The sequence below is a fragment of the Marinobacter sp. genome (assembly GCF_040904845.1).
GTDB lineage: Bacteria > Pseudomonadota > Gammaproteobacteria > Pseudomonadales > Oleiphilaceae > Marinobacter.
The window spans coordinates 1-57,671 of sequence record NZ_JBBDSR010000097.1 but is presented as its reverse complement, the minus strand read 5'-3'; the positions used below and the strand labels follow the sequence as shown (position 1 = coordinate 57,671).

Annotated in this window: 41 protein-coding genes (1 of these 41 running past the window's edge); 19 read left to right on the top strand and 22 right to left on the bottom strand. The window is 55.1% G+C overall.

The annotated features are described in order from the left end of the window. Window positions 1-544 carry the 5' portion of a 2OG-Fe(II) oxygenase gene (locus tag WD429_RS12160; RefSeq protein WP_368422443.1) on the bottom strand. It extends 158 nt beyond the left edge of the window, so only the first 544 of its 702 coding nucleotides appear in the window; the start codon lies at window positions 542-544; the stop codon falls past the left edge of the window. 146 nt (window positions 545-690) lie between these two features. Here WD429_RS12160 and WD429_RS12155 point away from each other — a divergent pair, with 146 nt between their 5' ends. The 7 genes from WD429_RS12155 to xrtA all read left to right on the top strand — a co-directional run bounded on the left by WD429_RS12155 (window position 691) and on the right by xrtA (window position 10,954). Further along, window positions 691-1,584 (top strand): D-hexose-6-phosphate mutarotase, encoded by an 894-nt coding sequence (locus WD429_RS12155; protein ID WP_368422442.1) that lies wholly within the window; start codon window positions 691-693, stop codon window positions 1,582-1,584. A gap of 17 nt (window positions 1,585-1,601) precedes the next feature. After that, a complete protein-coding gene (locus tag WD429_RS12150) occupies window positions 1,602-2,417 on the top strand; it encodes a lysophospholipid acyltransferase family protein (RefSeq protein WP_368422441.1) in 816 nt (271 codons plus the stop codon). Then, the gene (locus WD429_RS12145) at window positions 2,417-3,364 is read left to right on the top strand and encodes an SDR family oxidoreductase (protein WP_368422440.1); all 948 of its coding nucleotides are present in this window, start codon (window positions 2,417-2,419) and stop codon (window positions 3,362-3,364) included. The genes WD429_RS12150 and WD429_RS12145 overlap by 1 nt, the downstream gene beginning before the upstream one ends. Before the next feature lie 64 nt (window positions 3,365-3,428). Then, window positions 3,429-5,561, top strand: a complete 2,133-nt coding sequence (gene prsK, locus WD429_RS12140) for an XrtA/PEP-CTERM system histidine kinase PrsK (protein ID WP_368422439.1) — start codon at window positions 3,429-3,431, stop codon at window positions 5,559-5,561. Between the two features lie 128 nt (window positions 5,562-5,689). Further along, a complete protein-coding gene (gene prsR / locus WD429_RS12135; RefSeq protein WP_368422438.1) occupies window positions 5,690-7,063 on the top strand; it encodes a PEP-CTERM-box response regulator transcription factor in 1,374 nt (457 codons plus the stop codon). A 68-nt stretch (window positions 7,064-7,131) separates the two neighbouring features. Continuing rightward, window positions 7,132-9,441 carry a tetratricopeptide repeat protein gene (locus WD429_RS12130; RefSeq protein ID WP_368422437.1) on the top strand — a complete coding sequence of 770 codons (2,310 nt, stop codon included), beginning with the start codon at window positions 7,132-7,134 and terminating at the stop codon, window positions 9,439-9,441. Window positions 9,442-9,451: 10 nt separating this feature from the next. After that, the gene (gene xrtA, locus WD429_RS12125; protein ID WP_368422436.1) at window positions 9,452-10,954 is read left to right on the top strand and encodes an exosortase A; all 1,503 of its coding nucleotides are present in this window, start codon (window positions 9,452-9,454) and stop codon (window positions 10,952-10,954) included. A gap of 8 nt (window positions 10,955-10,962) precedes the next feature. Here xrtA and WD429_RS12120 read toward each other — a convergent pair whose 3' ends face one another. The 4 genes from WD429_RS12120 to WD429_RS12105 all read right to left on the bottom strand — a co-directional run bounded on the left by WD429_RS12120 (window position 10,963) and on the right by WD429_RS12105 (window position 14,681). After that, entirely contained in the window at window positions 10,963-11,874 is a 912-nt protein-coding gene (locus tag WD429_RS12120; RefSeq protein WP_368422466.1) for a formyl transferase, read from the bottom strand. Between the two features lie 42 nt (window positions 11,875-11,916). Next, window positions 11,917-13,032 carry a GNAT family N-acetyltransferase gene (locus tag WD429_RS12115; RefSeq protein WP_368422435.1) on the bottom strand — a complete coding sequence of 372 codons (1,116 nt, stop codon included), beginning with the start codon at window positions 13,030-13,032 and terminating at the stop codon, window positions 11,917-11,919. Between the two features lie 83 nt (window positions 13,033-13,115). Next, window positions 13,116-13,970: a cupin-like domain-containing protein gene (locus WD429_RS12110; protein WP_368422434.1), complete on the bottom strand. Its 855-nt coding sequence runs from the start codon at window positions 13,968-13,970 to the stop codon at window positions 13,116-13,118. Window positions 13,971-14,060: 90 nt separating this feature from the next. Continuing rightward, window positions 14,061-14,681, bottom strand: coding sequence for a GNAT family N-acetyltransferase (locus tag WD429_RS12105; RefSeq protein ID WP_368422433.1), 621 nt, complete (start codon window positions 14,679-14,681; stop codon window positions 14,061-14,063). Between the two features lie 126 nt (window positions 14,682-14,807). Between WD429_RS12105 and WD429_RS12100 the strand changes: the two genes are divergently transcribed. The 6 genes from WD429_RS12100 to WD429_RS12075 all read left to right on the top strand — a co-directional run bounded on the left by WD429_RS12100 (window position 14,808) and on the right by WD429_RS12075 (window position 32,276). Further along, window positions 14,808-21,320 carry an amino acid adenylation domain-containing protein gene (locus WD429_RS12100; protein WP_368422432.1) on the top strand — a complete coding sequence of 2,171 codons (6,513 nt, stop codon included), beginning with the start codon at window positions 14,808-14,810 and terminating at the stop codon, window positions 21,318-21,320. Window positions 21,321-21,326: 6 nt separating this feature from the next. After that, window positions 21,327-27,752 carry an amino acid adenylation domain-containing protein gene (locus WD429_RS12095; RefSeq protein WP_368422431.1) on the top strand — a complete coding sequence of 2,142 codons (6,426 nt, stop codon included), beginning with the start codon at window positions 21,327-21,329 and terminating at the stop codon, window positions 27,750-27,752. 18 nt (window positions 27,753-27,770) lie between these two features. Then, on the top strand, window positions 27,771-28,544 hold the full coding sequence (locus WD429_RS12090; protein WP_368422430.1) for an alpha/beta fold hydrolase: 774 nt from the start codon (window positions 27,771-27,773) through the stop codon (window positions 28,542-28,544). Between the two features lie 27 nt (window positions 28,545-28,571). After that, window positions 28,572-29,423, top strand: coding sequence for an alpha/beta hydrolase (locus WD429_RS12085; RefSeq protein ID WP_368422429.1), 852 nt, complete (start codon window positions 28,572-28,574; stop codon window positions 29,421-29,423). Continuing rightward, entirely contained in the window at window positions 29,420-30,574 is a 1,155-nt protein-coding gene (locus WD429_RS12080) for an acyltransferase family protein (RefSeq protein WP_368422428.1), read from the top strand. The genes WD429_RS12085 and WD429_RS12080 overlap by 4 nt, the downstream gene beginning before the upstream one ends. Before the next feature lie 226 nt (window positions 30,575-30,800). Continuing rightward, complete coding sequence (locus WD429_RS12075) at window positions 30,801-32,276, top strand: hypothetical protein (protein ID WP_368422427.1); 1,476 nt, start codon at window positions 30,801-30,803, stop codon at window positions 32,274-32,276. On the opposite strand, the gene WD429_RS12070 is transcribed toward WD429_RS12075, so the two are convergent. The 3 genes from WD429_RS12070 to WD429_RS12060 all read right to left on the bottom strand — a co-directional run bounded on the left by WD429_RS12070 (window position 32,273) and on the right by WD429_RS12060 (window position 35,397). Beyond that, window positions 32,273-32,971, bottom strand: coding sequence for a PEP-CTERM sorting domain-containing protein (locus tag WD429_RS12070; RefSeq protein WP_368422426.1), 699 nt, complete (start codon window positions 32,969-32,971; stop codon window positions 32,273-32,275). The genes WD429_RS12075 and WD429_RS12070 overlap by 4 nt on opposite strands. A gap of 115 nt (window positions 32,972-33,086) precedes the next feature. Beyond that, window positions 33,087-34,241: a DegT/DnrJ/EryC1/StrS family aminotransferase gene (locus WD429_RS12065; RefSeq protein ID WP_368422425.1), complete on the bottom strand. Its 1,155-nt coding sequence runs from the start codon at window positions 34,239-34,241 to the stop codon at window positions 33,087-33,089. Window positions 34,242-34,263: 22 nt separating this feature from the next. Beyond that, window positions 34,264-35,397: a glycosyltransferase gene (locus WD429_RS12060; RefSeq protein ID WP_368422424.1), complete on the bottom strand. Its 1,134-nt coding sequence runs from the start codon at window positions 35,395-35,397 to the stop codon at window positions 34,264-34,266. Between the two features lie 122 nt (window positions 35,398-35,519). Here WD429_RS12060 and WD429_RS12055 point away from each other — a divergent pair, with 122 nt between their 5' ends. Beyond that, complete coding sequence (locus WD429_RS12055) at window positions 35,520-36,551, top strand: polysaccharide deacetylase family protein (protein WP_368422423.1); 1,032 nt, start codon at window positions 35,520-35,522, stop codon at window positions 36,549-36,551. Then, the gene (locus tag WD429_RS12050; protein WP_368422422.1) at window positions 36,548-37,663 is read left to right on the top strand and encodes a glycosyltransferase; all 1,116 of its coding nucleotides are present in this window, start codon (window positions 36,548-36,550) and stop codon (window positions 37,661-37,663) included. Before WD429_RS12055 ends, WD429_RS12050 begins: the two co-directional genes overlap by 4 nt. On the opposite strand, the gene WD429_RS12045 is transcribed toward WD429_RS12050, so the two are convergent. The 5 genes from WD429_RS12045 to WD429_RS12025 are packed head-to-tail and all read right to left on the bottom strand — an operon-like array spanning window position 37,645 to window position 43,275. After that, a complete protein-coding gene (locus WD429_RS12045; protein ID WP_368422421.1) occupies window positions 37,645-38,700 on the bottom strand; it encodes a hypothetical protein in 1,056 nt (351 codons plus the stop codon). The two genes, WD429_RS12050 and WD429_RS12045, sit on opposite strands and share 19 nt — an antisense overlap. Window positions 38,701-38,727: 27 nt before the next feature. Then, window positions 38,728-39,453: a sulfotransferase family 2 domain-containing protein gene (locus WD429_RS12040; RefSeq protein WP_368422420.1), complete on the bottom strand. Its 726-nt coding sequence runs from the start codon at window positions 39,451-39,453 to the stop codon at window positions 38,728-38,730. Between the two features lie 21 nt (window positions 39,454-39,474). Continuing rightward, window positions 39,475-41,277: an ABC transporter ATP-binding protein gene (locus tag WD429_RS12035; protein WP_368422419.1), complete on the bottom strand. Its 1,803-nt coding sequence runs from the start codon at window positions 41,275-41,277 to the stop codon at window positions 39,475-39,477. Window positions 41,278-41,315: 38 nt separating this feature from the next. Continuing rightward, a complete protein-coding gene (locus tag WD429_RS12030) occupies window positions 41,316-42,116 on the bottom strand; it encodes a polysaccharide pyruvyl transferase family protein (protein ID WP_368422418.1) in 801 nt (266 codons plus the stop codon). After that, complete coding sequence (locus WD429_RS12025; RefSeq protein WP_368422417.1) at window positions 42,109-43,275, bottom strand: glycosyltransferase family 4 protein; 1,167 nt, start codon at window positions 43,273-43,275, stop codon at window positions 42,109-42,111. The genes WD429_RS12030 and WD429_RS12025 overlap by 8 nt, the downstream gene beginning before the upstream one ends. Before the next feature lie 143 nt (window positions 43,276-43,418). Here WD429_RS12025 and WD429_RS12020 point away from each other — a divergent pair, with 143 nt between their 5' ends. Next, the gene (locus tag WD429_RS12020) at window positions 43,419-44,579 is read left to right on the top strand and encodes a glycosyltransferase family 4 protein (RefSeq protein ID WP_368422416.1); all 1,161 of its coding nucleotides are present in this window, start codon (window positions 43,419-43,421) and stop codon (window positions 44,577-44,579) included. On the opposite strand, the gene WD429_RS12015 is transcribed toward WD429_RS12020, so the two are convergent. Continuing rightward, on the bottom strand, window positions 44,551-45,396 hold the full coding sequence (locus tag WD429_RS12015; RefSeq protein ID WP_368422415.1) for a sulfotransferase: 846 nt from the start codon (window positions 45,394-45,396) through the stop codon (window positions 44,551-44,553). The two genes, WD429_RS12020 and WD429_RS12015, sit on opposite strands and share 29 nt — an antisense overlap. Window positions 45,397-45,860: 464 nt before the next feature. On the opposite strand from WD429_RS12015, the gene WD429_RS12010 reads away from it, so the two are divergent. Continuing rightward, complete coding sequence (locus tag WD429_RS12010; RefSeq protein ID WP_368422414.1) at window positions 45,861-46,772, top strand: hypothetical protein; 912 nt, start codon at window positions 45,861-45,863, stop codon at window positions 46,770-46,772. 314 nt (window positions 46,773-47,086) lie between these two features. Here WD429_RS12010 and WD429_RS12005 read toward each other — a convergent pair whose 3' ends face one another. Genes WD429_RS12005 through WD429_RS11990 form a run of 4 tightly spaced genes read right to left on the bottom strand, consistent with a single transcriptional unit; the run spans window position 47,087 to window position 51,432 of the window. Continuing rightward, window positions 47,087-48,373: a phenylacetate--CoA ligase family protein gene (locus tag WD429_RS12005; RefSeq protein ID WP_368422413.1), complete on the bottom strand. Its 1,287-nt coding sequence runs from the start codon at window positions 48,371-48,373 to the stop codon at window positions 47,087-47,089. Continuing rightward, window positions 48,373-49,635 (bottom strand): glycosyltransferase family 4 protein, encoded by a 1,263-nt coding sequence (locus WD429_RS12000; RefSeq protein WP_368422412.1) that lies wholly within the window; start codon window positions 49,633-49,635, stop codon window positions 48,373-48,375. The genes WD429_RS12005 and WD429_RS12000 overlap by 1 nt, the downstream gene beginning before the upstream one ends. After that, window positions 49,632-50,888 (bottom strand): O-antigen ligase family protein, encoded by a 1,257-nt coding sequence (locus WD429_RS11995; RefSeq protein ID WP_368422411.1) that lies wholly within the window; start codon window positions 50,886-50,888, stop codon window positions 49,632-49,634. Before WD429_RS11995 ends, WD429_RS12000 begins: the two co-directional genes overlap by 4 nt. 16 nt (window positions 50,889-50,904) lie before the next feature. Beyond that, window positions 50,905-51,432 (bottom strand): low molecular weight phosphatase family protein, encoded by a 528-nt coding sequence (locus WD429_RS11990; protein WP_368422465.1) that lies wholly within the window; start codon window positions 51,430-51,432, stop codon window positions 50,905-50,907. A 160-nt stretch (window positions 51,433-51,592) separates the two neighbouring features. Here WD429_RS11990 and WD429_RS11985 point away from each other — a divergent pair, with 160 nt between their 5' ends. Further along, on the top strand, window positions 51,593-52,768 hold the full coding sequence (locus tag WD429_RS11985; RefSeq protein ID WP_368422410.1) for an ATP-grasp domain-containing protein: 1,176 nt from the start codon (window positions 51,593-51,595) through the stop codon (window positions 52,766-52,768). 7 nt (window positions 52,769-52,775) lie between these two features. Then, a complete protein-coding gene (locus tag WD429_RS11980) occupies window positions 52,776-53,945 on the top strand; it encodes a hypothetical protein (protein WP_368422409.1) in 1,170 nt (389 codons plus the stop codon). On the opposite strand, the gene WD429_RS11975 is transcribed toward WD429_RS11980, so the two are convergent. The 4 genes from WD429_RS11975 to WD429_RS11960 all read right to left on the bottom strand — a co-directional run. Further along, on the bottom strand, window positions 53,906-54,946 hold the full coding sequence (locus tag WD429_RS11975; protein WP_368422408.1) for a polysaccharide deacetylase family protein: 1,041 nt from the start codon (window positions 54,944-54,946) through the stop codon (window positions 53,906-53,908). The two genes, WD429_RS11980 and WD429_RS11975, sit on opposite strands and share 40 nt — an antisense overlap. A gap of 27 nt (window positions 54,947-54,973) precedes the next feature. Continuing rightward, window positions 54,974-56,107, bottom strand: coding sequence for a glycosyltransferase family 4 protein (locus WD429_RS11970; protein WP_368422407.1), 1,134 nt, complete (start codon window positions 56,105-56,107; stop codon window positions 54,974-54,976). A gap of 7 nt (window positions 56,108-56,114) precedes the next feature. Beyond that, window positions 56,115-57,092 carry a GNAT family N-acetyltransferase gene (locus WD429_RS11965; RefSeq protein WP_368422406.1) on the bottom strand — a complete coding sequence of 326 codons (978 nt, stop codon included), beginning with the start codon at window positions 57,090-57,092 and terminating at the stop codon, window positions 56,115-56,117. Then, the coding region (locus WD429_RS11960; protein WP_368422405.1) for a GNAT family N-acetyltransferase at window positions 57,092-57,671 on the bottom strand (580 nt) is incomplete at its 5' end. The genes WD429_RS11960 and WD429_RS11965, both read right to left, overlap by 1 nt.

Here is a 57,671-nt window from a genome sequence, read left to right as displayed (position 1 = left end):
AGATCTCAAGGTCATTTTCACGATTGAAAATTTGCAGCGCACCACCGTCCGCTGCCTGCCAGTCCTCGTTCAGATAAAGCACCAGGCTAACCACCCGGGAGGCACGGCCGGCGAAGCTGTCCAGATGCCGGCGATAAAAGTCACCGGGCTGATAGGTAGCGTAGTGGGCCTCGAAGCGCTTCAACCCCAGGAAGAGCCGGCGGTTGAGCCCCGCTCGCACCCCATCAAAGAAATCAAACAGCGCATTCTGGGGCACCGTGACCCCTTGCAGCCAGGCTATTTTGTCCCGCCTTATGGAGCGGTCCCGTGTGTGGTCAGCACCACGACCAACTCCCGCAGCCTTCATTCCCGCCGTCAGGTCCAGGATCTGGATTTCGTCCCTCAGTGACTGCAATAGCTGGTCACCCATGTGATCACCCACATCAACACTGACCCAGCCATAATCGGTCAGCCCGACTGCAACAGCATCAAGCCAATCACCGAGCACGCCGGCGGGCTCAGGTGGTACCGATGAGCAAATCGGCACGGCAACGTTGTGTTCCATGGGGTGACCTCTGTGTCCGGGGCGGTATTTTAAGCCGGAATCTCGCGGCAACGTCAGTTTTAATTTACTCTGTTGATACGCAAATACACATAACGCCCGGCACAGGGCCGGCAAACCGACATCTTTATGCAGTCAAGAGGCATCTAGTGACAACAAGACCCGGGCACTGGTCGTTTACCCGCTGGAAAACCGTGGGGGAACTCGAAGCCCTTGAAGTGCACCATCCGCTGTTTCGCTCGCGATTGTTCCTCCAGGGTGCCCATCTCGCCCAGTTTGCCACCCACGACGAGCCCGAATGGCTCTGGCTCAGCGAGACCGCCCGATTTGAAACCGGCCGCGCTATCCGTGGCGGTATCCCGTTGTGCTGGCCCTGGTTTGGCGTGCCTTCCAGGAACCCGCCGGAAGTACGCAAGCGCATTCGTTCCAAGGACTCCCACGGGTTTGCCCGCACCGCACTCTGGAAGCTAGAAGATGTCCGGGAATCGGCCCACGACGTTGAAATTTTTCTATCACTGGCTGCCAATAACGATTTCATGGACGCCTGGGACGGACACGCGCTGTTGCTTGCAACATTCAATTTTTCGGTGAGTGGCTGCCAGATTGCGCTGACAACCACCAACCTTGGCACCACGCCTTTGGCGTACACACAGGCCTTGCACACCTATCTTCCCACGCCGGATATTGATCGCACACGCATTCAGGGCCTGGAAGGTAGCGATTACATCGACACGCTTCAGGATTGGAGCTATCACCAACAGAAAGGGGACCTTGTCTTCGACGGTGAAACCGACAGAATCTACGAATCCGGATCATCGCTAGTGGTGGCCACTCCCAGGTGCCGTCGGACACTCAATGCCATTGGCAGCGACTCCACGGTGGTCTGGAACCCCGGCCCCGCCAAAGCACGGACGCTGTCAGACTTCCCAGATACTGACTGGAAATCCATGCTGTGTGTCGAAACCGCCAATGCACTCAGCGATTACAGGGTGTTGAATGAGGGGCAAAGCCACACCCTTGGCGTGTTGATCGGGCGAACTTAAATCATCAGGGAGAAGCCATGAGCCTGGCATCCATACTGAAATCGAAACTGGTACCTGCGGAACTGAGTGAACAGATCGATCGTATCCGCAAACCCATCGGGAGCCTGGGTTACGATCCCTGGGGCTACAACAGCGAAGCCATAAAGTACGGGTTTTCGTTCACCCGCCAACTCTATGAAAAATATTTCCGTGTGGAGTCGGACGGCGTCGAGAACGTGCCCGCCGAGGGCCCGGTTCTGATCATTGCCAACCACAGCGGCCAGTTACCGATCGACGGCCTGTTGATTGGTTATGCGCTGGCGGCGCGGAAGGTCAACCCGCGAATGCCACGGGCAATGATCGAGCGTTTTCTCCCCACCGTGCCTTACCTTGGCAACCTGCTGAATGAGGTGGGCGCAGTGCTTGGCGACCCAACCAATTGCGCAAAAATGCTCGCCAACGAAGAAGCGATCATCGTCTTCCCCGAAGGCGTTCGAGGGTCGGGGAAGCTCTACCGGGATCGATACCAGCTCAAACGATTTGGTAACGGCTTCATGCATCTGGCGATGAAATACAAAGCCACCATTGTGCCGGTAGGCGTGGTGGGGTGTGAGGAAACCATACCGGCAATCGCCAACATCAAACCGCTGGCAAAAGCCCTCGGCATCCCCTATGCACCCGTCGCCCTCCCAGTGGTTCTGCCAGCCAAAGTGCACCTCAATTTCGGGCCGCCGATGTTCTTCGACGACCTCGAAATTCCGGAGGAACAGGTCACGGCGCGGGTAGAACAGGTTAAAGGCGAAATCAGCAAGCTGATTGACAAAGGTCTCAGTGAAAGGAAAAGGCTGTTCTGATGAGCGAGCAACACAGACCACGAATACTGATAACCGGTGTGGCCGGAGCCCTGGCGCAACAGGTCGTCGACCGCTTGCGTGATCACTGCGACCTGGTGGCCGTGGATTTCCGCGAACAGGTCTATCTGGGCGACGACATTCCCAGCTACTGCATTGATTTCAATAAACGGGTTTTCGAGGATCTTTTTCGTCGCTACCGTTTCGACGGCGTGATCCATCTGGGGCGCATTATGTCCAGTCAACTGACCCGGATGCGGCGCTACAACGCGAACGTGCTCGGCACCCAGAAATTGCTGGATCTCAGTCATAAATACGGCATTCGGCGTGTGGTGGTGCTCTCTACCTTTCACGTATACGGTGCCATTGCCTACAACCCGGCGCTGATTGATGAAGAGGCACCGCTGAAAGGCGTGGGCCTGAGCGCCGACCTGGTGGACTCCGTGGAACTGGAGAACCTGGCGAACATTTATCTGTGGCGCTATCCTGATCTGAACATCACCATTTTGCGGCCCTGCAATATAGTCGGGCCCGGCGTCCGGAACTCCATCGGCACGCTGCTGGCAAGTCAACGCGCACCGGTTCTGGCCGGGTTTTCGCCGATGATGCAATTCATCCACATCGACGATATGGCCGATGCCATCGTACTGGCCTACAAAAAAATCCAACGGGGCGTATTCAATGTCGCGCCGGAAGACTGGGTGGCCTACCAGCATGCTCTGAAACTTTGCGGCTGCCAGCGGCTACCGATTCCCTCCGTGCCGCCAATGTTGCCGAAGTTGATACTGCGGACACTGAAACTGAGAAGTTTTCCGTCGTATCTACTGCACTTTTTCAAGTATCCTGTCGTGATCGACGGCAGAGCCTTTTCCAGGGAATTCGGGTTCACCCCCCAACGCCCGCTTAAGGAAATTTTCCGTTTCTATCGGGAGAACAAACACCCCGTGTGACGCCCCAGCCTGCCCATGGCAGAGGAAGTCAGGGAGCGGATGACAAAAACGCAGGACGCGCGGCATGTTGAATGATTTCAGCTTTATCAGCCACTCCGCAGCAGCTTTGTCCTTTGGGCTGCTCGCTATACTGGTCGCCTCCCGCTATCTGCGGCGGGATGCTGACCGGGTACTTCTGCTGACCAGCCTTGTGTCGGTGTTGTGGGCAGGTGCCCTGGCCGCTCAGAGCCTTTGGGGGCAGCCCTCTTTTTTCGTTCGTTACCTGCTTGAACTGCTCCGGGATGCGGCCTGGATAGCACTGCTATTCGCCCTGCTCAGGGATTTTTTCCAATCCACGGCGATTGTCGGCCGGTTGCGGCGGATACTGGGCGTTGCCACCGTTACCCTGCTGGTATCCCTGCTCGCATTCGGCGTACTTGAGTACGCATTCGATCTCGATCTCCTCAACGGCAAAACCAAGGTAGTCGGGCAGATCGCCCTGTCCCTGATGGGGCTATCCATGGTGGAGCAGATCTGGCGTAACTCCCAGTCTTTTGGTCGTTCCAGTATCAAATACACCTGCATCGGCATCGCCGCGATGTTCGTGTTTGATTTCTTCATGTATGCCGATGCCCTGCTCTTTGGCCAGGTATCCGAGGCGCTCTGGAACGCTCGCGGGCTGGTCAACGCCGCGCTGGTGCCTCTGTTTGCCATTAATACCATCAACACCCTCAAACAGCCTGTGGATTTCCAGCTTTCCCGCTCCGCGGTGCTCCATGCCGGCACCCTTATGTTTGCCGGCAGCTACCTCATGATTCTTGCGGTGGGCGGCTACTATGTCCGGGCTCTTGGCGGTGCCTGGGGCGAAGCGTTACAGGTGCTTTTCCTTACCGTCGCGCTCACCTTTCTGGTAACTCTGCTTACCTCCGGGCGTGTACGAGCGCGATTGATGGTATTCATCAGCCAGAATTTCTTTGATTACAAGTACGACTATCGCGAAGAATGGTTGAAAATGACCCGCGAGCTGGCGAACTTTGTCGATGCACCGCCCCTACCAGAACGCGTCATCCGAATTCTGTCGGGGCTGGTGGAAAGCAACGCGGGCGCTTTGTGGATTCGTGACGAACAAGGTGCTTACGTTCTAAAAACCGCCATTAATCTGCGGCCACCCCGCTTCACCACGATTGATGGCGATTGCGAGCTGTGTCGCTTTTTACAAAATCAGGAGTGGATCATTGACCTCCACGAATACCGGGCCGATCCAGTGCGATACAATCTGCTGGAAATGCCCGATTCCATCACTCGGGTTTCCGGTGGCTGGCTCGTTATCCCGCTCTACCTGGGCAACGATCTTTACGGCGTCGCGCTGATTGGCAACCCCTATGCCCCGGTCGTACTCAACTGGGAAAACTTTGACCTGATCAAAGTGGTCGCCCGGCAGACCTGCAACCTGCTGGCGCAGGCCGACGCGCAAAGCCGACTGTCGCGCGCCATGCAGTTTGAAGCCGTGAGCAAGGCATCCGCCTTTCTGGTTCACGACCTGAAAACGCTGATTGCACAGTTGTCCCTGCTGGTCACCAACGCCCCCCGCCATCGCAACAACCCGGCGTTCATCGACGACATGATTCATACCACCGACCACGCTGTTCGTAAAATGTCGAATCTGGTCGACCACATACGCAAGCCAAAAAACGACACTGATTCGGCCACAATTCTGGACCTAAGGGACATTGTTGCTGAGCTGGCAGAGCACTATAGTCGCCGCTACCCCGCACCCCACTTTATACCGGCACCCTCCCCGGCGTTTGTTGAAGCCGACCCGGACCAGTTGCGCAGCATACTCGGAAACCTCATCCAGAACGCTCAGGACGCCACCCCACCTGATGGAGAAATCACCCTGACCCTGAAAAACGCGAGAGACAATGTTGTGCTCTTTATTCAGGACACAGGCACCGGAATGGCCGAAGCGTTTATAAACACTCAGCTCTTTAAACCCTTTGAGAGTACCAAGGGCCTGACCGGCATGGGTATCGGTGCTTATCAGGCCAGGGAGTACGTTCGCAAAGTGGGAGGCAATATCGATGTCACCAGTGAGCCTGGTGTGGGCTCCTGTTTCTCCGTCCGGTTCCCACTGGCAAGAACCAACGAAGAACTGGAAGAGACAGAACAGAAAGATCCAACTATCCTTATTACGGAACCCGACCCAAGCGCCAAATAATCGTCATTCTGTAAAGTTAAGACACACAAACATTGAAAAATGTCAATATTAAGTTAAAAATCAGTAAAGGAGTGCCTCGGGGTGAATGAACTGAGGCAGACATGGACATAAAGGGATTTAACGCCGTGGTGAGTAGACGACTGTTAATCGTAGAGGACGACCCCGGCCTGCAAAGCCAGATGCGCTGGTGTTTCAGTGACAACTTTGAAGTCACCGTTGCGGCTGACCGCGAATCCGCGCTTGCGGCGCTCAGGCGCATGGAACCGGATGTCATGACTCTCGATCTCGGCCTTCCACCTGATGCGGGCGGGGCTTCGGAAGGGTATCGCCTGCTTGAGGAAGTGCTGCGGCTGTCACCGCAGACCAAGGTTATCGTCGTTACCGGCCGCGAAGACAAGGAAAACGCCGTTAAAGCAATCGGCATGGGTGCCTGCGATTTCTACCAGAAGCCCCTCGATGCCAACATCCTCACCTTTGTTGTACACCGCGCTTTCCGGCTGGCCGAGCTGGAACTGGAAAATCTTGAGCTGTCCCGCCACCACAACGGCACCAACATCAAAGGTATCGTGGCCTCCAGCCCCCAGATGCTGGCCATCTGCCGCACGTTGGAAAAGGTCGCACCGACCGACGTAACAACGTTGATCACCGGTGAGACGGGTACCGGCAAGGAATTGCTGGCCAGGGCACTGCATGACCTCAGCCACCGCGGCGCCAAGCCCTTTGCCGCCATCAATTGCGCTGCCATCCCGGAGAATTTACTGGAAAGCGAATTATTCGGTTTTGAAAAAGGCTCTTTCACGGGCGCAACCCAAAGCAAGAAAGGCAAAATCGAACACGCCAACGGCGGCACACTGTTCCTGGATGAGATTGGTGACATGCCCATGGCACTTCAAGCCAAGTTACTGAGATTTCTGCAGGAACGAATGGTAGACCGGGTCGGGTCCGTCAACCCCATTCCAGTTGATGTCCGGGTTGTCTGCGCTACGCACCGCAATGTCAGCGAACTGATTGAGCGAAGCGATTTCCGTGAGGACCTGTACTACCGGATCAGCGAAATTACGCTGGATGTCCCGCCACTACGGGAGCGTGACGGCGATGCGTTGGTCATCGCGCAGTCACTGCTGAAATCACTCGGTAAACAGATGGAGCGCTCCCACCTCAGCTTTTCCGAAGATGCCATCACCGCCATCAATCACTATGCCTGGCCCGGTAACGTCCGGGAGATGATCAACAAGGTGAAACGGGCCACCATTATGGCGGAGGGCAAACGCGTCACCGCAGTCGACCTGGAACTGAGTCAGGACGACAGCCCTTACGACAGCCAGCTCAACCTGCGACAGGTCAGAGAGGCGGCCGAACGGAAAGCCATTAACCAGGCCCTGCAAAGCTGCAATTTCAATATGGCGCAGGCATCACGGTTGCTCGGAGTAACCCGCCCCACCCTGTACAACCTGACTGATAAGTACCGGATCGAAACCTCGCATGCGGCAGCCGATGCCTGACGTAGTGCAGGTACCCGTAACAGGGATCGCAGCCAATAAATAAGAGAACAAGGAATAGGTAACGGGCTATGAAACCAGTCTCTGCAATTCACGCCACCTTGCTCTGTGTGGCTATCAGTCTGGCTGTTGTCGGATGTGGTAATGACGATAACGACATGAGCCAGCGGGATATTCAGTACCTGAGCCACCTCGATCAGTCGCGCTTTCTTCAGCGCCAAGGGGAACTCAAAGCCAGCACACTGGAAGCCCGCAACGCCATTGAGTTACAGCCCAACACCCCGGCCCCCTATTTCGTCATTATCAACAACCTTCTGAAGGCCGGCGATGCCATAAATGCGCTGCGTCAGTTGGGCTGGCTGATGGAGTCCATACCCGAAGACACCCTGGACGTCGAAGACCAGAACCGGGCAAATCTGATCCGTGCGGAGGCCAGGCTTTTGCGCGGCCATACATCAAAGGCGCTGGATGCCCTGGCTAACATCGCCTCCGAGGACGACACGACTCAGATCGAAAAAAGCCTGCTTCAGGGTAGGATACTGCTGACCGCAAACCAGGTGGCGGATGCAAAAGAACGGTATAGCGAAGCCCGTGCGCTCGACCCGGAATCCGCGTTGCCATTGGTCGGCCTGTCACGGGTGGCGATCGCGAACGGCGAAGAAGAGCGGGCCCGGGAGCTGATTGCCGAGGCGGAACAGATCGACCCCGAAAACCCGGAGCTCTGGTTGTGGAAAGCACAGATGGCTCACAACAACGAGAACTGGCCCACGGCTGAGGAAGCTTACGTGCGGGCACTTGAGGACATTGGCCAATACGACATCATGACCTTCCGGAAGTACGAAACCATCTCCGCACTGATTCGTGTGCTCAGGGCGCAGGGAAAATCAGCGGAAGCGTTTGTTTACGAAGAAATTCTGGCCAAATCCGGCCCTGGCACCATCAAAAGCAACATAACAGCGGCCCGCGAGGCTTATGAGGCTGGCGATCTCACAGCCGCGGCCCGCCACCTGGAAGAGGTGCTCACCCAGGTTCCCGGCCATGAACAAAGCTCACTGATGCTTGGCATGATTCGCTTTCGCCAGGGCCGGACTGAAGAAGCCGAAACGCTCCTCAGGCCGATTGCGGAGTTGGGGGATTCCGACCCTGAAACCCTGGCCCTCGTCGGCATCGCCTCCCTCAACGCCGGAGACCTCGAAACCGGGGAGCCGCTCATCGAAAAGGCCCTGTCCCTGGCACCCGATAATCACGAACTCCGGTTAAGATACGCCGGCTACCTGGTAAAAAGTGGGCAATACGAAAAGGCCATAACCCAAGCCGATAAGGTTCCAGACGATTCCAATCTGAACGAACAGGCACGCGCCATGGCGCTGATTGCCCGGGGTAACCTTGCTGCAAGATCCGATCAGCCAGATAAGGCCCGCACCCAGTTCCGGCAAGCGGTGGAGCTGGCACCGGATAACCGACAGGCCCTGCAAGCCCTGAGCGAATTATCAAAGCCCGAGGTTATGCGCAATGACATGCGTGAAATTCTCGAAAAGCAGCCCGAAGCGACCGGCCCCAAACTGGTCCTGCTGGAATCGGCGTTGCTTGAAGACCACAGAAAAAGCGCGGAGGAGTTAACCGCAGCATTACTCGAGCGTACCGATGAGCACACGCCGGCACCTGCCGAGCCCTTGGTCGCTGCGCTGTATACTACCGTCGTTGCCCGCCTGCGCCAAACAGGAGAACCGGAAAGGGCGGCCATCGTATTGGAGCGAGCAAGGGTGCTCTTTCCCGACTCGGCAGCGCCCTACATCGTGGAAGCACGCTATTTTGAGCAGCAGGGTAAATACAAACAGGCCGCGGAGCTGTATCAGCTTGCCTATGAAAAAGAGCCCGGGGCCGAGATAGCCAATGGTTATGCCAGAAGCCTGCGACGCTCCGGCCGCGAGGACGACGCCCTGACGTTTCTTGAATCCGTCATCGAACGCTTCCCGGCTGACCCGCAATTGCGCCTCGGCACGGCCTTATTGCAGCAGTCTCTCGGTAAAAAGGAGGATGCAATCTCCAACTACGAGACACTCCTGGCCTCCCGTCCGGACAATACCGTCGCCCTCAATAATCTCGCCTGGCTCTATCACGAAACCGGCGATGACCGTGCCATGTCACTGGCCCGGAGAGCGTACGAGCTCAGCCCGCAAAGCGCGGCCGTGGCAGATACCTATGGTTGGATCATGCTCAAGGCCGGCAATCATCAGGACAGCGTTGCTATCCTTGAAAAAGCGCATGAACTTCAGCCGGATTCAGAGGAAATCGCGCAGCATCTTGCGGAAGCTTACCGCACCATTGGCAAACGTTCGGAGGCGCAACAACTTCTGGGCAAATTCGGCAGCCAGGGTTAACTGAAACGCTATGAACGCGGCTTCCCGGCTCACTTTTCAGCACGCCTGGCTACTCGCTATCCCCCTGTTCGCCTTTGCGTTATGGGGCGAATGGCGGGATTTTTTCCGGTTATGGTACGACTCAATTGTCTACAACCATGGCTATCTGGTTCTTGCGGGCATTGTCTTTTTACTCTTCATCCGTCGAGATGCCCTCGCCTCTTTAACCGTTAACCGCTCGATACTGGCACTGGTGTTGCTAGCAGGTGCCAGCGGGGTGCTGCTGTTTGCTCAGGCGGCTGACGTGCAGTTCGTTCGGCTGACGCTCGTTCCGGTGGTCATTCTGCTCTGGGGGTGGTCTATCTGGGGGCGGGAATTCCTGAAAGCCGCCGGTGGCCCTATCCTGCTGCTGCTGTTTGCTGTTCCCTTCTGGGACGATTTTTCACCGGTGTTACAGCACATTACAGTGTTCTTTAATGACATATTTCTAGCACTGGCCGATATCGAAGCCGTCATTAATGAGTTCTACATTGAGCTGGAAGTGGGCACGTTTCTCGTCGAAAACGGCTGTAGCGGTGTCCGTTATCTGATGGTCGCGCTTTTTCTGGCGTGCTTCTATGGCCAGCTCTACTATCGCTCAGCCCCCCGAACGGCACTGCTGGTTGTGATTGCCGGGCTACTCTCCATGCTCGCCAACTGGATAAGAGTGTTCGGAATCATTGCTGCCGGCCACTACAGCAATATGGAATCGTCGCTGATCGAGGACCATGAGCTGTTCGGCTGGGTCATTTTTCTCGTCGTCACTCTGGTGCCTCTGTTTTTTATCGCCGACAGGCTCGATCCTCGCCGTTCAAATGACCCCGGCGCTGACACACCCCATTCAACCGCTCCCACGCCAACCTGCACAGCCGTTGTTTGGCCCGTTATTGCATCGTTTCTGGTGGCGTGGCCCTCGGTGATCCCGCTGGCGGTAGAGGCCCGAACCGAACGAATCGCCGAATCCTGGAGACCGGCCCTTCCGGAAGGCAATGGCGACTGGCGAGGCCCACTGCGGCACGCCAATATCTGGCAACCGGACTACCAGAACCCGGACATTGATCTCAGTGGCGTTTATGTGTCCGATGACCTGCAACAGGTCCAGCTGCAGATCACCGGCTACCGACGGCAAACCCAGCACAAAGAGCTGATCGTCTACGGCAACGAATTATTCGATGCCAGTGAATGGCAGCTTGTTTCCTCAAAAAAACAGACCATGACGAAGCCATCACCGGTCAGCCCCGAACGAGTCAACGAAACCATCATCCATCACCGGGCGAAAGACAGAACCATCATCCTGTGGTCATGGTTTGACGTTGGCGACCTGCTGACGGATTCGACCATCGAGGCAAAAGTGGCGGGCGCGCTGAAAAAGATCAGCGGCGACAGTCGGGGCGCTTTGTGGGCACTGGCAAGTTACTGTAGCGAGAACGGCCCACCGGACTGCCAGCAGCAACGAGCGGCGTTCGCACGCTTTCTGGAAGGGGCCGAAAGGTAAGCGCGCGCTCAGCGTTTGCTGATCTCGGGCTTCGCAAGCGCAAAGTCGTTGATCAACTCCGTGATAACCCGTGCATCCCGTTCAACTTTATGGCTCAGGTAGTCAGGGATGACCCCCTTGCGAACCTGTTGCCAGGTACGTCGCTTGGCGCGAACATCGAACATGTGATTCAGATACAACGGCCCTTTCCTTGACAGCCTGACTGATCGGCAGCAACCGTGTTCGATGTCGATGATGGCCTGTGTCATCATTTCCACACCCAAACGGACCACTTTCGCGTAGAGGCTGTTGGGGTGATCATCGCCCTGAATGACCGGCCGGCCCTGGTAGATCACGTCACCATCATCCACCCCAGAAGCGACAAAATGCACGGTGGCACCGACGCACTCCGGCTCAGCGTTATGAATCGCCCAGTCGGTGGTAAACAGACCCCGATAGAACTGCGATAAGCCGCCATGAAGGTTGAGCACACCATGGCGTGGAACTGACAGTAGATCGGCCTTGAGAATCGACGCACCGCACACGGCAATCACATCGGGCTGCAGGTTGCAGATCCATTCCCGGTTTTCCGGGCTGTTGATGTCATTGACGCCACGGGTGTGCCATACCGGGACGCGCTCACCCCGGCTTTCCACATCCTCTTTACCGATAGCCTGTGCCCGACCTTCCTCGCCAAAATCCAGTGCGTTTTCAGGGCGGTTGTACAGTTGCTTCGGCTCATTGAACCGACGATCCAGCACCTCTGCGCATTTTTTGGCAAAAGTGGCGGGTCGCGACGCGTACTTGAGGGATTTTCGCAATAGTGACGACGAATCCCGCTCTGGCAGCTGGTTTTCCACCACCACACCGACCACGTTGATGACCTTTGCCAGGCGGTTGGCAAAAAACAGGTCCGATTTGTCCTGGCTGACAATGACCACGGTTCTCAAAGCTTTGCTCTCCCTGTCATGCACGATCCGATATCAGTGGGGCTGTTTACGCGGCTGTTTGCCGATGAGCCGTTTTACAACCGGGATCACCCGGTACTCAAGCCAATAAAGACACTTCAGCCTTGTGCAGCTTCCAAAAATCTCGACATTGCAGAACTCCCGGTAGTCCGATGTCCAGTTGCTCAGGTACCAGTAGTCGTCCGCACAGGTGTAGTACTGGCGCGCACCCCGGTTATCGAACAGAAACTTTAACGCGGTGTATTCCAGTACCGAGCCCGGTGAGTAGGATTTGAACGCCGCGTTAAAGTCCGCTCGAATGGGGTAGACGATTTCGTCATGTGCAAGATGAAGCTCATACGCCACCGGCACTCCGGACTGGCGCATGATCCAGGCCGTCAGTTGTCCGGAGGCACCAAACTCCGAGATAAGGTTCAGCAAAAATCGCCGGCTTCGGTGGTTGGATTTCAGGTCATTACCGATAGCGGATTTCCAGCTCTTGGAAGATATGTCGATCAATTCATCGACGAGGCTCTGCTGCGCCGTTGAAACAGTCTCCAGAGCGATGTCGAAGCCTTCAGCGGCATGGTATCGGTTGAGTTTATGATTGAGGCTCTTCTTGAGTTTTCTCGGCCTGCCACGGTAGAACGTCTCCCAGTCCCCCTCAATATTGATAACAGGGGTCACCAGGCTGGGCTTTTCGCCCACACTCTCATGGCCGATGCCGGACTGATCAAGAAGGAACGCTTTCAGGCTGCTACGCCGGGGAATTTTGAAGAACAGCCCGATTTCATTCGGATCGACTTTGGTGAGCCGTTCCAGAGCTTCCCGAGTCTGAGCAGGGTCCAGATCCGGGTCGACCACGACGGACGAATAAGGGCTGTGTCCGTTAGCCGCGAGGTGCAGCAATGTCACCGGCATGCCCCGGTAGCGCTCCCGGCTCTTCAGCAAAGGCGCAAGGCCAACAAGATGACCCTGGCTGTATAAGCACCGAAACTCCATCTGGGCGTTGCCCGCAAACGCGCCCAGCCACGATTGCAGCCAGGCACAGGACAACGGTAGTGGCACTGGGTCGAGCTTATTGAGTAGACCATCCCATTGAGGCTGTATTTCACCGAACCCATCCTGGTTCCGAATTACTCGAAGTTCCACAATAAACGGCTTTCCCTGAGGTGTTTGTACACTGTGCCCTATTGCCTCGCCGTCATCGGCTTATTCCCTGAAGGACGTTAATACTACGCCGCGGACAACTTGTGTTTCACTTTACGCAGCTGGTCCAACACGTCAATTGCCCGGCGCTTGATCCAGAAATTCAACAATGGTTGCTGCATCCAGTCCGACAGGCGGTTCTGGAGCCAGAAATAGTTAACGGATACGTTTCGTCCTTCAGCCTCGATAAAATGCCAGGTGCCTGCCGGGATAAACAGAGCTTGCCCTTCCTCGAGCCACCCAGTGACGCCTTTCGCGTGTTTCAGTTTGGGATACAGGGAGAAGTCCGGGTTCTGACAATCCACCCGGCTATCGACTACCCGGTTTTCCAGAAGTGCCCTGAGGCTGAACGGGCTGTAGGGATACATGCTCCCACTTTGCTCGGGAGAGAACAGAATGAAGCGTTTTCGCCCTTCAAGCATCATCAACAGACTGTGGGTTTCGTCGTAATGCAACAGCGATGTGTTCTGGCCGGGGCCGATATAGAGATTGGAAACCCGAAATCCGGATTCCGGAACAAATCCGGGCAGGCTCACTGAAAGGTCGCCGGGAAGATCTTCCGACACACCCCGGCCTTTGAGCGGTTCGAGCGCGTAACCGTTATGCGTGGTTTCCATCACCTCGTCGAAGTCCGGCATCGGTATGCGCTCAAACCCGAGGTAGTGGTATATCCCATCCGCCGATTTGCGCTGGATACGGATCGACTTCAGCGACTGTCGGAAATAGTCATAGTTCCAGCCCCGGGTAAACGGCAACGCCTCACTGACGCCACTCAGAAGAACCGGCTTGCGATGCCGAATATACGAAGCCAGGCCGTCTTTCTCAGTGGGAAACGGAATGGTGTCAATGGTGTCCTGGCCGGAGAGATCAAATAAGCTCATCGTGAATTCCCTTTTCTACGATTAAATGGCCAATTTACGTTAACAATATGTCAGGACTGAACAGGCTGCAAGCGGGCCGTTCCGGGTTTTTTATACGGCATCAAAACGGTCAAACTCAGCCTGTGCTGCAGATACCTTTCCGCCCTTGAACGCCACACTGAGAAGTCCCCGGCCCGCCACCCTGGCACTGATATAAGTGAACGCCGGCAGGAACCCGGCGCTCGCCAGAGCCCGCCGGGATGGCTTGTTGCCAGTGTCCACCGCGACAAGCGCGAGAGTTGAAGTTGAGTAAACCTCACCAACGAGCCCAAGAAGCAAGGTGCGAAAATACCCGTTACCACGACACGCCGGGGCGGTTGCGCAGTCCCAGATATAAAAAGCGCCGGCCGGGACGACGAGCCGCAGCTCATGCAAGACACCCACATGCGCCCCGGCTTCCGCCACCCAGCCATAACACACCGGCTGGCCGTCCACGACCAGCTCATAAAGTACGTTGCCCTTACGGCAGCGACGGGAGAATTCGGGCTCCGAGCAGTGCAGATCGTCACGGTAATCGACGGCTCTGCGTAGCGCCTGCGGCATTTCAGTGTCACTAATCAAGGCCCCAGGCGCTCTCGGAACCGGCATACACAACATGATGCCCGCTTTGATTTCAAGCAGAGACAACAGCCGTCGCTTGATTCCACCCAACCACTGCCGCAGAGTTTTCAAGGTTTTCCTGTCTCCGGAGACTGTTAAAAAGGTCCACAAAACGTCCTAGCACATCGGTACCCCCTATGCTAATTTACATAATGTAACATCGACGGTGTATGATTCTCTATCAAGGAAGGCAAAGAGATGAATGCAAGCAAGTCTTCCCCGGCAGCCCCCGGTTTTCTCGACCAATTCCAGCATTCAGCGTACTCTTTTTCAGATGAGGTCGCGCTCTGCACAGCGGGCGGGCATTCGCTGACCTATCAGCAACTTGATCAAAACGCGCTCACGCTTCAGTCATACCTCGCCGACTTCGAGTTTGAACCGGGCACGCCGATAGCGATCCACACCCATGACCGGGCCCTGGCCATTACCGCCATGATTGCCATTCTGCGTCATGGGTGTCCGTATCTGCCGCTAGATCCGCTCTACCCGCAGGATCGTCTTGACTACATGGTGAGCCATGCGGGTGCGTCTCTGACCATCACCGACAACGACGACTTCCGATCTCCGATTGGTCAACATCTTGATCTGCGGGAGATTGCCTTTGGCGAGGCACCCGTGCCACCGCCGGTCAGCTGCACGCCAACAACGGACAGCAACGCCTACGTTATCTATACCTCGGGCTCCACCGGCAAGCCCAAGGGCGTGCTGATGAATCACGGCACTCTGGATAACCTGATCCATTGGCAAAACCGGCGCTACAGCGACGACACCCGGTACCGCACACTGCAGTTTTCCGCGTTGAGTTTTGACGTCTCGTTTCAGGAAATCTTTTCCACACTGACCCAGGGCGGCACGCTGTTCCTGGTTGATACCGAGACAAAGCAGGACTTCCACCGGTTACTGGATTTTATTGACGAACACCGCATTGAACGCCTGTTTCTGCCGTACATTGCCCTGCTGCAACTGGTGATGTGGGCCAACCGGCTGTCACGCTATCCGGCCTCACTGAAAGAAGTCATCACCGCGGGCGAGCAGCTGGTCATCAGCAAGGAATTACGAGCTGCCTTCAACGCGTTGGAGGATGTATCGCTGTGCAATCAATACGGTCCCTGCGAAACCCATGTCGTCAGTGAACACCGGCTGCACTGGCCAGCAGACAACTGGCCGGCACTCCCCCCGATTGGCAAGGCTATCGATAACGCGAAGCTGCTGATTCTGGACGACAACCTGTGCCCGGTCAGTACCGGCGAAGTCGGCGAACTTTACATCGCGGGGCCGGTTCTGGCCCACGGTTATATCAACAGCCCGGAGCAGACCCAGCAGCGCTTCGTGACCTTGTCCGATGGCCCGGAGCAACCCCCCACCCGCGCCTATCGCACCGGTGACCTGGTCAGCCAGGACAACATGGGTGAACTCCTCTACCACGGGCGCATCGACAGCCAGGTCAAGATCAACGGTTACCGGGTGGAATTGAGCGAGGTCGAAGCACGGCTACTGGATACGGGCCTGGTCGAAGAGGCCGCTGTCGCGGTGCGCGACGTCAATGGCCAGAAAAAGCTGGTGGCGTTCCTCACCGGCGAGCCCGGCCCGGCCAACTCCGATGCGGCCCTCCGACAGGCACTCGGTAAAGCCGTGCCTTCGTATATGGTGCCCAGCCAATACCACCGGCTTGCAGCGCTCCTGAAGACGCCTTCCGGCAAGATCGATCGCAAATCGATGGTGGAAGCGCTCGAAAACGCCGCCACCATTGCGCCAAAGCCGCAGAATCACAGTGACTCGGTGCTGGCGATTATCCAGGCTGAGATGGCTAACCCGGACCTGACCACGGACGACAACCTGCAGGACCAGGGCATGGACTCGCTGACAGCCAATCGCATTGCTGCGTCCCTGCATGAAAAGCTGGCAGTGAGCGTTCCCGTCTACTCACTTTTTCAGTACCGGACATTGGGCCAGTTTCTTGATTACGCAGTCTCCCGCCACGCCGTGCGCCTGCCGAAGCTACAACCACAACCTGGCACTTCGGGTAATGCGCGTTCCAGAGAGGTCGCCATCATTGGCATGGCGGTCCGAGTGCCAGGCGCGAGCTCATTAGAGACGTTCTGGGCCAACCTGGTAGACGGCCGGGAAAGCATCACCTTCTTTTCCCGGCATGACGGTGAAAACGAAGACGGCATCGTTAACGCCCGCGGCGTTCTCGACGACCCCCTGGGCTTTGATGATCGCTTCTTTGGCATCAGCCCTATCGAAGCCGAATTCATTGACCCTCAACAGCGCCTGTTGCTCGAGCTTGCCTGGCACGCCCTGGAAAACGCCGGCTACGACCCCGAACAGTTTGCCGGGAAAATCGGCGCTTATTGTGGCGTCGGCAACAACAGCTATTACCTGAACAATGTGTTGAAGAACGAGGAAAAGCTTGAGGACTACGGCCCCCTGCAAGCCATGGTCGCTAACGAAAAAGACTATGCCGCAACCCGGCTGGCCCACAAGCTTAACCTGGTAGGCCCGGCGCTGAGCATTCACACCGCCTGCTCCACCTCGCTGGTGGCGGTGGCCGAGGCGGTTGAAGCCATTCGCCAGGGCCGATGCGATATCGCCATTGCCGGCGGGGCATCGGTAACCTTCCCTCAACAGCAACCCCATACCCATCAGGAAGGCAGCATCTACACCCGCGATGGCCACACCCGGCCATTCGACAAGAACAGCTCCGGCACGGTCTTCAGCGATGGCGGTGGGCTGATCGTGCTCAAGCGCCTCGACGAGGCCCAAAGGGACCAGGATCATATTTACGCCTGCATCAGCGGGGTTGCCGTCAACAACGACGGTGCCGAGAAAGGCAGCTTCTCGGCACCGAGCGTTCAGGGTCAGAAATCGGTCATTGTCGGTGCCATGAAGGATGCCCGGGTCGATGTCAGTGATATTGGTTATGTGGAGGCACACGGTACCGCCACCCCAATTGGCGACCCGATTGAAGTATCAGCGCTGAACGCGGCCTTCTCCGAGCACACCGCCAGCAAGCAGTTTTGCCGGCTTGGCTCGGTTAAAAGCAACTTTGGTCACCTCACGGCCGGGGCGGGCGTCATTGGGCTTGTTAAATGCGCGCTGGCGATCGAACGGGGCAAGGTGCCGCAATCCATCAATTTTGAGGCGGCCAACCCGGAACTGGACCTGTCCAATACGCCGTTTGTCATTGCCGAGTCCACCAGTGACTGGGCCGTTCCGATAACCCGGCGCATCGCCGGTGTCAGTTCCTTCGGCATCGGCGGCACCAATGCGCACGCCATTCTTCGAGGCGTAGAACCCATTGAGCGCCCCCAACAAAACACCACGCCGGCCTGGGTGCCGCTGTGCTTCAGCGCGCAATCCGGCAACGCCCTTTCCGGTGTTCTCGCAGCGTTCCAGCCACTGCTGCAAGAAACAGGAAGCGAAGCCGCACGGCCGGACCTGGCCACAGCACTGATTCGCAACCGCCGCGCCTTCCGCCACCGCATCGCGCTGCCACAAACCCTTGCGATGGACGATCTGAACGATGCAATCGAAGAGGCCCAGGATGGGGAAACGTGCCTGAAAACACCGGCGGTGGTGTTGGCATTTCCCGGCCAGGGTAGCCAGGTGGCCGGCATGGGGCGTTCCCTGTACCGGGAGGTTCCGGCGTTCCAGCAGGCAATGGACGCCTGCGCCGCCATCTTGCAGGATGCTCATGGGGTGGATATCAAAGCATTGATGTTTGAATCCGGTGATCCTCTTAAAGACACCAGCAAAACCCAGATCAGCCTGTTCTGTATTGGCTACTCATTGGCAGCCGCGCTTATGGACCTTGGTATCCGGCCGCGTGCCGCCATCGGCCACAGCATTGGTGAGCTGGCCGCCGCTACCCTTGCCGGGGTGTTCGATCTGCCAACGGCGCTGCGCGTGGTGATCACCCGGGGCCGGGTAATGCAGGCACAACCCTCCGGTGCCATGCTGGCCGTACGTGCCAGCCGCGAGCAAATCGCACCGTTACTGACGGAAGGCGTCGTCATCGCCGCTGAAAATACCGGCGAGTCCTGCACGCTGTCCGGTCAACAGGATGCCCTTTCATCGTTTACCTCGGTGCTGGAACAGAATCAGCTCCCGTTCCGCGAGCTCAATACTTCCCACGCCTTCCATTCGCCAGCAATGGATGCGGCGTGCACGGCGTTCTCCGAAGCACTTGTTGATATCACCCTGCATACGCCAAACCTGCCGTTCATCTCCTGCGTAAGCGGTGACTGGATTACCGACGAGCAAGCGACCGACATCCAGTACTGGGCAAGTCAGATCCGGCAACCCGTGCAATTCCGCGCCGGCGCAGCAACGTTGGGCACCCTGAATAACCTACTGATGATTGAATGCGGCCCCCAGGGCACCGTTTGCGGCATGGTGATGCAGACGCTGGCGGAAAAGTCAGACCTCTCACTGATCCCCCTGTTGGCGGACGCTGGACAAGCCGACGCGGAAATTGCCTCCTTCAGCCGCGGCCTCGGCCAGACCTGGTGCGCCGGGCAGGCGATAAACTGGCCAACAGGGGCACCCAACCCGGCGCTGAACGCCCGGTTGCCGGGCTACCCGTTTCAGCACAGAACCCATGTTATCGAACCGGTGGTCAGCACCATTCCGGGGCCACAGCTTTCTCAAGACCAACACACGAATTTGGCAGGGCCCGCCATGAAAGACGCTATTACGGAACAATTGCGCAAACTGTTTTCTGATATCTCCGGTATTGATCTGAGCGAAGCCGACGGCAACGCGACCTTTTTCGAACTGGGGCTGGATTCGTTACTGCTCACCCAGTCAACGCTGAAGCTCAAGAAAAAGTTCAAGGTCAACATCAGCTTCCGTCAGTTGCTCAACGATTGTGGCAACCTCAACAAGCTGACGGACTATCTGATTGCTGAGGGCGTTGTGGTAGAAGGTGCTGAAGGCGCGCCACCGCACACCGCCATGGCCGCCGCTTTCCCGCAGGGCGTCGCCTCAAGCGCTCAACCAACCGGTGACATTCAGGCCTTGTTGCAACAGCAGATGCAACTGATGCAGGGTCAGTTGGCTCTGCTGTCATCCTTGAGCGGCCAGGGAAACGAGCCAACTCAGCCCAACGCCGGAGGCCCTGCCAGCACAACGACCAGCGCGGCCCCCATCGGACACTCAAAGGGGCTTCTCAAGCCCTTCGGGGCTGGCACGCGGATCAATGTCAAACGCAGCAACGAACTGTCTCCCACCCAGCAGAGCAGCTTCCGGGCACTGTGCGAGCGCTACAACAGCCGGTTTGCCAAATCGAAACAGTTTGCCCAAAACAACCGCAAACGGTTGGCGGACCCGAGGGTGGTCTCCGGGTTTCGCAATGTCATCAAGGAGGTGGTTTACCCCATTGTGGTTGAGCGCTCCGAAGGGGCCTACCTATGGGACTCGGATGGCGGAAAGCTGATCGATGTGACTTGCGGGTTTGGCAGTAATTTCTTCGGCAACTCGGCTCCGTTCATTAAAAACGCCATCGCCCAGCAGCTGGACACCGGCTACGAGATTGGCCCGCAGCATCCGCTGGCGGCCGAGGCGTCTCGCCTGTTCTGCAAGGTTACCGGCAATGAACGCGTCGCGTTCTGCAATACCGGCTCAGAGGCCGTGCTCGGGGCCATGCGCCTGGCACGGACGGTAACGGCCAAAGAGAAAGTGGTCATTTTCGAGAACGACTACCACGGTATTCATGACGACGTCATCATCACCCGTGGTGCAAACGGGTTCGCGGTCCCGGCGGCAGCCGGTATCCCGGAATCCGCTGCGGCCAACATGATCGTGCTGGATTATGGCAGCGACGCCTCCCTGGATTACATCCGGGAACACGCCGATGAAATCGCCGCCGTTCTGGTAGAGCCCGTACAAAGCCGCAATCCCGACCTGCAGCCCAAAGCCTTCCTGGAGAAAGCCCGTGATCTGTGCACCACCCAGCAGATCGCGCTTATCTTTGACGAGGTCATTACCGGCTTCCGCATTCATCCACGAGGCGCGCAGGGTTACTACGGCATTGATGCCGACCTCTGCACCTACGGCAAAATATTTGGCGGTGGCTTACCGGTGGGTGCGATTTCCGGCAAAGCCCGCTTTATGGATGCCCTCGATGGCGGGTACTGGCAGTTTGGTGACGACTCGTCCCCGGAAGTGGGGGTGACCTACTTCGCCGGTACGTTTGTGCGCCATCCGCTGGCGTTGGCCGCCACCGTGGCCGTTCTCACCCGCCTGGACGCGGAGCCCAACCTGCAGAGTGATCTCAACCACCGCGCCGACGAGATGATCAGCGAGATCAACCACTACGCCAAAATGGTGGGTGCACCTCTGAAAATCGAGCATTGCGGTTCCATGTGCAAGGTCAAGATCCCGCAGGACATCGCCTTTGAAGAGCTGATCTACATTCTGCTGCGCGAGAAAGGCATCCACATCTGGGACGCGCGCCCGATGTTCATTACCACCGCTCACAGCGATGAAGACCTGAGCGCCATCACCAGCGCTTTCAAGGAAGCCATGGACGAAATGATCGCCATGGAGTTCTTCCCCGTTACCAGCGCGCCCACAGACACGGGCACCGGAGCCGGCCAGAAGCCGCCCGTTGAAGGGGCCCGGCTTGGCCGCGACGAATCCGGCAAGGCCGCCTGGTACATCCCGTCAAAAATCCATAAAAACCAGTTTGAGAAATGGGCAGGTTAATCGCTTATGAATACAGCAGTACTGACACACGTTAACCGCCACGATCCTTTCAGATTCGGCGAACTGGAAGGCACCATCGAAAGCACCGAAGCGCAGCGGGAAGTCTGGCTGGCGGCCCAGTTTGGCGATGACGCCAGCGCTGCGTTTAATGAATCGGTCTTTCTTCACCTGGTCGGCAGCGTTAACCAGCGCGCCTTAGTGGCCGCTCTGGAAGCCCTGTGGCAACGGCACGAAGCGGTGCGGAGCTGTTTCAGTGACGACGGCGAAACCCTTGTGGTCTACAAAGACCGCCCCGCCCCGGTCCATACTCATGACTTCCTCACCCTGTCACCGACCGACAGGAGCCGGCAACTGTCGGCCCTGGCGCGCGATGCCGTGGTGGAGCCGTTCGACCTGTTCGATGGCCCGCTTGCCCGGTTCGACGTCATCCGGTTTGACGAAACAGACACCCGCGTGCTGCTGACGCTTCACCACTCCATCTGTGACGGTTGGTCTCTGTACATCCTGGCCAGCGAACTGGGCAGCCTCTACGAGCGAGAATGCGCTCCGGCACAACCCGCGTTGCTGGAGGCTCCGTCCAGGTTCGGCGACTACGCACAATGGGAGCGAGGCGAGGAAACACGGGCTCTGCGCGAGCAAAGCATCGCCTACTGGACCCGCCGTTTTGCTGGCGGCATTCCCACTCTCGATCTGCCCTACGATCGGCCAAGGGGGCTGTCCCGCAGCTTCGCAGCCTTTCGCCTCGACAAACCCATGCCCTGGGATCTGCTCAAAGAACTTAAAGGGCTGGCCGCCAAAAACAACAGCACCATAACCACCACTCTGCTGGCGGCCTTTGCGGCGTATCTCAACCGCATCTCGGGCAGTGAAGAGATCGTTTTGGGGATTCCCTTTGCCGGGCAGATGGCCAGCGGGGAACACAGCCTTGTGGGGCATTGCGTCAACATCATTCCGCTTTACCTGACCGTGTCCCCGGACGATTCATTCCGCACGCTGCTCGCACGAGCCCAGCAGGCCATGCTCGACGCGTTCGAGCATCAGTACCTCACTTATGGCACATTGCTCCAGACCCTGGGCGTCGCCAGAGATCCGTCCAAACCGCCTCTGGTCTCGGTGCTGTTCAACGTGGATCAGGCCAACGAATCGGACTTCCGGTTTGCCGGGCTGGACACCCACTTCGAGTCCAACCCACGGGCGTTCGAAAACTTTGACCTGAACCTGAACATCACCTTGTCCGACCACTCAGCAGTAATGGAGTGCACCCATAATCTCCAGCTCTGGAACACCGACACCATGGACCGTCGCATGGACGAGCTGTTACTGCTGATGCGCGGAGCCCTCGAAAAACCCGACACGAACCTCTGGCAGCTCGAACTGTTGCGCCAATCAGACCGGGACTTTTACCACCAGGAATGGGCCGCAGCCAGGTGCGACTACGACCTGGCCAACCACAGCCTCCACGGCCTGATTGAAGCGGCCACCGATCGTTTTCCAGACCGCACCGCGCTGATTTACGAAACCGGGGAAATGTCCTTCCGCGAGCTTGATGAACGCGCGAACCAATTGGCTCACTGGTTAATGGATCGAGGCGTAGGCCCCGGAACCATTGTGCCAATCCTGATGGATCGCTCGCCGGCCATGCTCATTGCCATCAACGGCATTCTCAAGTCCGGCGGTGCCTACCTGCCATTGGACCCGGAGCATCCGCAGGACCGACTCGCCTTTATTGTCGACGAGGTGCAGTCCGGCTTCGTTCTTACCATGGCGTCACTGTCGCACCGCACACCGGACGGTACCGAGGCCATCGTCATCGACGACGGCGGTCTCGATCTGAGCCAGATGAGCATTGCCCGCCCCCGGTTGCCCTGTACCCCGGATCAGCTGGCCTACGTGATCTACACCTCAGGTTCCACGGGCAAACCGAAAGGCGTGATGCTGGAGCACCAGTCTATCTGCAACCATATGCTATGGATGCAGGACACCTTCCGCCTGGAACCGTCTGACGCGGTGATGCTCAAAACGCCCTACACCTTTGACGTGTCACTCTGTGAACTGTTCCTGCCGCTAATGACCGGCACACCGTTGGTCATCGCAAATCCCGGCGGCCACAAGGACCCGGAATACCTCGTTGAACTGATCAACCAGCATGGCATTACCCACATCCATTTTGTGCCGTCACTGGCCTACCTGTTTCTGGATGTCTGCGATCAGGCCCGCTGCCCCAGCCTGCGCCGTTTTCTGCTGACCGGTGAAGCCGTCAGCACGGAGCTGGAAACCCGCTTCGGGGAGTGTTTCCCCGCTGCCGAATGCTGGAACCTTTACGGCCCCACCGAAGCTGCCGTGCACGTCAGTAGCTGGCTGTGCGGGCAGGAGTCTTCTGACTTTACGGTATCCATTGGCAAGGCGCTGCCGAACACCCGGCTGTATGTGGTCGATAGCCACACCAATCTGCTGGGTCAAGGGCTGGTCGGCGAACTCTTGATTGGCGGGGTGCAGGTGGCTCGCGGTTATATCAACCGACCGGAACTCACGGCGGAGAAATTTATTGACGACCCATTTTCGGACGAACCGTTCAAAGCCTATCGCACGGGCGATCTGGTCAAAATGCAGCCAGATGGCGCGCTGGAATACATCGGTCGCAACGATTTTCAGGTAAAACTCCGGGGGTTGCGGATTGAGCTCGGGGAAATTGAATCGGTCATCCTTCGCTTTCCAGGCGTCACACAGTGCGCGGTACTGGCGCGGGAAGACCGAAAAAATGACCAACGCCTGGTCGCTTACATCGTGGCCAAACCGCAGCTGACAACCTGGTTGTCAGAGCTGAAGGCACACATCGCTGAAACCTTGCCCGATTACATGCTGCCCCAGCACTTTATTCAGCTGCCCGCCCTGCCCCTGACCTCCAGTGGCAAAGTGGATCGTAAATCGCTGCCACCGCCCGACACAGCCATCGCGGACGAGTCAGACTACGTGGCACCGGCATCCCGTCTGGAAACCGAACTCTGCGAGCTGTGGTCTCGTGTGCTGGGTGCGTCGTTGGTCAGTGTGACCGCCAATTTCTTTGACCTCGGCGGTCACTCGCTGCTGGGTACCCAGATGCTGGCACAGATCAAAAGTCGGTACGGTGTCAGTCTGGGGCTTGGCAAATTGTTCGAGGCACCCACCGTTCGTTCGCTCACAAAGCGAGTCGATCAGGCAAAACAAACCGGGGAACGCCCGGCCCGTATTCAGCCCGCGCCCGAGCACCAGGCCGTCTACGCCACGCCGCAGCAACAGGTGTGGTACCTGTATGAGAAAATTGTTCCGGAGGCGTTCGCGTTCAACCTTCCCGCCATCTTCCGGTTCCGCGGGGATCTGGATGTCCGCTCGCTGGAGCACGCGCTCGACACCGTTCTCCAACGCCATGACATTCTGCGGGCCAATTTCCTGAACCAGGACGGCCAGGTGCAGATCGTCACGAATAACGAGCGCAGCATTTCGCTCCCGCCCCAAACCCTGGCGGACTACGGCGTTTCATCGGTCGAATCGCTGGAAGACGTGCTCGAGGGCACCGTCGCCACCGGCTTCGATGTGGAATCGGACCCGCTTTTCAAAGCCACACTGATCGAAGTGGAGAAACAGGACCACATCCTGTTCCTGATGATCCACCACCTGGTGTTTGACGGCTGGTCGTTCGATTTGCTGCTCAAGGAAATGTGCACCTTGTACAACGCCTATACCCGAGGGCTGGGCGACCCGCTGCCCGCGTTACCGGTGCAGTTCCGGGATTACGCACACTGGCAGCACCAATGGCTGGAAAGTGACGCTTTGGAAAGCCATCTGGCGTACTGGAAAAATGCTCTGGGCGGCGAGCTTCCGGTGCTCCACCTGCCCCTGGACTTCGAGCGCCCTCACACACAGCCCCATCGCTGCAAAGGCGTAAAGTTCGCTATCGACCAGGCAACGGTAGCGGCGCTGGAAGTGGTCGCTGCCCGGCAGCACACCACGCTTTTCACCGTTTTAATGGCGGTGTATGTGCTGATGTTGCACCGCTTCAGCCGGCAGTCCGACCTGATCGTGAGCCTGCCGGTATACGCGCGGAATCAGGATGAACTCAGTGGCCTGATGGGCCCGCTCATCAATGCCCTGGCCTGCCGCTTTGACCTCAACAACCTTCGATCCATCGATGACCTGATCGAGCGCGTCAAGGACACCCTGCTCTCGGCCATGGAACATCAGGAGGCTCCTTTCGAGTCTGTTGTGCGCGCGATCAACCCGTCCCGCGATGCCTCCCGAAACCCGGTAGCGCAGACGCTGTTCAACTACCAGGATGTTCGCAACCGGCAAGACCAGATGGAGGGCATAGAGCGGTCACAGATCAATCTGGACCGGGTTGGCGTGGAAACCGATCTGGACGTCTGGTTCAAGCGCCACCTGCACGGCATTGAAGCGGGGTTCGAGTACCCGATCGAGCTGTTCAAACGCACCACCATTGAAGCGCTGGTGACCAGCTTTACCGACAGCATCCGGACCATTACCCATGCCTCGGCACCGGTGCTTCTTGAGCCTTTGATCCACGCCACCGACCCCGAGCTCAATAACATCGCAGCGTGGAACGAGACAGCGCTCGACTGTCCGTTTGAGCAGGGTTTTCTCTCGGAATTCCAGCGCCAGATCGAGCGTTGTCCGGATAAAACAGCCTGTGTGGCCGGCGAAGTGCAGCGGTCTTACACCGAACTTGACCAGCACAGTAACCAGCTCGCCCGCTTCCTCGCGGCACAGGGTGTGAAGTCCGGCGAGGTTGTTGCGTTGCTGATGGAGCGGACGCTAGACCTGCCAGCCACCGTCATCGCGCTCTGGAAGCTGGGGGCTGCGTATGTGCCCCTGGACCCGGCCTACCCGGATGAGCGCATCAAGGCCATTCTTGAAGTGGCCCAGTCGCGCCTGCTGCTGACCAATACGGCTTATGCCAACATTGACGGCGGTGACGCGGTAACAGTCGTCGTCCTTGATGATCATGCCGAAGCCATCGGGCAACAGCAGACAGGGCCCGTGGTTTCGTCGCTGCAGCCCACACAACTGGCTTATATTATATTCACATCCGGTTCTACGGGTGTGCCCAAAGGTGTCGAGGTCAGCCACGGCGCGTTGCACAATTTCCTGATGGCCGTGGCCCGTGAACCCGGCCTGAACGACGATGACCGGTTGCTCGCCATTACCACCCTGGCATTCGACATCTCATTGCTGGAACTGTTCCTGCCACTTACCGTGGGTGCCACCCTGGTCATCGCCTCACAGAGCCAGAGCGGCGACCCTCACCAACTGAAAGCGATGCTGGAGAAAGAGAAGATCACCGCGTTGCAGGCCACACCGGCGGCATGGCGATTACTGATGAACGCTGGCTTCAAGCCCGGATCTCCGCTTAAGGGACTGATTGGCGGTGAAAAACTGCCAGGCGATCTGGCCGCCGTGCTGGTGGATCAGGGCATAGAGTTGTGGAACATGTACGGTCCTACGGAAGCCACCGTCTGGACCAGCTGTTTCCGGGTGATGGCCGACCCAGACGGCAACCATCCACGCATACTGATCGGCAGGCCGCTGGCCAACACCCAGCTGCACGTTCTGGATGACAACGGCAATACCCTGCCCCTGGGCGTTTATGGTGAACTCTGCATCGGCGGTGCGGGCCTGGCCATTGGTTACCGTAACAACCCCACGCAGACCGCCGAACGGTTTGTTCAGCATGCCAGCGGCGAGCGGCTTTATCGTACCGGGGATCTGGCCCGCTGGACCCGGGACGGTCAGATTGAATTTGGTGACCGCATTGATAATCAGGTCAAAGTCCGCGGCTACCGGATTGAGCTTGAGGAAATTGAGATCCAGCTTCGCACTCATCCGGCCATCGCCGATGCCGCGATGGTGGTACAGGACCTCGGAGCCGACGACCACCGGCTGATTGCCCACATTGTGTATCGCGGCCAGGATCGGCCCACCAGTAGTGAGTTGCGCAAACACCTGCGGCAATTCCTGCCGGATTACATGATGCCCCAGCAATTCACCACCCACGACCAGTTGCCTCTTCTGCCCTCCGGCAAGGTAAACCGGAAATCACTGGCACAGATGAGCGTGAACCCTGCACCGGCCCGGGCAGCCCATCGGGAACCGACGGAAATCGAGGCCAGCCTGATGGACATCTGGAAGGCGAGGCTCAAACGCGACCAGGTTGCCCTGGAAGACCAGTTCCTGGACGTTGGCGGCCACTCCCTTCTGGCCCTGCAGGTCATTGTGGATGTGGAGCACGCACTGGGTGTGCGGTTAATGCCCCAGGATCTGTGGGTCAACACGCTGGAACAGCTCGGGCATCTGGTGGATCAGAAGCGGCCACCGAAGCAAGCACCTGCCGAGAACACCCCCGGCAAAACCCTGTTCAGACGGCTTTTTGGGTCGCAGTAACATCGCGAGGAGTGGAGTTTGGAAGCATTTTATTTTGGACCGTCTGAAAGTTATCTGTTTGGAGTCTTTCACCCGCGCCAAGGCATGAACCGGGACGAAGCGGTCGTGTTGTGCAACCCATTTGGCCAGGAATACCTGAGAGCCCACAAATCGGTTCGGCGGTTGGCGATTAACCTCGCGGAACAAGGGTACTCGGTATTGCGGTTTGACTACCGGGGCACGGGCGATTCCGCGGGGGACCTGACCGCTGTCACCGCTGATCACTGGGTTAAAGATATCGGCCACGCTATCCAGGAAGTGATGGACATGTCCGCCGCACGGCGTGTTGCCGTGGTGGGCCTGCGGCTCGGCGGGCTCATGGCAGCGCACGTGGCACGGGCAAACAGCGCGGTGTCCAGGCTGGTGCTCTGGGACCCCATCATAGACGGTGCCGCCTACGTTGATGGCATCCGTGCCGCCATTGCGGAAGCCCAACTGCAGGGCAGCGACTCCCGGATTGTGGCTGAAGACGGCACCCTGCACTTCAATGGGTTCTGCATGCCTCCCGAGTTTCAGGAAACCTTGCGAGCCATGCGCCTGGACGACGTAACGCCGCAGTTGAGGATACCCATCGCCCAGATTGTGTCCCATGAGCACGACGATTTCATGGGCGTTAATCGCAGCCTGGACAGCCGGCCGGATTTCCATTTCGAGCTCGCACCCGCCCCCCACAACTGGAATTACGTGGATCATGTTGGCGGAATTCTGTGGCCTAAACCGGTCATCGATGCGATCGGACAGTATTTTGATTAGGCGCGGCCTTATTCCACAGGAGGGATCATGCGAGAACAGGTAGCCATGGTCGGCAATGACCTGCCGCTGGTTGGCGTGCTCTGCGAGCCCGAACCCGACCACAACAACGCCCCGACCACCGCCGTTATTTTGCTCAACTCCGGGGTTATCCACCGTGTTGGTTCCTGCCGCCTGTCCGTCACCCTGGCCCGCTCGTTGACGAAAGAGGCTGGCCTGGCAACGTTTCGCTTCGATTTTTCGGGCATCGGTGACAGCGATGCCCGGCGGGGCACGCTCACCGCCGCCCAGGCAGCCGTGGAAGAGGTTCAGGAGGTCATGAACCACCTCACCCAGTGGAAACAGTATGACCGCTACATTCTTTATGGCCTGTGTTCCGGAGCCTTTGCGTCCTATCGCACGGCACTCAGCGATAAGCGGGTTGTAGCGACCATCCAGCTGGATGGGTACTGCTACATGACCTGGAAAAGCCACCTGCTGCATTACGCCCCAAATCTGCTTTCCCTGCCACGCTGGGGGCAATTCCTTCTCCGCAAACTGGGGCTTCGCAAGCTCAAGAAAGGCGTTGAGGTTTCCGGCATCGAAGAACGCTATTTCGAGGTGCCCGGCTTTGCCGGATACCCGCCCAGAGATGAAGTTCGGCAAGGCCTGAAGGCACTGAATGACCGGGGCCTGCACATGCTCTACGTCTTCTTCGGCAACGAATATTATGTCTATCAGAATCAGTTCGAGGACTGTTTCAGTCCGGTGGCGTTTGGCGACAATCTGACCATTATCCACCGGCCCGACGCCACGCACATTCTCTCGGAGCCGGCAGACCGGTCCTCGGTTGTTGAATCCATCACCCAGTGGGTTGGCGAACTGGCGCGGCGATCATCATGAACGCGCTCCCCAGGCAGGAATTGACGGCACTGACCTCGCTGCGAGGCATAGCGGCCGTGCTGGTCATGCTCCATCACTTCACGATGGTGGTTTTGAAAGACCTGGTGCAGGCCAGCCCCACCTCCCTGATTCCCAAGTCCTATCTATGGGTTGATCTGTTTTTCATTCTCAGCGGATTTGTCCTGGCTTATGGGTATCACACCACCTTTCACCAACGGATCCAGCCGGGACAGTACCTGCGTTTCATTCAGGCCCGCTTCGCCCGGATTTACCCGTTGCACCTGTTCATGCTGATGCTTTTCGTGGCCTACGAGAGCCTGCAGTGGTTGCTCAGTGACCTCGGTGCCCAGGGTATGTCCCACGTGGAAGCACCTTTTACAAAAGGCCAAAGCCTCTACACCCTGAAGACCAACCTTTTGCTGATTCAGACCATACACTGGCGCGCATACTGGAACGAACCCGCCTGGTCCATCAGCGCCGAGTGGATGATTTACTTCACCTTACCGTTCCTGATCGCCATCCTGTTCCGCCTGCGCAGCACCTGGATCCTCCCTATTGCTGCCCTGGCCATCATCCCGCTGATCATCATAGAGACGTATTTCGGCGATCTTGGCTTGTACTACGCTGGATGGCCCATGCTGATCCGTTGTGCCTGCGAAGCCATCCTCGGGATTCTCGCCTACCGGTGTTATCAGCTTGGCTTATTCAGCCACATTGCGTCTGTAAAGCTGCTGACCCCGGCACTGATTCTCAACCTTGTTCTGTTGGCGCTTCCAGGCCCCGGGGTGCCATCCGTCATCGGGTTCGCATGGCTGGTGCTGTGTGCCTCGCGGCTGCAACAACATCAGCCCCACTTCCTGAACACCAACTGGGTTGTTTACATGGGTAGCGTCTCCTATTCCATTTACCTGGTGCACTGGCTGATTCTCGATATCGTTAAGGATGGTGCCCGCTTCCTGACCGGCGTGCCGGCTGATCAGGCCCTCACTCCCACCCTGCAGGGCATCATGCTTATTATCATGGTCGGACTGACGTTCGGAATATCGCACCTGACCTACCGCTACATCGAAAACCCCATGCGAAAGCGCCTGAAACCCTCTTCAAAAAAGACACGGTCACAATCTGAAGTACGTCATAACATCGACTCATGACCTCAGCTTTTCCCGAATAAAAACTGCTTACATATAATGACAAAAACTAACATCGCGCCTTTGAATCCCCCCGCCATATGCCATGCTTAGATAACGTGAGTGTTTATATTTTTCCTTTCTGAATATGCCTACAGAGGGTGCTGTCATGGTCAGAACCAAAACGGTAGTACTTCTCTCATTAGCAAGCACATTTGTTGTGGGTTGTGCTACGCGACCAGGGACGGATGTGGGCGACTTTCCTCCTCCTGCGGCTGGCGGGTCTATTGAGCATGTGATCGATAACAGCGACCCCGCCTTCTATACGGAGGGCGACTGGAAACGCTCCGTGGCATCATCCGGCTTTCAGGGGCAGGACTATTTAGCTGCGGAATCCGGGAGTGGCAACCGGGTTGCCACCTGGAACCTCAACATTATCAAAACCTTCGACATTTACGCGAAATGGACCACACACCCCAACAGGGGCTCTGACGTTAAATATGTTATCCACCATCTGGATGACCGGGATAACCTGGTGACGGATACTGTCACAGTGGATCAACGTGAGAACGGCGGCGAGTGGTTCAAGCTGGGCTCCTACCGCATGTCGGCCCTGACGGGCCGCGTGACCGTCAGTGACAACACAGACGGATACGCCATTGCCGACGCCATTCTGTTTCGCGAGCTGGGTGTCCCGGGTGAAGACCCGGATGATGAACCGGATGACACCGCCGATAGCGACGGCGACGGTCTCCCGGACGAATGGGAGCGCCGATATGGGCTGGATCCCAACGACCCATCAGACGCCAGTGGTGACCTGGACAATGACGGGCTATCCAATCGTGACGAGTTTGTTTCACAGACCAATCCAACCGAGGCCGATACAGACAGCGACGGCATGCCCGACGGCTACGAAGTGGACTATGGCCTGGACCCCTCCGGCAATGATCGCGACGGTGACGACGATGGCGATGGCCTCACCAACTATCAGGAGTACCTGGCAGACTCAGACCCCGGCGATAGAGACAGCGGCCTCACCGGCACCAGTGTTTTGCTGACGTGGAACACCCCGACAGAGCGGGAGGATGGCACGCCTCTTGGTGACGATGAAATCGTGCAGTATGAGATTGCCTATTCACCAGAGGCGGTGGCCGGAGAAACGGTCATCGACAATCAATCTGACGGGTTCGTGTCTTATGGCAGCAATGGCTTTGACTCAAGCAGCACCGGCGGATATCAGGGAGGTGACTATTTCACCATGCCGGAAGGCTCGGGGGAAAGCTCCGCAGAATGGCGGTTAGCTAACCTCTCCACAGGTGTACAGTACGCGCTTGACGCCAACTGGACGTCGCACCCGAACCGTGCCTCTAACGCAACCTACGAGTACACATTTACCAACGATAATGGCTCACAAACCACTGATAGCGTCACAGTCGATCAGAGAGAAGGTGGTGGCAACTGGCAGGAGCTTGGCACTTTCAAGGCCGGTGACTCCACGCTGACGGTCAGAATCACCAACGACGCCAACGGCTATGTCATCGCCGATGCCGTCAGGATAAACCCGGTCGCCGGCAAGGATCAGTCCATCGTAGTGGATCGCCCCATCGACAACAGTTACGTGATCAAAGATCTGGCTGAGGGAGAGTGGCAATTCAAGATTCGCGCTATCGATTCCGAAGGCCTGAAGAGCAACTACTCAGACGTTCAGACTCGCACCGTGGACTAACCCGCCAGGCGGCCCCGGGGCGACGGAGGCCGCCTCCTTAGGGCCCTGAAGCATACCATCGCGAAGCCCCCAAGGCTCAACAACCACGCAGTCGCTGGCTCGGGCACTTCAATCACTGAAAGTATTTTGCCGCTAAGATCGGATTCGATACCCGCTCCGGTATTCGGATCCACGATGGCCCAGAAGTTAAAACTAAAAGTGCCTGAATGGAACCATGCCGGGTCCATCCGGCCGTCGGTCTTCACCAGGCGCTGCTCCTCAGGAATAGGCTCAAGCCCGAGCTGATCAAACCCTAAAAACGTGAGGTATACATCAACAGGGTCGATATCACCCAGATTGCCAATGGGCGGGTTGAGCGGAGATGACGATCCGGGTGTATAGAAACGTTCCGTCGAAGCATCACCCGATGCGTAAAAAGCGACGGTGTCCTGTTGGCTGAAGTGCCATTGGCCGATGTTGCCGAAAAAGCTGACCTTATGTTCGCTGTTTTCATAACTCAGCGTCATTTTGATCAGAAAGTCATCACCGATGGCAATATCACGTAAATAATCAGCGGACTCCGCAGGCCCGGAGACCTTGCCGGCAAGGTCGTAGTTCCAGATAGGCGCTGAGACGCCAATGGCGGGGATTGATAACAACATAAAAGCGAATACAGTGCGCATAGAGATCTCCTTATCCAGAATGCTTTCAGCCATGTAAGCAAGCAATCCATGGGCCGCAGAGCGCAATCTCCTTATATTCCCTCCACAACCAGAGCGCTCACAAAATCATGAGCCGCAGGAGCGACCAAAACTGTAAAAAACCCTGACTCTACCTGGGACCAAATAACACCAGTATCGAAGCGATACGCTGAACATCGACACTTGTTACATCTTCATGGGAAGGCAGTGTTACCAAACGCGACGCAAAATCAGCGGCCACCGAGTACTCGCCTGAACGACCCAACACGGACATACCTTTGATTTCCGGGAGTGTAACTTCATACAACCCATTCGCGCCGATGCCTGCATCGTTTAAGGCCTTGAGCGCCTCCTTGCGCCGACCAGCGTCAGGGGCTAACACGCCAAACCTTAACCTGGGGCGATCAGGCTGCACCCCAATGGCCGAAAAACGCTCCGTACTCAGCAGAACCCAACCCCTTTTTTCGAGGCTGCTCAACGCTTGTTCATACTCACTGTGGATCAAGGGCCGTTCATCAAACTCTCGCAGCCCGCCGTGTAACAGCGCCAGCGGGAATGTAAGCCGCGTTGCATGGTCATGAGGATGGAAACGGGTTTTTCCCAGCCCGAGAAATGGCAACTTTTCCAATAGTGCATATGCTGGCCGTGTCATTAGAAGGTTGAAAACTAACCGTTTCACCTGCCAGGCAAACCCTGTATGAATGGCACGGTCTGGAACCTGATCCAGAAACCGACGCTGCCGTGACGTCAAGGGCTCCCGACACAGCAAGGCCCCGCCCCCCATAAGGTTAATGGGCTTGCCGCGACCAAAGCTCAGCACGACAAAGTCAGCCAGAACCTGTTCAACACTCCGGGGCGGGAAACACTGAGCAGAATCCTCGATCAGCCGCAGGTTGCGCTTTCGGCAGATCCCCGCCAACGATTCAAGCCGTTCCGGAATACCCAGTAAACCGACACCCACGACAGCGACGGTCTGCTCGGTTATAGCACTCACCAGACAGTGTAAGTCCATAAAGGGTGTGTCAGGTTTCAGATCCACCAGAACCGGCCTGGCCCCCTGACAAAGAATGGCTGTAACGAGATCCGGGCAGCCATACGCCGGAATAATCACTTCAGGCCGGGTAACATCGGGTCTGTCGAGCATCGCCAGACCCACAGCCAGGGCCAGCGCATCTGTACCTGAGCCACAATACTCGGCCGTATAAACCCCCTCCCAGGGCAACACCACCGGCTGTGACGTTAGACGCGGAACCCGGCTTCCGACGGGCCTCAATTTACCTGCCATGAACTTACGCCCTTTCACCGGATCAACGCTGTGATGGGGCCCATACCGTCATGCGCTTGCCCGAGAGAAAGCTGACGAATGCATGGGCCACGGCCAGGTTCACCTGAATAAAGAAGTAGGGAATTTTCACCGGCGCATAGGCCCGCAAGCGCGGTGAAATGTGACCACTTAGCGCCAGGCCGTAAAAAACAGCCTGGGCGGCCAGCACCAAAGTGTAGAAGCCCCCCTTTCCCGCCAGTAGCAGCGAGCTCGCCAGCAGCAATACCTGAAACCACGGAACCGCCCAACGCATCAGCTTATGGCCGAACACCTGGAACGAAAACAGACCAAACGTCGATGGATTCAGTACCTCCAGATGCCGGCTTAACGCGGTTAAGCCCCGGATAATGGTCCTGACCTTGCGCTGATACTCCTTTCCCGCGTCCGCCACATCCTTGTAATAACCGAGCACGTCCGCTGCCGTGACCGCAACCAGCCCACAGCGGGCGCAGTTCAGCGCCGTATTGAAATCGCTGGGAGAGAGTATGTCCCAATCATCACAAACCGACCGCCGCGCGGCGAAAAAGGATCCGCTTAACCCAACCAGCCCGGCCTTCTTTGACTCCAACCCCCGCAGCCACATTTCATAGCGCACATAGGCACCTTCCCCCACAATACTGCCATCGCGACTGATAAAGCGGTCTTCACTGGAAACCGCCCCGACCGCGGTGTCCTCAAAATACCGCACCATACGGCCAATGGCGTCTTCCGGAATGGACGTTGCCACATCGGAAAACACCAGTATGTCACCGGTTGCCTGGGTAATCGCCTGCAACTGCGCATACTCTTTGCCCTTACGAACGTCCGCACGGGCCAGGCGAACGCCCTGCTCGTGATATTCGTTGACGATCTGGTCAGTACTGTCCGACGAGGCGTCGGAAGCAATCAGAATTTCCAGATCCGGGTAGTTGAGAGTGAGGCAATTCTGGATTTTTTCGCGAATCCTGGACTCTTCATTATGAGCCGTAACGATCAATGAAACTCTGGGCAAGGCCGTGTTCGTGGTGTTGATCGTACTGGTAGATCGCCGTGCAGGAATCACTGAGAGAATTAATGGGTACAGGAAGTAGCTGAAGGCAGAGCCTATCAGTGAAAGCCAGAATATTAACTGAAGCATTGGTTCAAATCCCTTGAAACCTTAGTGACGAGGTCACTGGTAAACTGCCAGAATAGCTGTTACAAAACTATACACTGACGCAAAGTCGGAAACCACTGGAACACTAGCGGAGACATAAGGTAGTGGCTCGCTTGAAACTCTTTGCCAAACACTGTGCCAATCTTGTCCTTGCACTGTATGGCTATGCCCGTATAAAAACGACAAATACCCCCACGCTGCTGATCCTTAACTACCATAGGGTCCTTCCCACTTCCCACCCGGACAGGGAGAATGAGCAGCCCGGCATGGTGGTATCTCCGGAACGACTTAAGGCGCATATTCAACTCGTTAAACAGGTTGGCTACGTTCCCATGGATCTCGACAGTTGGGTCACGGCTTATACCCGTAATCAGGACCTGCCAGACAAAGCAGTCGCTTTTACCTTTGATGACGGCTGGAGGGACAACTACGAATTTGCATGGCCGGTTCTTAAAGAGGAGCAGGTACCAGCAACCGTTTTCCTGGTGACCAATCTCGTCGGCACGATGAAGGAATTTTGGCCTGAACAGATTCTGAGGCTTCTTACGAGCCATCTTGTGCCACTCGAAGGTGATGCGTTTGCATGGCTCAGGCCTTTCCTGCCTCAACACAGGTTGCCGGAATCGGTCTCTGGACTTTCGCTCTCCGATGCAGACAACGTTGTCCTGGAACTGAAAGCTATGACCGACCAAGCCATTTACGCTGGCCTTGACCAGATTTATAGCACCCACCCTGACCTCCGACCCTCACCCGAATCGCGAGCCATCCTCAACAGCTCGGAACTTGATGAAATGTCGAGTGGAGATTTGGTCAGTTTTGGGGCCCATACCCGAAACCACTTCCGTCTGAACAGGCTCGAGACAGATTCAGACGTCGAGCGCGAAATCGTCGGGTGTCTGGAGGATCTGAAGCGCATCACCGCCAGTGCCGTCCCTATTTTTTGCTATCCAAACGGTGACATAACAGACTCGGGTAAGCAGCTTGTGGCAAGTCACTACCACGCAGCATGCACCACCAAAATCGGTTGGAACCGCGCTGGCTGCAGCCCTTTCGACCTCCATCGCTTTAATCTGCACGATGGCAATAGCTACAACTCACGACGACTACTCGCAACCATCGGGCGCGGCCTGCTATGACGGCAGCCGTTCGCCCTGTCGTTACTCATGTCATTTCGGGAGACCTTTGGGCCGGCGCGGAAGTGCAAGTTTTCAACCTTTGCCAGGCATTACAAAGCTCAGGCGAGGTTGACGTCACCGTGGTGGTGTTTAACCACGGCGTGCTGCACGAAAAGCTTACATCCCTTGGCATTCCGGTCACGCTGGCCGATGAGCGTAAGCTTGGCTCATGGGCAATAGCGATCGCTATTTCGCGCCATTGCAAACGTGTTGGCAGCCAGATCGTTCACACCCACGGGTTCAAGGAAAATGTGCTTGGCATCATCGGGAAGGAACTCTCCCGCACCCCAGCCTCTGTACGGACCGTCCATGGCAACCCGGAAATTCGGCTCTCATTGACCCGACCGGACAAATGGATCGTCAATAAAATAGACCTGTGGATGAGCAAAGTCCGGCAGCAAGCGATTATTGCCGTTTCCTCTCAACTTGAGGAAAAGCTACGCACGATTTTTCCGGAAAAAGTCCGCAAGATTTTCAATTTCATTGATGTGGATGCATTACGTGCCGATTGCAGCATTCCTCGCACTGGCCATGACGATGCACTCCAATGTGGCATCGTCGGGCGTCTTGTGCCGGTCAAACGGGTGGATCTGTTCATCGATACCATCGAGTTACTGAATAAACAGGGCGTTCCCTGCCGGGGGACTATCATTGGCGCAGGCCCACTGGAAAATCAACTTCGCGCGCGGGCATCCGAAAGCCAACTTACGCATGAGATTACGTTCAAGGGATTTGTCAACCCAGCCTGGCCTGAACTCAAGGCCCTCGATGCGCTATTGATGACATCCGATCATGAAGGGTTGCCAATGACGTTGCTGGAAGCGCTGGCCCTGGAAGTTCCGGTTATTGCTCACAACGTGGGTGGCATTCCAGAGGTGTTGGCCGGTGGGCGCTGTGGCTGGCTTGTCGACGACCATTCACCAGCCGGCTATGCGGAAGCGCTTCAGTCGATGTTAGCCTCTCCCGAACACGCCAAACAGAAAAGCCAGACCGGCCTTGAGCAGGTTCGAAAACTGTTTGACCGCTCTTCCCAAACTGAAAAATACCTGACTCTTTACCAAGAACTCTGTTGAAGTGACCGGTAAAGCTCCTCGTGCAGCCGGGAGACATTCTCCCAGGACAGCTCTGTGTCCGCATGATGCCGGTTGACCTCGCCCAGCGATGACCCCGTCAGGCGTACTGCATCATCGACGGCCGCCTTGAACGTACTCCGTTTGAACGGCGTGAACACCGGGTTTCCCAGCCGCTTCAGCTCCTCACCGATAACCCCGATATCAGGGCCGATAACAACCTTGCCAAAGGTGAAGCCAAGCGCCACGTTCCCCGAATTCAACGTATCGACCCTCGGGATCAGCAGGGCGTCGCAGTCGGAGACAACCGTTGCCACCTGATCGTCAGGAATTTTACCGGGTATGAGTTGGATATTGCGCCGCCACCGAAGGGGAAGTTGCATGCGGTAATACCTGAATTTTTTCCGCGACCCCGAAAACACCCGACCGGCAACAATAAGTTTCCCACCATGCGATGACAGGCAGTCTGCCACGCGGCAAATGGTATAAACCTCTTCGGGTTTTCTCACAGCGCCAAAACACAGCACCGTAAAGTGCTCCCTGGTCTTTCCCATTGACCCATTTTCCGTCTGCAGTCTTTTGAAAACGTCGTAATTTCCGTGAGGGATAACGCAGTGCCGCGCACGTGATGCAATGTTTGCCCCTGCGATCGCTTTGACGGAGGCGCGTCCCAAGTGAACAAGAGCGTCCAAAGACAGATAAAGGCAAGCGTACAGGCGGGAAAACAGCGGATTGGCCAGTACATGGGGCGCTTCATTATGAACCGTACCCACCAACGTGATGCCGCGCTCCCGGCAGTGCCGGAGCTTCTCTTCCATTCGCAGGATGTCGGCGTCGGTCACCCTGGCGTTCCAGCCAAAGATCGCTTCAGGCCATTGAAAATGAACCACATCGTAGTCCAATTCCTCTTCATCAAGAAATTCCCGATGGTCTTGCACGCAGGTGACATCTGGTCGCTCGTTCAAAGATCGGAGCAGTTCCGAGACATACGGGTTACCCGATGGTGGGCAGGCAAGAAGCACCCGGAGAGGCGTTGTCATTTCAGTTTCGGCTCCTTGCCAAATCGTTTAGAACGCGTATCCAAACTCCCTCAGAACCCCCTCTTTATACACTTCAACTTTCCGGCGGGTTTTGGGCGTGTAGAACGCCCGATAATCCTTTTCAGCTCTTGCCTGAGTAGTATTCACCATGGGTATGACCGGAGGGTTACGGACACCAGCGGAGGTCAGCACCCTGGAAAAGTCCTCCTGGAGGTGTTCAAACCGCATCACATGGTCAACACCCCGCACAAACGTGTCTTCCGCTTCTGAACGCTTGCCCATCAGCCGTTTGGCCAGGTTCCGGGCACCACTGAGGGATTTGCTTTCAAGATGAACAGGAAGATCCGGATAAAAGCGGTTTATCCACTGATCAAAGGTCATGTTGCGAATCAGTTTCAGATCATCAGCGTATCCGGGCACCTTATAAACCCAGGAATCCGGGTTCTCGAGTTCGTCCTGATAGCCTTTGTGCATTTTGAAGTACAGGGACACCAGGGAATCAAACGGGTTCCGGACGGTGGTAAAGGTAACGAACTCCCGCCTCTGTGCCTCAGAGAGCAATTTGAATTCCAGCAGTTGGTCCAGTGTGCAATGCTTTTTCTGCACAACATAGAGACCCTTTTCATCCATCACGTCATCATTGGGGAGCCATTCTCCCCCAAGCTGTTCCATCAGTACGCTACCAATGGCAGTGCACCCGGTACGCGGAGCCATCAGAAAAAGCAGGCCGTGCTCCCTGCAAATTATCGCCATGTAACTGTCCCTTACTCACGGTTAGATATGTGTCGTCATTTCCCGGAACACCGTGTTGCTTGCCACCAGCTCATCGTAGGTGCCAATGGCAGAGATCTGCCCGGACTCCATCAGAATAATCTCATCACAGGCCTGAACCGTAGAGAGTCTGTGGGCAATCAGAATAATGGTTTTCTTCGAGCTAAGCTTATTGACCGCGTCCATCACTGCCCTCTCAGTGAGGTTATCGAGGGCGCTGGTTGCCTCATCAAGAATCAAAACTGACGGATCATGGTAGAGGGCTCTGGCTATTCCGATGCGTTGGCGCTGTCCGCCCGAGAGCCTCACACCTTTTTCCCCGATCCACGTTTGGTAGCCTTCCGGAAGTTCACTCATAATAAAGTTGTGCAAATTGGCAATTCTCGCCGCCCGCTCCACGGCTTGCTGGTCAATATTGGACTCTTCAATGCCAAACGCAATGTTGCCGGCCACCGTGTTGTCGGTCAGGTAAATTTGCTGGGGGACATAGCCAATTTTGTCCTGCCAGGAGCGGAGGTTGGAAGGTTCTACCTTGACGTTACCCACGACCAGCTCTCCCTTTTCAGGCGGAAGGAGCCCCAAAAGCACGTCAACCAGCGTTGTTTTTCCAGATCCGGTAGGCCCGACAATACCGATGGTGGAGAACGGACGTACCTTAAGGTTCACATCGGTTAGCGCCTGCCTCTCGGCCTGAGGGTAGGAATAGCAGATATGACGAAACTCGATCTCCGGCTCGTCGCGCCCTGGCCACTTCCCGACGTCCGATCTTCGCATTGGGCGTGAGGATTTTTCGAGTTTTTTAAGATCATTGTAAACGGCATCCAGTACGGTTTCTGTCACCCGAATTTCCGTCAGGTGGCGGTAGACGGCCTGAAGTTCTGGCATCAGCCGATAGCCCGCAAGCGCAAACAGCGATAATACTGGCAAGGCATTCTGAACACTGCCGTACACACCGATAAAGTAAATCACGATGGCAATCATTCCGGAGAAAATCAGCCCTTGCATCGCCAAGGGCGGCAACTCAGCGGTCACCCGCGCTTTGGCAATGTGCTTTGCCATATCCTGTGAAGCAAGGCGAAATCTCTCGACCGCCTGGGTTTCCCTGCCAATAATAAAAAGGTCTTTAATACCGCCAAAACTTTCCTGCACAACCCGATAGCGCTTTTGATTGGCTCTGTGCCTGCGCTGGCCAAGAACGGACAACCGTTTGCGGGAGAGAAGATAGATAAATCCATACGCCACGCCGATCACACACACGGCAATCAACGCCAGGGCGGGATCTGTAAACACCAATAATGAAAACAGGGCCAGAACAATCAAAAGCTTGGTCACCATCTGCATGGCGGGAAACAGTGCGCCATTGATCACTTGGCCGGCTTCTGAAAGCACACTGGTCGACATTCGTGCCGTATGCTGGTTCAGGTACCACTGGTATGGCTGATGGAGATACGCTTTCATCAAACGGTAGCTGACGGAGTGGCTGCGTAAGGTCGAAAACTTAACCTGAACCCAGATTCCAACGGCCCGAATCGCCAGCGACCCCAGCAAAAGAACGATAACGCCCGCACCCAGAGCAACGATGAACTCGCCATCATCCAGAAACGGCAACCATTCTCTGAGTGTGGCTAACAGCGGATTATTCTGTATGGACTCTGGCTCCGCTACCGCTGACATGAACGGCAGGATAGAGGCCACGCCCACCACCTCTGCGCCCGCAACCACAATCGAGAACAGAAACACGAACACCGCCTGGATGCGCTCCCGATGATCCAGTATTCCAAAGAGCTGCCGAAAGGTTTTAAACATAGGTTACCTGCGAGCTGGTCAAATAAACGCGACGCCTGCTATCCAGTATAGAAATCCGAAGGGAAAACGTCCTCTAGCGGGTTCACTGAATAATCTGTTGGCAAACCCCCACCCTTCAACCTGAGGGCTTCATCAAAACTGTCAGCAATAGGCATATCGTGTCTCCCCGTTCCCTCGTAGTAATCCAGATATTTGAAGCGCTTTTCTTCATCCGGATTTGGCAAGACCAGCACTGCCGGAATCCCATACGCCTCCGCCAGAATAATCCCATGCAGCGACGATGATATGACCTTACGGGCAGACAGAATCTGACGGATCACCTCACGGTAACTTTGTAGCGGGGACACCAGATTATCGACTCCTTCGAACGCATCCTGATCGTTATAGTGTGGAATAACGATGAAGTTCCTTACGTTATTCTGGGGACGAGGTATTTTTAGAAATTTAGGGACCAAAAGCGCTGGATCACCATAAACTGCAGGGCAGTCAATGCCCATGTCATACAGAACGCCCCTCGTGCGTGGCCCTCTCACTGCCCTGACATCCAACGACGAGAACCGGTAAGAAGATCGGGCAGCTTTTCCATTCACACCCGTGCCCCAAATCACATCTGAGTTCTCCGCAAAGTGCATGATTGACCCAATGGCCAACATCTTTTTGGAGTTGGCACCCAGGTGCCACTTGGCCTGCGGATAGTTGCTGCGCAAAATAGCGGCAACAAGCGCAGGAGATAGTTCATCGCCAAAGTTACGGAACCGGAAGTTCCGCCTGAAAAAGAAGAGGCCGGGCGGTCGTTGCCGGGCCAGAATCAGGGCCTTTTCTTCCAGTAGATCAAGCATTGCTGACATCCGGTGTAACTGCGGCACCGAAAACCCGTAGCGTTTCATTTACATTGTTTTGCCAGCTCAATCCTCGCTGAATATTGCGCCATCCATTACGGGCTATTTCCGCTGCTGCATCACGGTTATCACGCAAAAACACCAACTGGTCCAGAATATCCCGGGGATCGTCCGAACACAGCAGACCGTTGTGACGATGCTCTATCAGTTCCGCCATCTGGGCTCGATTGGACGTGACGACAGGCACCATACAGGCCATGTACTCGAAAAGTTTCATCGGTGAATTATGGAAACCGTAGGGCGACCACGGATAGTCCGGGTGCAATGCAACACACGCATCCGCTGCACATACAGCATTCAGAATGCCCTCACGGTCCAGCCCCTCCCGGATCTCCACGTTGGGGCCAGATGGCAGGGTGTCAGTTACCTGGTTGACCGCAAGGACAAAGCGAATATCCGGGGCGGCCTCAGCCGCGAGCCGGGTGGTCGCAGCCATGAAATCCATGCCTTGCCAGGGATAGATTGCACTGCCGCTATAGAAAACCGTGAACGCGGGCTCGGCGCGTTTGGCGCGACGTGCTTTGATATCGTCTTCAGGAATCAGCGGGCCGCCATTCGGAAGAACAACAACGTTACGGATACCCAGCTTTTCTTTTGCGTATCGCCCCAACGCTGACGATACACAAATAGCGGTGTCTACGTTGGTCGCAAGCGATTTTCGCAATGACTCTTCGCGAGCAATACCCAGCTTCTTGCGATTAGCGTGCACCCAACGCTGGGCCGTTCTTATGGGCGATTCGGTTTGCCCGGCCTTTCTGCCACCTAACCAGGAATAGGCAAGCGTTTCGTTCGCGGGTGAATTGATTTCCCAGACCACCGGCGTGCTACCGGACTGCGACATGCATTGAACCGCCAGGGGCCAGTCAGAGAGATAACGCGCATCGATCCGGATATAGAGGACATCGACAGCATCGAGAAACGCCTGGATAGCGCCCGGTGTATCGCTATTGATGTTGCTCACACCTGGAGCTGTGGGATCGTCCATCACAACAACGCTGTGGCCTTCAGCCAGGAAACCCTGAATGAGTTCAAGCGCGTGGACGTGGTTGCCGCCCTTGGGTGGATAAATTCTGAGGTTATAAAGATAGCCTATTCTCAAATCCGATCTCCTTATCAGAATCAAGCCCGCCGGACGGTAGCTAGCCGCTATCCATTCTGGCATCATAATGCTCGCCAGGCAGACAGGAAATCGTACCACTCCCTTCAGTACTTGTCTGTAAAAGGCGGTGATGTTATTCAGCAATGGAAGCGGATATGGGCACCACGACACATGGAAATGTCTTACTGGTATCAAACTACGCTTCTGACGTGGGTTACGCCTGGTGGTTGATGGAGCATTTCTGGGTACTTATTTCAGAGCATTTCCACCAAAAAGGTAAGAAAGCCTATCTCGCCTACCCCGAAATCAATACCCTCCCCGACCGCATTCAACAAAGCCGTATAAGCGTTGTCGAGCTCAACGTGCCAGGGCGCTCTTCTCAACAACGGCATCAGCTCCGGGAATTTATCAGCACCCACAACATCACCGATATTTACTTTACGGACCGTCCCTGGTTTAGCCCTGACTACCTTTTTTTCCGGCGTTGTGGCATCCGTAATATTGTGGTTCACGACCACACACCCGGAGACCGACCTCCGGTTACCGGATTAAAGGGCGCGCTAAAATCCATTAGGCACAGGTTGCCATGGGTGTGCGCAAACACTCAGTTTTGTGTTTCAGACCTGATGAAGCAGCGCAGCATCGCCAACGCCCGCATTCCTCCAGAGCGCTGCATTGTGGTCCAGAACGGCATTCCGCCAATGAGTTACGATACTCACCAGCGAGCAGCGTCACGACAGCGTCTTGGCATTCCGGACAACGCCTTTGTGTGTATCACCACCGGCCGGGCACATCCTTACAAACGATTTGATTTTGTGATCGCCGTTGCCGAGCTGGCCGTACAAGCTCTGCCGGCTCAGCAACTGACGTTTCTATTGATTGGCGATGGCCCTGCGATGAATCACCTGCAACAGCTCGTGGAAGACAAAAATCTGCAGGACACCGTACGCCTGCTCGGATTCCGTAGTGATGCACGCGAGTTGCTACCGGCAGCGGACATTGCGTTTCACGCCGCGCTCGGGGAAGGTTTTTCTCTTTCCATCGTAGAATATATGACTGCATCGTTGCCCGTCCTGGTTCCGGACATTCCCTCCGTTAAGCAGGCAATTGATCATGGCGAAAACGGGTTTGTATACGGAAAGGACGATGTTCAGGATGCGGCAGGTTATGTCGTTAAACTGGCCAGTGACCATCAACTGAGGGCCCAACTGGGTTCAAGTGCCCGCGAAAAATCCACAGTACAGTACACCTTGGACTCCTGCTCCCGCGCGTTTCTTACGGCCTGCTCACAGGCATTCTCATGACCCGGACATTACTGGCTTTATCAAGCGGGTAGCCTTTTCTGAGCATGGTAGGGCCAAGGATTTCGTCGAGTAAATCGCATTCCTCGTCGGTCATCTCTGATAACAGTTGTTGTGTCAGGTCACCTTTTGGCTCACGGCGCTCCGCGTGATCCGGGCGGGGTAACTCCAGAAAGTGGGCAACGGTATCAACCATGGGCTCCGGGTTGTGCCACCAGTCTTCATAACGTAACTCGAGCACGGAACCGGGCATTGCCTCGGCAACGGCATCCATACGGTTCAACGTCCACACCCAGTAGTGCGCCATCTTCTTCAAGACATCTTGAAAGCGAATCGGGCAGTCGTACTCAATGTACTTGCCTGGTGAGCGAATGATGCGACTCCATTCCAACCTCGCCGTTATGTAGCTGGCAAGCCAGCCATCCCTGATGAAATGAATGAATCTAGCATCAGGAAAGTCGGGCGCTATGTCCAGAGCCAGCGCAGCCAGCATCCCGCTGTCGTTCAACAGGTTTTGGCCGCCCTTCAACCATTGGTAGGCACCAAGCTGCACCCTCGCCCTAGAAAACGAAGTGCCGTTGGTGTCCTTCACGCTATTTATGAACTCGTCGGGAGATAGCCAGATAGGGCCTACCGACACGCTGGAAGTGATCCAGGGGAAGTGACCGCGGAACCAGAGATCCCCGTTACCCTCACCTGGGTAAACCAGTAAGTCATCAATGGTTTTGAAGGCCTTTACGGCGGAAGACTTGCCGGAATTGTTAAAGCCGACAACAAAGATCGGATTTTTCAGCCGCGAGGAAAAATAGGAAGATTGCACTCTGGAAGCCCTTCGACTCAAGCTCAGTGCAAAATTCCGCCCGGAAGATCTGCCTACAACCATAAAACGCTATCTCTTTATGTAACGTTAGCTATAACTTGATAAAATTTAATTAAAAATACAAGTTTTGACAGCTTTAGTTATTAAAAACTAGAGTGCTTTCCTACGATTCCACGCGTGGAATTTACTAAAACTTAAAGCAATATAATTGGCCACCAATATTAATCATAATATTAAGACATAATTTTATATTTTTTTCTATAATTATCTAGCAACCATTTGTTTAATATAGATTTTAATAATATTCATTTTTATGATAACAGTCGGTCTTTTTAGTGTTTTTTACCAGAAATGACCGAGTATTCGATGAATAAATCCTTAATCAAATTTAAACGCTCTGAGAACGTAAAATTACGTGAAATGGTATAAACTAGAAAAGTACGCTTACCTCCGGAGCCATAACTATGAACAAACTGCCATTATTCACTGCAACTGCGCTTGTGCTAGCGCTGGCTTTGCCAGCCCAAGCTGAGCAGATTTTCATAGATTCGTTCGAATCCGGCGACATGTCTGCCACAAGTAAAGATGGTTTTGACTGGCAGCGCAACAATCGCACGTCTGTAGTCACCGAGGAGGCTGTTGTCTACAACAATGGAGAGAAATATAACCCTCCAAAATATGGAGAGGACTGGTCAGCATTTCACGGGGACCATAGCCTCAGATTTCGCTATCCGGCTGGAGAAGCAATGGCCGAACAAAGGTTCAGACTCGGTAGTAGCTATCCTGACATCTGGTTCCAGTATTGGGTTCGGGTCCCCACAAACTATACCCATGGAAGCAGCAATCCAAGCAATCACAAGTTGTTCGCATTGTGGATGGATGATTATTCAAGCAAAGGCTTAGGTCCTACTATCGCCTGGGAATTCTGGGGAACGGGGGGTGGTTCCAGCAATCTCGCATTCCATTACAGCGAAGGAGGCTATGAGGTATTGGGAGGGCACAAACAGTACACTGATTTCATTTCCGTCCCGAGTGACCGGGGGCGTTGGATGGAATTAACTATCCATATCAAAGCCTCTTCGAGTGGCAGCTCTAGCGACGGCGTCATTGAACTGTGGCGAAGGTGGGAAAGCGAATCCCCCGATGATCGCGAGCTTCTACATCGCACCCGGGAGGCAGTACTGCCATTCCCTTCGGGAGGCCCGAATGGATGGGCAGCCGGCTACTTTATGGGCTGGGCAAACGCAGCATACTCTCAAGATACTGAGTGGCTGATTGACCATATAACCATTTCAACGGAATCACTGCTGGATACTGATGGAGTATCTGGGTCAGGCAACGCTCCTAACCCGCCCGTTCTCCAAATCAGCGAATAATCTAACTGCCGACTGTCGGAGTGTCATCTCGACCCCGACAGGCAGAGCATCGAAAACGGGTCGACCTGACTCAAGATAATATTTAAAGTTAAAAACACATTGACGAACTTTCGGGTTGCCCAAGCGATAGGTAGTACCTGGGAGATGTTAGACCTTAATTCTGCGCTTGGCCCCCGGCAACAGTATAAGATCTTTTCACCCGGTGGGGCTGAAAGAACTCTCCTTGGATCCCCGCATTTCGCCTGCACGGGATGGCCCGATACAAACGATGGAAAATGAAGCCGCAATCCGTTTTCTGTTTTACCACTATAGATTTATAAACTGGTCTCAAAATATTGTTTTTTCTTCATTTCGTTGACGAACCGATCTATATAGATCGTCGAAAATCTTATATCGCCACCGAAATATCTCCGCAGCTGTAAGTCTATATCTTTCTGATATTTTTCGTTTGTTTTGTCCTCTACATAAAGCGTAACCTCTCCCTTGGAATTTTGAACCGCTTTGTAGTTAAGCAGTATATTTTTTTCCAAGGCGAGATTTTTGAACACATAATAAAAGGTCAGTGCCGGGTAGGTTTGCCTATCGCCCTGGACATTTGCACCCTTCCTGCCGAGAATGCTTTTGATCAGAGGGTGATTTCTTCCACAGCTACAGGTTTCATCACTGAGAGTTACCATATCTCCTAACCGATACCGAATCACGGGGAAGGAGTACGAAGAAAGATTCGTAACTAGCAGTTCGCCGGTGTCGTTCTGCTCGAGAATGACATTTTCGATATTCACGTGAATTCCCCCATTGGGGCATTCAAACGCAATCAAACCAGCCTCTGCCGCACCATATTCACTGGTAATATTCTTCCCAAAAGCTTTCACAGTTTCCGGATGATAAGCATCGAGAATCATTTCTGACGTTCCCTTGACCATCTTGAGTGGTATGGGGCCAAGCTCAAGCTCATTCACGCATTTTGCCACTTCATAAACCATGCTTGAGTAGCCTGAAATGTAGCTTGAGTTCCGCAGCCTGCTACAAAAACCTCTTACCTCAGATTCTGAATACCTGAATAATCGGAATCGATTCTGTATCGCGTCGAGTAAGGCCACTTTGCGCGACTGGGAGGCACTTATATTATATCCCCACAAATAGCCGTTCTTATCCCATGGTTTGATGCCATACCAGTCATAGGATCGCATGAGTGCCGCGCGATTCACTGAGTCCCACTTTTCATTACGGTAAAACGCGAGGGCCTCTCCGGAAGTGCCCGAGGTTTCAGCAAGTCGGAGTTTTTCATTCAGGCCGCTGGTGTGAATCAAGGAGTTTTCTCTGATCAGCGTCGCTTTATCCAGCTCCGGCAACCTACTGATATCAGATACCGATGAGAGCTGTGAGGGGTTGAAGCTCGCCTCTCGGAATATTCGATGATAGTACGATGAATGAGTTCCGCAGAACCTCAGGAATCTTTCAGCACCCTCCAACTGGATCTGCTCCAGCTCCTTTCTGGAAAGCCATTCTGTCGATTTGAGGTAGTCATATTGTTCGAACAAAGTAGGGTTCCGGACCCTGACACCTGCTTCGAAGATTGTGCGGGCAAGCGTTGAGTTCATCAGGCACTCCTTCCCTGAGTTCCAGGTCGTTGGGCCAGCTCACCAAGAACTTCTGCGTATTGTTTACCAATGCCAATGTAACTGTAGTGATTGCGAATTAGCTCCGGACCAGCCTTTCGCAGACTAGCTTCTGTCTCAGGGTTACTCAGTAGTGTTTTAATCGCATCAACGTAATCCTCCGGTGTTTCTGCATAGACAACGTCAACGCCGTTTTGAACATTGATGCCCCTGCAGGCAAAAGGGTCGGCGATAATGCAGCAGCCACTAGCAAGCGCATCCAGAATTTTCAGTTTGGTTCCACCGCCAGTTCGGATTGGACAGAGATAAAACTTAGCGCGCCAAAGATACTCCCTGACATCATCCACAAAGCCGTGTACGCGGAAATACTCGTCGTTTTCGGCAAGCTTTAGCATTTCTGCAGTGGGCCCACGGCCAACAATATCCACCCGTATGTCCGGAATACTGACTTTAATCAGAGGCCATAATTCGCGGATAAAATACTCAACCGCCTCACGATTCGGGTACCAGGAAAGGCCGCCAACAATCACTATACTGTTTTCAACTACCTTCACTGACGGGTTTGGGTAGAAATAGGAAACGTCCACACCATTTGGAACCGACATGAAGTTACCGCCACCGATTGCTCCTGCCATCGCCTCAGCGTCTTCTTCAGAACAGGTAAGGTTAAGGTCCGCCCTCCTACAATTGTGATTTTCACTCTTCAGCAACCGCTCAGCCTCAACTTGGTAGTAAATACTCTTGATTCGGTTGAGCTCAGTTTTCGACCTCGATTTGAGCATGCCAGACTCAAAATTATGGTGATTAAGGATAACCGGAAGCCCCTGGAAAAGGTCGGAGTAAACGCAAAGGCTGACGGTATCAATATGAACTGCATCAAAATCGCCCTTCGCCACAATGTTCATTAGTATTTGTCTGGCTTTAGCAGATCTAAGCCATTCCATATTGTAGGCTCGCCCGCTCAGTAGTGCTTTAAAAGCTATAATGTAGCGACCAGCGATCATACTAGTTTCTGGAATATCAAGAACATGGATAGATTCCACGATTTTGTACAGTTCCTGACAGGCAAGCCCAAGTGGGTCCTTTTGTTCAGGTAAACTGGCTGCCAAGAAATCCGACTGGTTAAAAGCCACTAGCGTAATTTCATGGTATTTCGCAACTTCTCTGATCATATTGAAAGTACGTTGCAAGACTCCACCTTTTGGAGGAAAAGGGATTAAATGAGACAGCCAAAGTACCTTCATAACCTTCCTTTCCTTCGCTTATCGCTGACCTTAAAACTATTAGTCAAAGCCACGATGAGCGCCAAATGAATCCATAAGTATGGATAATAAGCTACAGTAACAAATTGACCTGCCACCACAAAGCCGAGTAGTGACAAGTTGGCAGAGCGGCCAATAAGCGCCTGTCGATCTTCGCAGCCCTCAGCCTTGAACCAGTGTCCCAGTTTGAACGCAACTAGCAAGAAGCCAGAAAAAACAGCTAACCCCAGCGTTCCAGTATCAGTTCCTATTTGAATAAAAATGTTGTGGGGCAGCTCCGCCTTTCCTAGTAACACGTCGTCCGGGTAGTAACGCTCAAAATAGGGTGCAAAATTGAAATAACCAACACCAAGTACGGGATTATTCTGGATCATCTCTGCTCCATTTTCCCAATAAAGCAAACGCTGTTTTGATGTGCGATCCTCTCCCATGGTTTCAAAACGCTGTTTTTGCTCATCGGGCAAAAACGTCCAGATAAGCGTAGTGGCTACGCCGATTACAATAAGAATTTTCGGATTGAACACATAACGGTAATTCATCACGAGTAGCTGGCAGACGAGTGCAAGCTGACCACCTCGCGAGCTAGCACCAAGGATCACCATGATGGCGGTAATGGGCATTACCATTAATGCGAAGTACCATTTTCTTGAAATATGAGGTTTCAAGGTGTGGGCAAACGCCCAGGCAATGGGCCAGAAGACCAACATTTGTATCGCTAATTCACCGGAATTTTGAAAAAATCCTGGTGGTCCCATCAAACCCCAGTCACTAAAAGAAAAGCCTCTTCGCGCCCACGTTAGTGAAAGCGAAAGTGAAATCTTAAATGACGCGACAAGAAATATACATATAAATATGAAAAACCTTCGCCTTGTATTGACGATGTTTATTATTAAAAAATATATAATAACCCACAAATAATATAGATCTAGATTGTTAAAAGAAATTTCCGGAAAGTACGCTAAATAGCTAGATAACAATATAAGTGTAAAGAAAATAACTAACAAAAAATTAATTGATGATGAAACCCACGTGACGGTTTTGTCAAAAAAACATCCAATCAGCGCTGCAACAACCAGTAACTGAGCCCATGGCAGAAAATCTATAACTGGATATATCGACTGTGGCCTTACATATTCAAAGAATAGATAAGCGCAGATCATCCAGAACGCGAAGCTTTCACTGCGGAATTGTCGCCACGCCGCACTCACCTTTAGACCGTATAAATCGGAATCCAATACTTCCTTCCGTCTCCTACCCACAAAGCCCCCTCACCGCTTCCATTACCCTGTGTTCGCAATGGTTAAAAAACTCATCGCAACAGTTATAGGGGTCATGGATGTACGGATTCCGTTTTTTGCAGTAACTGCCAGCCAAGGCGATGGGATAGTCGTCGCCAACTTTGGTTTGAAAAGAGGATGTGTGGGAAGGCTCCATCACCACGACAAAGTCATTGTCTCCGAAATGAAAGTGCCTGACATTGACCGTTCGATGGGATTCAAGCGACATGCCTTGGCCTAGCGCAAAGTCCCGGGCCCTGGGGTCGGCGGGATGGTCGTCACCGCAGTTCAGGCCACAGGACGCAGCCTCCCACCCTAGACTTTGGGCATACACTTCGGCCAGGGGGCTACGGCAGATATTACCGCTGCAGACAAAAACCAGCCTTTGTCCGCGTTTGGGCTGCTCAGAAGAGAACCTACGATAGGTTCCTAGCAGGGCAAGGCACCCATAGAAGAAAAACCGAACAAATCCCTGTCGCGAGCCAAATCGCTCATATACCAACCGATCCAACGAATGCGCTCCCTTTTCCCAATAATAGGGCTGGCTCCCTGATACATTCCCAAAGGAGATTTTAGATCACTTTGATAGAATTTACTCGGCTTATAACGGATAATCGAGCCACCTTTCTCAAACATGCGACAAATTCAGGACGTTGCTGTAAATGAAGCCCCGAATTCTGGTACTGGACGGGAATCAAAGAGCCTCACTGGCAGCCGTCAGGTCCCTGGGTTCAAAAGGATTGTGGGTGGCAGCCGGCGAATCATCGCCCTGTTCTCTGGCGGGCACCTCCCGGTTTTGCGCGGAGAGGCTTCATTACCCTGACCCATTTTCCTCGCCCCGTAAGTTCTTTGAGGATATCCTGCAGATCATTGATCGCCTGAGTATCACTTTCCTGCTTCCCATCACGGAAGCCACCACTTACATAGTACTGGCGTACCGCTCTGAACTGCCCGGGCACGTCATTCTTCCTTTCCCGGATACCCAGGCTGTTGAACAACTGGCTAACAAAAACGAGCTGTTCGCACTGGCTCAGCGGCTCGATGTGCCTGTTCCTGAGTCCGTACAATGCCGGGGCATCGAGGAAGGACTTCTGGCGCTGACAAAGCTCACGCAGTTTCCGGTTGTGCTTAAACCCTACAAATCCAGGATTCTGACGGACAGTACGGTTCTCCCCACGCAAGTGGTCATTGCCGGAACCCGAGAAGAGGCGGAACTGGCGTTGGAGCAACACGCCTTTTTTGAGTTCCCTTACACCATTCAGTCCTTTATTGACGGCACTGGCCAGGGTATTTTTGCGCTCTTCGACCACGGCAAGTCAATCTGTTACTTCGCACACCGCCGGCTGAGAGAAAAACCGCCGGGAGGCGGCGTCAGCGTATTAAGCGAATCCGCACCGGTTAACGAACAGTTAAAGGCATCTGCGGCCAGGCTTCTGCATGCTGTTCAATGGCATGGCGTTGCCATGGTCGAGTTTCGGGTCGCGGAGGACGGCGTCGGCTACCTTATGGAGGTCAATCCCCGGTTTTGGGGCTCGTTGCAATTGGCGATTGATTCCGGCGTCGACTTCCCCTGGCTGCTGTATCTTGTGAGTACGGGTGCTGAAGTCCCACAAACACAATGGCAGCAGCGTCGAGTACGCTGGTTGCTCGGTGATCTCGACCGGTTGTATCTGGTGCTTAAGGCACCCGGCACGTCCTATTCCATCGCCCAGAAACTTGGCGAGGTGTGGCGATTTTTGAAACCGGGTTTGAGAACCCGTCATGAGGTCAATCGCTGGCGGGACCTTCGGCCATTCTGGTTTGAATTAAAGCAATACCTTCTCGCACTCAGGAAGTAAAGACTGTATGCATCAGTCCTACGTCATTATTCTTGCCAGCGGCCTTAACGGGCTCGGTGCCGTACGTTCTGCCGCTCATGCAGGGCTGAGAACCTACACGCTACTGACGGGGCAGTCAGATTTAAGCGCGTACAGCCGTTACAGCCAGTACCGGTTTCTTTTGCCCCCGGCACCTTGTATCGATGATATCCGCCCTATTCTGGACAATCTCTACCTTACCGAAGGCGGCCCCGGCGTGTTGATCGCCTGTTCGGACCTGGCAGCCGAACTGCTGGGTCAGCTCAAAACAGAAGGGTATGCCAGGCACCACCTTGTTGTTCCCTGTGGAGACACCACAGAGGTTCTTAACGATAAAAAACTCGAATATCAGTACATGCTCAGCGGTGGCATTACATTGCCACAGACCTATTTCTCGCTCGGGGCAGACACACCTGAGTCTTTCCCCCTCATAATTAAACCCCGAACGTTCCGAGAGTATAAGTTGTTGGGTGCGAAGAACCGGATTGTCCGCACCCTCAACGAATTGAACGAGTTTCGTGACCAGTTTCGTGGGTATCTTGATCAATTTATTGCCCAGGCGGTTATTCCTGGAGACGACGATAATCTCTGGGTGTGCAACGTTACTTTTGACCGAGAGCGAAACCTGGCCGCGTGTTTCGTGTTCAAGCGCCTTGGCACCATGCCCTCACATTACGGTGTCACGTCCCTGGCGGTCAGTCTTGATAACCCGGCGTTACGAGAGGCCTGCCAGAAGATCGGCAAGGTTTTGAACTACACCGGCCCCGCCATGATCGAATTCAAGAAAGACCCCGAAACCGGCCTTTACTACTACATTGAAACCAATCCACGCCTGGGTATGTGTAACTGGTTTGATACAAGGTGTGGCATCAACAACGTTCTGGCCTGTACCCATACCGCGTACGGTCGCAAGGTTGATATCGGTCCTCAGAAAGACAATCAGGTGTACTGGAACTTTTTTGGGGATCTGATTGCGCGTCTGGAAAATCGTGAAAACCTACTGCGCATTATTCGGCTCTATCTAAGTCTGCTTCGGCACAGGAAGGTCGGTGCACTGTTTTACTGGAAAGATCCCCATCCGGCATTTCGATACGGGTGGACATCACTACGGGACATGGTTTACCGGCTCGGCAAAAAGCTCAGCGCGGCTTCTGGCTGACGGTTAAACCGCGCTTTCAACGCTTCAAACCGGTTAACGATCTGAAGGAAATCTGCCATGTTATCGGGCAGCGAAAACCGCGACAGATCATACAGGCCCTGCCCCGACCGTACGTAGTCCGGTACGGTGTTGAACGCCATTTTGACACCAGCGTTTCTGAGCATATCCACGTCTGTGCTGTCGTAGTCGGAAGGGCGGCCCGTAGGGTATGCGAAGACCTCCGGCTCATAACTCAGCTCTTCTGACACCCTGGCGAGCGACTGGAGAATTTCTTTCTGTTTGTCAGCCACTGACAAGGTAGAGAGAATTCGGTGGGAGCAGGTATGGGGATAAACTCCATGGCCCCTGGCGCGCAGTGACCTGGCATCGTCCCAGGACATTGGCTGGAACTCGCGAGGAATATCCGGCGGGGGCGAAACCCTTAACCCGGGATAGAATTCTGCGTCCAGCCATTCGTAGATATGGGCCTGGCTGTGAGTTTTTAATGCATTTCGTATGGCACGGGCCGCGTGGCGAATTGAGTGTTTTTCCAAATCCAATAGGTAGGTGACACCGGATGGCAGTTGAATGTCAGCCTGTCGGACAGTCGTCCTGGAAACGCCGTAGGCTATCTGGTCATCCCAGGGCCAGAGTTTGCCGTCCAGTAAGCTTGTGATCACGAAAAGGTTGAGACTGTAGCCAAATTCATCGAATAAGCTGGCAGCCACTTCATGGTGGTCACGAAAGCCATCGTCAATGGTGAACATCACAGAACGTGACGGCACGGCTCTGCCCTCGGCCAGTATTTCCCACAGGTCATCCATCGACAGCACGCTGTAACGGTGCCTGGAGAGATACTTGAGGTAGCTCCGCAAGGTTTGAGCGCTCATGGCACCGGGTAGGTCATCAACATTCTCAACAACCCGGTGCAGCATGAACACCGGTATTCGCCCCGGGCAGATAAATCGGTAAACTCCGGTTTCCCCCACCAGGTTTGCAAGCTTGACGATAGCGGTTTTCATCACCTCACCTCCTGTTTATAAGCCACATCAGGCCGAACCCTTGGGTCGAATCAGGCGTTTATACACCGCCATATACTGATTCAGCATAGCCGCCAGACTAAACTGCTCAACCGCTCTATTCCTGGCTCTACCAACAACTGGCTCCGCTCTGGCTGGCTGCCTCAGTTCAAGAATCGCACTGACTATGGCCTCCGAATCCCGAACCGGGATCAGGTACCCGGTTTCGCCATCTTCTATAATTTCTTCGGGACCACCGCTTCGCGTTGCGATCACAGGAATCCCGGCCATCATGGCTTCTACCGTAGCGATCGAAAACCCCTCCGAAACGGATGGCAGCAGGAAGATATCTCCCTGTCTCAGTACATCCGAAACATCTTGTCGAAATCCGAGCCAATGAATGTTCGGTGCTCTCGGCGACTCCGATACCTGTGCTTTGAGCGCGCTGAAAAGCGGTTCTTTCTGGTGCCCGACAACGACGAAGTGGATGTCGGGGTGTTGCGCTGAAAGCGTAATCGCAGCGTCGACCAGGTACTCATAGCCCTTTGCAGGGCGAATATTACCGATTGAGACAACCAGGATCCCATTTGGAGGCAGCCCGAGTTCCGATCTCAACCCTGCCCCGTGGTCCCCCGTAAAACGGTCAGGATCGACTCCATTGTAGACGAGCTGCAGTTTATGCGCAGGCAGAGCAGCCCTGGCTCCAAGCTCTTGCTGGAGCCTCCGCGAAACGCTGACAATAGCGGACGCGCCCCAGCCAATGAGGGCGAATTTGGCTTTCAGAAAGCGTTCACCGGACGCCACATCCACGGCACCGTGGAACGTTGCAATCATGGGCGTTCTGCTGAGCACAGACACCATCGCACCGTAGACGTTAGAACCCAGCAGGTGCGCATGAATGAGGTCAACGCCTTGCGTGCTAACGAGCCTCCAGAGCGCGCTGATGTAACCAAGATTGAAACTGCCCTTCGAGTCTATGATGTACGGTGCAATCCCCAGACTCCTGACCTGTTCCGCCACCCAGCCCTCCCCACGGAGTACGACCACGTTACGAAATGATGTGTTCTGCAATTCACTGAGCAGGCTGATAAATACCGTCTCCGCACCGCCCGGGCCGGTGGTATCAATCAGGTGAAGAATGGTATTGCCTCGGGATTGGTTCATGGCAACGTCAGCCCTTCATCCAGTAGAGCGCGCGGAATAGCAGGTTTTTTACCAGCATGACCGAGATAAACTGGTAGTTTTCCGTTGCGAATCTCGATTTATAATCTTCGTTCTTACCCTGACCCGCCAGAAAATCAAACCGCCAGGTGTCATTCCGCCGGAACCCTTCTTCGATGGCGTAGCCAAGATGAATGGAGCCCGGGGACAGCTTTTTGTGAAAGGTCTCATCGAACCCCGCCTGGATGTTGTAAACCACGCCGTCAAACCAGACGTTGTATAGCAATGACACGACCACACCGCCGCATGTCAGCACTGACAACTGGGGCTGCCCCCCTTCTTCGGTAACCCTCGCAAGAAACTTCAAATGGAAGCCGAGGCTTTTGTCCGTTACGCAGTCTTTGTTCCACCGTGCCCGGTGAAATTTGTTGAGTGTCTGGAAAAAATTTTCCGGGTCCCCCTCCCAGGCATTCTCAAGACAGACCTTACCGTGGGACTCAAGCAGTTTTCTGCGATTGTAAAGGCGCAAACGACTGCTCGACCCCAGCTGCGCCAGATAGTTTGCGAAGCTTCCGTTCGTCGCGACAGCGTAGCCCTGGTCCGCGGCGTTAATACGAAACGCCCACTTGTGGGTTGCGGCGATGGTTACTAACGCAGACAACTCCTCCGAGCCACTGAGCAGGTCGCTGAACACCACTTCGGTCCAGGAGTGGGATTCCAGTACCGTCACCATCGCCGCCAGCAGGTCTTTTCCGCTCAGGTGTTCCGGGCAGAACCGATTGTATTCGGTTCTCGGGGTTCTCAGCTTCCGGTAGCTGGTGCCAACAAACTGAAGAGAGCGCACCGGAAGGATACCTTTTAATCGATATTTCGATTCATACAGACCCGATATGTGGCCATCCCATTGGCGGATCAGGCGCAGGCCCTCGGCATCGCCCCAGGTGTCCCACCAGGCGCTCTGCCAGGCGTGCGTCTGGAACAGGCTCATTACGGCAGGTCCTTGACGATGTGGGGGCCAATGAGATTGGCAAGCCATACGGGCAGGCGCTGCCACGCCGCTATGAGCAAGCGGAACTTCGGGTTGTCCGGGGTGAGAGCTGGAAGCCGGCCACCTTCAGGCAGCAGGTAATCCCAGCACAGCGGCAGCGGCTGCGCACCCCATTGTTGCTTGAAACGGTACGTACCGGAGCTTTCACTGCATCGACCGAAATCAAACACTCCGTAGCCACGTTCAATCGCAAACTGGAGTATGTGCCAGTACATCGCCCTGTTAACGCCGGTATGGTTGTGAGAACGCAGTGTCGATGCCCAGGGTATTTCCATGCGACCCCGGTACCCTGTTAAAAAGGCACACCCAACTGCGTGATTATCTACCCTGACCACCACCAGCCAAGACTGTTTCGGCAGTGCCCGCAGAAGGTTGCGGAAAAAGTCTTTGCCGTACACCGGTGTGCCCAGATCACGCATATTGATTGCAAAGACCCGATAAAACGCGTCCAGCAACTCTTCACCGCCGACTTTATACTCGGTCAGCTCTCGTTCCCCGCGCCGGATCTGAGCCCGAATT

What these genes read in the sequence shown, in the direction of transcription:
- WD429_RS12150 (WP_368422441.1), top strand. Translation starts at nt 1,602, where the DNA reads ATGAGCCTGGCATCCATACTGAAATCGAAACTGGTACCTGCGGAACTG.
- WD429_RS12145 (WP_368422440.1), top strand. Translation starts at nt 2,417, where the DNA reads ATGAGCGAGCAACACAGACCACGAATACTGATAACCGGTGTGGCCGGA.
- prsK (WP_368422439.1), top strand. Translation starts at nt 3,429, where the DNA reads ATGTTGAATGATTTCAGCTTTATCAGCCACTCCGCAGCAGCTTTGTCC.
- WD429_RS12130 (WP_368422437.1), top strand. Translation starts at nt 7,132, where the DNA reads ATGAAACCAGTCTCTGCAATTCACGCCACCTTGCTCTGTGTGGCTATC.
- xrtA (WP_368422436.1), top strand. Translation starts at nt 9,452, where the DNA reads ATGAACGCGGCTTCCCGGCTCACTTTTCAGCACGCCTGGCTACTCGCT.
- WD429_RS12110 (WP_368422434.1), bottom strand. Translation starts at nt 13,970, where the DNA reads ATGAGCTTATTTGATCTCTCCGGCCAGGACACCATTGACACCATTCCG.
- WD429_RS12100 (WP_368422432.1), top strand. Translation starts at nt 14,808, where the DNA reads ATGAATGCAAGCAAGTCTTCCCCGGCAGCCCCCGGTTTTCTCGACCAA.
- WD429_RS12095 (WP_368422431.1), top strand. Translation starts at nt 21,327, where the DNA reads ATGAATACAGCAGTACTGACACACGTTAACCGCCACGATCCTTTCAGA.
- WD429_RS12085 (WP_368422429.1), top strand. Translation starts at nt 28,572, where the DNA reads ATGCGAGAACAGGTAGCCATGGTCGGCAATGACCTGCCGCTGGTTGGC.
- WD429_RS12080 (WP_368422428.1), top strand. Translation starts at nt 29,420, where the DNA reads ATGAACGCGCTCCCCAGGCAGGAATTGACGGCACTGACCTCGCTGCGA.
- WD429_RS12070 (WP_368422426.1), bottom strand. Translation starts at nt 32,971, where the DNA reads ATGGCTGAAAGCATTCTGGATAAGGAGATCTCTATGCGCACTGTATTC.
- WD429_RS12065 (WP_368422425.1), bottom strand. Translation starts at nt 34,241, where the DNA reads ATGGCAGGTAAATTGAGGCCCGTCGGAAGCCGGGTTCCGCGTCTAACG.
- WD429_RS12060 (WP_368422424.1), bottom strand. Translation starts at nt 35,397, where the DNA reads ATGCTTCAGTTAATATTCTGGCTTTCACTGATAGGCTCTGCCTTCAGC.
- WD429_RS12050 (WP_368422422.1), top strand. Translation starts at nt 36,548, where the DNA reads ATGACGGCAGCCGTTCGCCCTGTCGTTACTCATGTCATTTCGGGAGAC.
- WD429_RS12045 (WP_368422421.1), bottom strand. Translation starts at nt 38,700, where the DNA reads ATGACAACGCCTCTCCGGGTGCTTCTTGCCTGCCCACCATCGGGTAAC.
- WD429_RS12040 (WP_368422420.1), bottom strand. Translation starts at nt 39,453, where the DNA reads ATGGCGATAATTTGCAGGGAGCACGGCCTGCTTTTTCTGATGGCTCCG.
- WD429_RS12035 (WP_368422419.1), bottom strand. Translation starts at nt 41,277, where the DNA reads ATGTTTAAAACCTTTCGGCAGCTCTTTGGAATACTGGATCATCGGGAG.
- WD429_RS12030 (WP_368422418.1), bottom strand. Translation starts at nt 42,116, where the DNA reads ATGCTTGATCTACTGGAAGAAAAGGCCCTGATTCTGGCCCGGCAACGA.
- WD429_RS12020 (WP_368422416.1), top strand. Translation starts at nt 43,419, where the DNA reads ATGGAAGCGGATATGGGCACCACGACACATGGAAATGTCTTACTGGTA.
- WD429_RS12010 (WP_368422414.1), top strand. Translation starts at nt 45,861, where the DNA reads ATGAACAAACTGCCATTATTCACTGCAACTGCGCTTGTGCTAGCGCTG.
- WD429_RS12005 (WP_368422413.1), bottom strand. Translation starts at nt 48,373, where the DNA reads ATGAACTCAACGCTTGCCCGCACAATCTTCGAAGCAGGTGTCAGGGTC.
- WD429_RS12000 (WP_368422412.1), bottom strand. Translation starts at nt 49,635, where the DNA reads ATGAAGGTACTTTGGCTGTCTCATTTAATCCCTTTTCCTCCAAAAGGT.
- WD429_RS11985 (WP_368422410.1), top strand. Translation starts at nt 51,593, where the DNA reads ATGAAGCCCCGAATTCTGGTACTGGACGGGAATCAAAGAGCCTCACTG.
- WD429_RS11980 (WP_368422409.1), top strand. Translation starts at nt 52,776, where the DNA reads ATGCATCAGTCCTACGTCATTATTCTTGCCAGCGGCCTTAACGGGCTC.
- WD429_RS11975 (WP_368422408.1), bottom strand. Translation starts at nt 54,946, where the DNA reads ATGAAAACCGCTATCGTCAAGCTTGCAAACCTGGTGGGGGAAACCGGA.
- WD429_RS11970 (WP_368422407.1), bottom strand. Translation starts at nt 56,107, where the DNA reads ATGAACCAATCCCGAGGCAATACCATTCTTCACCTGATTGATACCACC.
- WD429_RS11965 (WP_368422406.1), bottom strand. Translation starts at nt 57,092, where the DNA reads ATGAGCCTGTTCCAGACGCACGCCTGGCAGAGCGCCTGGTGGGACACC.